Source organism: uncultured Chitinibacter sp. (genome assembly GCF_945957625.1).
Lineage (GTDB): Bacteria > Pseudomonadota > Gammaproteobacteria > Burkholderiales > Chitinibacteraceae > Chitinibacter > Chitinibacter tainanensis.
This window is the reverse complement of the sequence record NZ_CAMFLP010000005.1, coordinates 57,672-115,342: the sequence shown is the minus strand read 5'-3', so window position 1 is coordinate 115,342 and position 57,671 is coordinate 57,672. Positions and strand designations below refer to the sequence as shown.

The following is a 57,671-nucleotide window of genomic DNA, read 5'->3' as shown; positions in this document are numbered from 1 at the left end:
ACAGCAGGCCCAGCCCTGGCAAAGCGTATCTGCCGCCGACTGGCTGGCCAGCGCACTGGCCGATGCCGAGCTGGAAGCGCGCCAATATGGGGTTACGCTGATTGGCGAGGCGCCGGCACAGCACTGCCAGCTCGAGCCGCGGCTGCTGGCGCGGGCGCTGAGTAATCTGCTGCGCAATGCGCTGCGCTATGCCACGCAACGGGTCGAGGTGCGGCTGACTGCCGAGGCGCAGCACTGGGTGCTGACGGTGGATGATGATGGCCCCGGGATTGCCCCGGATGATCGGCTGCGGGTGTTCGAGCCCTTTACCCGGCTCGATCAAAGCCGCAATCGTGCCAGCGGCGGCTTTGGGCTGGGGCTGGCCGTGGTGCGGCGGATTGCGCAATGGCATGGTGGCGACGTGAGCGCCAGCCAATCGCCGCTGGGTGGCGCACGGCTACAATTGCGTTGGCCGGTGCAATATACCCCTGCCGGTATCGGCCAGCAGGAAAATAAAGATATAGATCAGCCATCTATACCCCCGACATTAAATTGAAACGATTGTTTTAAACCTTTGTAATAGTCGCCGCGCATCATCGCCATCCTTTGTATCTGCCCGAAAGGATTGCATGATGGATCGTCGCCAATTTCTGCGCATGGCGGGTTTTATGACCGCCAGCGTGGCCACCCCGGTTTTATTAAGCGCCTGTGGCGGCGCCAGCGTCGAGGCCCCGCAGCCGACAGCCAGCCCCAAACCGCTGCTGCTGCAGTTTCCGCAAGGGGTAGCCAGCGGCGATCCGAAAGCGGATAGCCTGGTCTTCTGGACTCGCGCCCTGCCTGCCGGGCTCGACCCCATCGCTGTTCACCCGGCCAGCGCCAATAGCACACTGGAACTGATCGTGACCGAGGGCGACCCTGGCGCTGCCGTGGGCACCACCGCCGAGCTGACCGGAAAGATCGTTGCCCGCGTTCAGCTGGCCGCGCTGACCGAGTGGGATCACAGCGTGCGCCATAAGCTGAGCGGCCTGAATGGCAATACCGTGTATGGCTATCAGTTTGTGGCCGGCACCAGCCGCTCGCTGATTGGCCGCGCCAAAACCGCCGCTGCCGCCAATGTGGCCCTGAATCAGCTGAAATTTGCCTTTTTGTCCTGCCAGGATTGGAGCGTGAACCACTGGGGCGCGTTTGATTTACTGGCCAAGGAAGAGCTCGATTTCATCGTGCATCTGGGGGACTACATCTACGAAACCGTAGGCGAAGCTTTCCAGAAAGGCGCAGTTGAAGCTGCGCACCCGGCACTGAAATTGCCCAATGGCCCGTACAAGAGCGGCAACAGCGGCGCGCGCTATGCCAACACCATCGACGACTATCGCGCCCTGTATAAACAATACCGGATGGATCCGCGCCTGCAGCAAGTGCATGCCCGCTTTGCGATGATTGCGGTGTGGGATGACCACGAGTTTTCCGATGATTGCTGGGGTGATGCCACCACCTACGACAATGGCAGCTTTGATCCGGCCAAGGGTGGCGACAACAAGCACGAAACCGCCCGCCGCCGCGCAGCCAATCAGGCTTGGTATGAATTTATGCCGGCCGATGTGGCCTTTGATGCCAATGCCACCGGCTTTCAGACCATCCGCCTCTATCGCGATTTCCAGTTTGGTCAGCTGATGCAGCTGGTGATGACCGACCAGCGCCTGTACCGCACCGACCACGTTTTGCCCGAAGCCCAGGTAGGCAGCGCCAACGGCAGCCGCTATATGGTGCCAACGCAATATCTGGCCGCGGCCGAAGCGCAAAAAATGAAGGTAGCCACCGCAGGTGGCGACCCGCTGGCACTGACCTCGATTCTGGGCAAAACCCAGCGCGACTGGTTTAAAAACAAACTAAAAACTTCCAGCGCCCAATGGCATTTCTGGGGTAATGAAGTCTCGCTGCTGCGCATGCGGCTGGATGCACGCAAACTGGCGGGCGTACCGGCCGAGCTGCAGCAAGAATTTGTCCTTAACGCCGATCAGTGGGATGGCTTTAACGCCGAGCGCAGCGATATCCTGGGCTATATCCGCAGCCAGAATATCCAGAACGTCGTCGCGGTGACCGGCGATATTCATAGCTTTTATGCCGGGGTGGCGCACGCAGATTACAGCCAAGACACCCCAGCGGTGGTCGATCTGGTGACCGCCGGGATCAGCAGTGATTCGTTCTATAGCTATCTGGCTAGCGCAGTGCGCGACCCGTCTTTAGCCAGCGCACAGGCCCTGATTTTTACCAGCGAAGCGGGCGCCGAAGCGATTGCGATTCAGATGCTCAGCGTTGCCATTGCCCAGCAAGCTGGCGTGAGCGATTTAGGCAATAAAGCCGCCATTCAGCAGGCGGTGGGCGCGGCCATTCAGGCCGGCCAGCTCCCTGCCGCGGCCGTGCAAGCCACGGCTGGCCTCGCCACCAGCGAAATCAACACTCTCAATGATTTGCTGGGTGGCGGCCTAGGCCAAACCATTGCCAGCACCATCGCCAGCCTGGCGGCCCGCAAAGCCTCGGTGGCCGCGCAAACCTTGTATGGCTTGGTGGCCGGCAAAATCGCCAGCCAATTGCAAATCCCGGCAGCGAATGTGCCTGCCAGCGCGGTGCAGCCATTCCTGAATCCATTTGCCGATCAAGCTAGCGGTAAAGCGCCGGTGAATAATCCATGGATCAAGCATGCCGACACCGATGCCCAAGGCTATGCCGTGGTTACCGTAACGCCAAGTGAAGTGCAATGTACTTTCCGCAAAATGCGTCGCCTCAGCAATGGCGCCGCCCCAAGCGCGCCATTGGCGGGCGAAACCCGGGTGCGGATTGCCAGCGGCAAAGCCGATGTCAGCGTGGTGAGCTAAGCCACCACGCGCAGGCTGATGTATTGAGTTGATGTAGTGCGTATCGCCATCGGGCTGGCCGTCGCCCGCTGGTCTTCGCCCCACCTTCGGGTGGGGCTTTTTTTAATCCGCCGCGCGCGGAACTAGACCTTTGCGCACTGTCCCGAAAAATTCGTCTAGACGTAACCGCATTGTCATCTTGCCTAGGCACAATGCCCGCATCCCACAACAAGATGGATTTGCGCCAAATGAAAACCGTAACTCGTCTGACCGCTGCCCTGCTGGCGGCACTCGCTGCCGCGCATAGCTTTGCGGCTGATACGCTGACTGTGTACACCGCACTGGAAGCCGACCAGCTCAAAGCCTATCAGGAAAAATTCGAGCAAGAATACCCGAACATCAAACTGAAATGGGTCCGTGATTCTACCGGCATTATCACCGCCAAATTGCTGGCCGAAAAAGCCAACCCACAAGCCGATGTGGTGATGGGTCTGGCCGCTTCCTCGCTACTGGTGCTGGAGCGTGAAGGCATGTTGCAAGCCTACGCCCCTAAAGGCGTGGAAAAACTGAGCAAGCAATATGTGGATGACAGCACGCCACCAACTTGGGTGGGGATGGATGTGTGGGGCGCCACCGTGTGTTTCAACACCGTTGAAGCCGCCAAGCTGGGCTTGAAAAAGCCAGAAAGCTGGAAAGACCTGCTCAAGCCTGAATTCAAAGGCAAGATCGTAATGCCCAACCCAGCCTCAAGCGGCACTGGCTATTTTGATGTGACCGCCTGGTTGCAAATGTTTGGCGAAAAAGAAGGCTGGGCCTATATGGACAAACTGCACGACAACATCGCGCAGTACACCCACTCGGGCTCAAAACCATGCAAACAAGCTGCAGCGGGCGAATTCCCAGTCGGTATTTCGTTTGAATATCGTGCGGCCAAACTCAAAGACGGCGGTGCGCCGATTGATCTGGTATTCCCGAAAGAAGGTCTGGGCTGGGATCTGGAAGCCACGGCCATCATGAAAGGCAGCAAAAACCTCGAAGCGGCGAAGAAACTGGCCGACTGGTCAGCTTCAAAATCAGCCAACGAGCTGTATGAGAAAAACTTCGCCATCGTGGCCATGCCTGGCATCGCCAAGCCCAATGCGCATATCCCGGCTGACTATGAAAAACGTCTGGTGAAACAAGATCTGCGCTGGTCAGCGGCCAACCGTGACAAGATTCTGGCCGAGTGGACTCGTCGCTACGACGCCAAATCAGAAAAGAAATAAGCCTGACTGCATCACCCGGCCATGCCGGGTGATGGCCCGGCCCGCTGCTGGCGGGCCTTTTGCCTATTGGAAGTCCGATGTTGCGCGATTTACCCGAACACCAAAACACCGAGCGCCCACCGCATGGCGCCGCACCCAGCCTGCATGTGCAGCTGAACGATATTCATAAACAGTTTGGCCGCTTCACCGCGCTGGCTGGCATTCATCTGGATATTCGCCAAGGTGAGTTTGTATCGCTGCTGGGCCCCTCAGGCTGCGGCAAAACCACTTTGCTGCGCATTCTGGCCGGGCTAGAGCACGCCGATCGCGGGCAAATCATGCTGCATCAGCGCGATATCACGCGACTTCCGCCGGCGGAACGTGATTACGGGATTGTGTTTCAATCGTATGCGCTGTTTCCCAATCTGACCGTCGCGGCCAACATCGCTTATGGCCTCAAAGGCCGGCGCGAAGATCGCCAGCGCCGGGTCGATGAGCTACTCGATCTGATCGGGCTAGCCGGCATTGCCAGCAAATATCCGGCTCAACTTTCAGGCGGGCAACAGCAACGGGTGGCACTGGCGCGCGCGCTGGCCACTTCGCCCAGCTTATTGCTACTGGATGAGCCATTGTCGGCGCTGGATGCGCAAGTGCGCGAACACCTGCGCCACGAAATCAAACAACTGCAACGCAAACTGGGCGTGACCACCATTATGGTGACCCACGATCAGGAAGAAGCCCTCACCATGGCCGACCGCGTCGTGGTTATGAACCACGGCGTGATCGAGCAGATTGGTAGCCCGGAAACCATCTACCGCAAGCCCGCCACCCGCTTTGTGGCCGATTTTGTAGGCCAATGTAATTGGCTCAGCGGCGCGGTGCTCTCGCCCGGCTATTTCCGCTTGGGTAATGCCGCGATTGCCGCGCACAGCCTCGCCCATCATCCGACCGGCCGGCAGGTGGAAGTTTTCCTGCGCCCGGAAGATGTGATTTTGCATCCGCGCTGGGAAGCCGGCCCGAATATGGCGCTGGGCGAACTCAAACAGCTGGAACTATTGGGCAGCCAATACCGCATGACGCTGCAAGTGGCCGATTGGGGCGGCATTACCCTGCAAGCCGATCTGAATCACCATCAGCTGGCCAGCCTGAATTTCCGCGATGGGCAACGCATACCGGTGCAGTTACCGGCCAATTGCCTGCAATGCTTTAGCACGGAGCACAGCGAATGAGTACCCTCGCCCTGCCCGCGCCCAGCCGTTGGCCCAACCTCACCCCCATCTTGCTCGCAGGCGCCGTACTGGTGGCGCTGCTGATTATGCTGGCCATGCCGCTGGTGGCCATTCTGGGCCAAGCGGTGCGCGACCCGGCCACTGGCGCGCTGAGCTGGCAAGCCATCGAGCAAACGCTGGCCAGCCCCGGCCTGCTAGAACAACTGCAGCGCAGCTTGGCGGTGGCCCTCACCACCTGCGTGCTGGTAGTACCCTTGGCCTATGCCTATGCCAGCGCCCTCACCCGTAGCTGCATGCCGGGCAAAAGTCTATTCCGCGCCTTGGCGCTGATTCCGCTCTTGGCGCCCTCGCTTCTGCCGGGGATTGCGCTGGTGTATCTGTTTGGTAATCAGGGCGTGCTCAAAGGCCTGTTTCCGGATGGCATTTATGGCTTTTGGGGCATTGTGCTGGGTGAGGCGTTTTATACCTTTCCGCACGCGCTGATGATTTTGCTCACCGCCCTGGCGGTGGCCGATGGCCGGCTGTATGAGGCGGCCCATGCGCTGGGCGCCAATGGCCAGCGTCGCTTTCTGACCGTCACCCTACCCGGTGCGCGCTTTGGCCTGATCTCGGCCACCATGGTGGTGTTTACGCTGGTAATCACCGATTTTGGTGTGCCCAAAGTGATTGGCGGGCAATACAGTGTACTGGCGCTCGAAGCCTACAAGCAGGTGATTGGCCAGCAAAACTTCCCGCGCGGCGCGGTGATTGGCCTGCTGCTGCTGATTCCGGCGCTGATTTCCTTTGCCGTCGATCATCTGGCCCAGCGCCGCCAGCAAGCGCTGCTCACGGCCCGCGCCCAGCCATTGCAAGTGCGTGCACAACCCGTGCGCGATGGTTTGGCCCTGCTGTTTTGTACCGTTGTAGCCGGCAGTTTGCTGCTGCTGCTGGGTACGGCCGTGGCGGCGGCGCTGATCAAGCTGTGGCCGTATAACCTCAGCCTCACGCTCGATCATTTTGATTTCAGCAATGTCGATGGTGGCGGCACCGAGGCCTTTGGCAATAGCCTGCGCATGGCCGGCTGGACGGCGCTCCTGGGCACGGTGCTGGTGTTTATCGGCGCGTGGCTGACTGAAAAAGTGGATGGCGCGCGCCGCCTGCAACGGCCGCTGCATCTATTGGCCATGCTGCCGATGGCCGTGCCGGGCCTGGTCTTGGGCTTGGGCTATGTGCTGTTTTTTAATCAGCCGGGCAATCCGCTGCATGGCCTGTACGGCACGATGGCGATTCTAGTGCTGTGCTCGGTAGCGCATTTTTATACCACCGCCCATCTGACCGCCGTTACCGCTTTGCGCCAGCTCGATCGCGAATTTGAAGCCGTGGCCGCTTCGCTGAAAGTGCCCTACTGGCAAACCGCGTGGCGAGTGACCTTGCCGGTGTGTCTGCCGGCCATGCTGGAAGTAGCCCGCTATTTCTTTGTCGCAACCATGACCACGGTGTCGGCGGTGATTTTTATCTACAGCCCGGAAACCACGCTGGCCTCGGTGGCGGTGCTGAATATGGACGACGCCGGCGATACCGCCGCGGCCGCCGCGATGGCTACGCTGATTGTGGCGAGCTCAGCGCTGGCTTGCGGGCTGTTTGCCATTTTGCAAACCATTTTACTGCGCCGCACCCAGCGCTGGCGGGCCCGTAGCGAGTAATACCCACACCGGTATAGCGCCACTACCCTTATCAAAACTAGGCCAGTGGCAGATACCCCCGAAAAATACTGATTAGCACACTTATGATGAGCACCGAACGCATCACCAGCCTGCACACCCTAAGCACGCTCTACCACAGCGCGGGGACATCGCTCTACGGCGGTGAGGCCATCAGCCAGCTGGAACACGGCCTGCAAGCCGCCTATGCCGCCGAGCAAGATGGCGCGCCTGTGGCGCTGATCATCGCCGCGCTGCTGCACGATGTGGGGCATTTACTCACCGGCCAGCAGGATGATGATCTGGCCAACGGCATTGATGATCGGCATGAAGCCATCGGCGCCAGCGCATTGCATGGCCTGTTTGGCCCCGCCGTGTATCAGCCGATTGCCCTGCATGTGGCCGCCAAGCGGTATTTATGCGCCACCGATGCGGGCTATCTGGCGCAACTCTCGCCGGCTTCGCGCTGCTCACTGGCGCTGCAAGGCGGGCCGATGCAGCCCGAAGAAGTGGCGCAATTTCGCCAGCGCGCCTATGCCAGCGAAGCGCTGGCGCTGCGCCGCTACGACGAGCTGGCCAAAGTACCGCAGCTGGCAACGCCACCGCTGAGCCATTACCTGGCGCTGGCACAGCAGTTAATTACGCCCACCCCGAGCCCCGCCCCAAACACGGGCGCAGGCACACACAGTACGGTGACGCTGTAAATGTTGGCTGGCGCACCGCGCAGTGGGCGGCTTAGCCGCCTTTTTCTGAATCTCAACACTTGTCTAGACCTTAATTTATTGCGGGAGAAAACCCATGCGTGAACCGATCTTACTGACCCCCGGCCCACTCACCACCAGCCCGGCCACCAAATTGGCCATGCTCAGCGACTGGGGCTCGTGGGATAGCGCCTTTAATGCGCTCACCGCCAGCGTGTGCCGCGATCTGGTGGCGATTGCCCACGGCGAAGCCAGCCATGTGTGCGTGCCGCTGCAAGGCTCTGGCACTTTTGCCGTTGAAGCCGCGCTGGGTACGTTGGTGCCACGCAGTGGCAAGCTTTTGGTGCTGGCCAATGGCGCCTATGGTCTGCGCATGGCCAAAATCGCCGAGCGTCTTGGCCTCACGCACCAAACCCTTGCCTGGCCGGATGGCACACCGGTCGATGCCGCCGCCGTGGCCGCCGCGCTGGCGGCTGACCCGAGCATTAGCCACGTGGGGGTCATTCACTGCGAAACCGCCACTGGCCTTTTGAACCCGTTGGAGGCCATCGCCCAGGTCGTAGCCAGCGCTGGACGCGCGCTACTGGTGGATGCGATGTCTTCATTTGGCGCGCTGGAATTGGATTTGCGCACCACGCCGCTTCAAGCGGTGATTGCTGCGTCGGGCAAATGCCTGGAAGGTGTGCCCGGGATGGGCTTTGTGCTGGTGGAGCAAGCGGCCCTCACCGCCAGCGCCGGCCAAAGCCGCTCGCTGGCGCTGGATCTGGCCGACCAATATCAATATCTGCAGCAAACCGGCCAATGGCGCTTTACTCCGCCCACCCATGTGGTGGCGGCTTTGCGTGCCGCGATCGACCAGTATCTGGCTGAAGGCGGTAGATTAGCTCGCTTAGCGCGCTATACCCGCAATGCCGAGCTCTTGATTAGCCTGCTGGGCGCAGCCGGTTTGCAGCTCTTTTTACCGCGCGAATGGCAAGCGCCGATCATTCTCACTTTCCACGCACCCGCGCACCCAGACTACGACTTTAGCCGCCTGTATCAGGCTGTGCGCGCGCGCGGTTTTGTGCTGTACCCGGGCAAGCTGACCACCGTTGAGACTTTCCGCGTGGGCTGCATTGGCGCGATTGATGAAGTGGAAATTCGCCAGGCCGCCGAGGCCATCCGCGGAGCGCTGGCCGAGCTGGGCTGGCTCACGCCGCAGCCGACCGCCGCCGAGCACCACCACGCCACGACTGCCATTTTTGCTTAAGGACCCATCATGACTGCACACACTTACACCTATCAACGTCGCTACTGCGGCCCACTGGAAGCCGTGATTTTTGACTGGGCCGGCACCATTGTCGATTTCGGCTCGTTTGCCCCCACCCAAGTGCTGGTCGATGCCTTCGCCGAGATCGGCCTGCCAGTGTCGCTGGCCGAAGCCCGGGTGCCGATGGGCATGGCCAAATGGGATCATATCCAGACCTTGGGCCAGCTCCCCGACGTTGCCCGCCGCTGGCAGGCCAAATTTGGTGCGCCGATGACCGACGCCGATGTGGATCAGATCTACGAGATTTTTATGCCGCTCCAGATCGCCCGCGTCGGGGCGTATTCGCAACCGATTGCGGGTGCGCTCGATACCCTCGCCACGCTGCGGGCGCAAGGGCTGAAAATCGGCAGCTGCACCGGTTATCCACGCGCCGTGATGAATGCGCTGCTGCCCTTGGCAGCCGAGCTGGGCATTGCGCCCGATTGCGTGATTGCCGCCGATGATCTGGCCGCCGGCGCGCGCCCGGGGCCATGGATGGCGCTGGCCAATGTGATTGAGCTGGGCATCAAGCATGTTGCCGCCTGCGTGAAAGTCGACGATACCGCCGTGGGCATCGCCGAAGGGCTGAATGCCGGGATGTGGACCGTGGGTTTGGCCGTATCGGGCAATGAAGTGGGCTTAAGCCAAAGCGAATGGTTGGCCTTAAGCATCAGCGAGCAACAACAACGCCGCCAGCGCGCGGCCGAAAAACTCGCCCAAGCCGGCGCGCATTATGTGATTGATACCGTAGCCGAATTGCCGGCGGTGATTGCGGCGATCAATCAGCGCCTGGCCCGCGGCGAGAGCCCAGCATGAACGCCGCCGACCTCCCCCGCACGCCGCCCAGTGATGCACCCAGCGCGTTTCGCCCGTGGTGGTTTGCCGATGCCTACCGCCGGGCTGCTCCGCCACCACCACAAGTGCTGCAGGGCGAGCACAGCTGCGATGTGGCCATCGTGGGGGGCGGCTACACCGGTTTATGGACCGCCATCATGCTCAAGCAAGCGCAGCCGCAGCTGCGGGTGGCATTGATCGAGCAAGACCGGATCGGCGCCGGTGCCTCCGGGCGCAATGGCGGCTGCCTCTTAACCTGGTCGGCCAAATACCTGACCTTGCGGCGACTGTTTGGCGAAAGCGAAGCGCTGCGGCTAGTACGTGCGTCGGAAGACGCGGTGTACGCTATCCGCGATTTTTGCCGCCGCTACGCCATTGACGCCGAAGTGCGGGTCGATGGCGCACTGTATACCGCCACCAATCTCAGCCAGCGCGGCAGCATGCAAGGCGTGATGGCTGCGCTGGCGGCCAAGGAAGCGAGTAGCTGGCGCACGTTGCCAATTGAGCAAGTGCAAGCACTGGCGGGCTCCACCGCCATGCTCGAAGGCGTGTATAGCCCGGCGGCGGGCAGCGTGCACCCGGGCCTCTTGGTATTGGGGCTCGCGCGCGTGGCCCGTGAGCTGGGGGTGACGATTTATGAGCACAGCCCGATGACCGCGCTGGATAGCCCGCGCGGTCATCCGGCGCAGCTCAGCACCCCCACCGGCCAGCTGCAAGCGCGGCAGGTGGTGCTGGCCACCAATGCTTGGATGGGGCGGCAATTTCGCGAGTTTGCCGGCACGATTGCCGTAGTGTCGTCCGATATGCTGATCACCGAGCCGGTGCCGGCCACGTTGGCGGAGCTGGGTTTGCAACATGGCGCGGCGGTGTGTGATTCGCGCATTTTCGTGCACTACTGGCGCAGCACGCCCGATGGCCGGCTGATGCTGGGCAAAGGCGGCAACACCTTTGCCTTTGGCGGGCGCATGCTGGCCGAGTTTGATCAGCCCAGCCGCTATTTGCCGCAGCTGCAACAGTCCCTACGGCGGTTTTTCCCGGCGCTGGCCAGCGTGCCGATTGCCGCCAGCTGGAATGGCGCTTCTGATCGCTCGGTGACCGGTTTTCCATTTTTTGGCCGGCTCAGCGGTACGGATAACGTCTTTTACGGCTTTGGCTATTCGGGCAATGGCGTGGGGCCAAGCTATCTGGGCGGGCAGATTCTCAGTAGCTTGGTGCTGGGGCTGGATAACGCCTGGACGCGCAGCGGCCTAACGCACGGTCCGCGCGGCTATTTTCCGCCCGAGCCGTTTCGCTGGGTGGGCAGCCAGCTGGTGCGCAACGCCATTCGCCGCAAAGAAGCGATGGAAGACCGCGAAGAGGCGCCGTGGTGGCTGGATTGCCAGCTAGCCAAGCTCGCGCAAGCGGCCGGCAAAGCGGATAAGGGCTAAATACCCCCTACCGTATAGCCAGCAAGTGCTGATTTGGTCTGGGGTGTGCATCGATACCCCCGGGCAAAATCAGCCTAGCAACTTGCCTTCCCCACGCGGCGCCACCCGCCCATTGCATTGCTTGGCAAAGTGCCGCCGGCGCGGCACACTGAGGCTCTCTATTGCCCACCGGTGCCCTATGACTAATTTATATCTGCCAGCAGATGGCCAACCGCGCTGCCCCTGGTGCAGCGCCACCGCACAATATCTGGCCTATCACGATCAGGAATGGGGCTTTCCGGTAGAAGACGATCAGCGCCTGTTTGAGAAAATCTGCCTCGAAGGTTTTCAGTCGGGGCTGAGTTGGCGCACGATTTTGCAAAAGCGCGAGAACTTTCGCGCTGCCTTTGCCCAGTTTGATTTTCACGTGGTGGCCGAATTTACCGAGGCCGATGTCGCCCGCCTACTGGCCGATGCGGGCATTGTGCGCCATCGCGGCAAAATCACCGCCACTATCAATAATGCCCAGCGCGCTTTGGAGCTGGTGGCCGAAGCTGGCTCGCTGGCGGATTTTTTCTGGCGTTACGCCCCGGCGAGCGACCCTGGCCCGCAGGTGATTGCCCAGTCGGCTGAATCGCTGGCGCTCTCCAAAGCCCTGAAAAAACGCGGCTGGCGCTTTGTCGGCCCCACCACCATGTATGCGTTTATGCAGGCCATGGGGTTAGTCAACGATCACGCTACCGGCTGCGTAACTCGCCCACTGGCCGCCGCCGCCCGGGCGGAGGCGCTTGCCCGACGCCGTGCCTGAGCAAGCAAGCAAGGGTATTGCCCTACAAGCCAATACAATCAGAATCTAGACGAGTATAACTTACGGGGTATCCTGCAACTCAACCCGATTGCGACCACGCTGTTTGGCGCGATACAGCAGCTGGTCGGCACGCTCGAGCAGGCTATTGAGACTCTCGCCCGGCCGCTGCTCCACCACCCCAAAGCTGCTGCTCACGCTAAATTCGCCCAGCCGGTGGCTAAAAGCCAATCCGGCAATACTTTGGCGTAGTCGCTCGGCCACCGTGCCGGCGCGCGCCAAAGCCGTTTGCGGCAGCACCAGCAAAAATTCTTCCCCGCCATAGCGCGCTACCCAATCCTGCTCGCCGCGCAAGCCGCCGCGCAAGGTCTGCCCCACCGCTTGCAAAACATCGTCGCCGGTTTTATGGCCGTAGGTATCGTTCACCCGCTTGAAATGATCAATATCGGTAAACACCAGCGCCACCGGCTGCTGCGCCGCGCTGGCAAAGATATGATCCAGCTGTTCATTCAGATAATGCCGGTTGTAGCAGCCGGTAAGCTGGTCGGTCATCGATAACAACTGAATCGACTGCAGCGCCATTTCCAGCTGACTGGTGCGCTCGGCCACCCGCTGATCCAGCATATTGATGTGCTGGGCCAGCTCGTTTTGCAGCATATCGATGCTGCTGGCCACCAAATCAATCTCGGTGGGCGCCGCCTGCGGGCGCGGGGTAAGTTTTAGCGGAGTGAGCAAGGCTTCGGCATTGAGATTGGCGGCAAAGCTGGCGATCTCTTGCAAGGGCTGTTGCAAATGCCGGCGCAGCACCAGCAAAACCCAGCCACAGATGGTGATGGTAAGTAGCAGATAGCCGCCAATAGCCAGCCCCACGCTTTGCCAGAGCTGATGCTGATACGCTTCCCGATCGGCATACACCCGCAGCTCACCAATCGGATACTGCGCCGCATCAGGGGCATACAGCGCAAACACCAGCGGCGGGCTGCCGTGGGTATGCGCCTGATCGCCGGCGCGAAACACCCGCCCGGTACGCAGCTGTAATTCCACATACGCGATATGCCGGTTGTACTGCACCATGCTCAGGAGCAAGCTGCGCAGATTGGCCGGCTCAATATCCCACACGCTCACCGCCAGCTGCGGCACATACACCTCGGCCACCGTGCGCAGCATATTGCGCTGCTCGGTCTGGCTTTGCTGATACACCAGCCAAGCCCGCACGCCCCCCATCAGCAAAACGGTAGCCAGAGCCAGCCACATAATCTGGCGTAACAGCTGGTGGGCCAGCGGTTGAAAATGCAGAGTGGGTTTCATGAGCCTAACCAGCTGGGCAAAGTGAATTCATAGTGGCGCACCTTGGGATTGAGCACCTTGCTGTAGCGACGAAAATCGATACTCGAAAAATCATCCTGACCAAATTGCCGCATTAGCCGCGCCGCCCGCGCAGGCGTCAGCAGCGCAAACATCGGCTGTTGCAGCGTCAGGCCCTCATCGTGGGCAAAATCGCGCCCATGCAAGTAATCATAGAGCACCACCAGGCTCCAGGCGCCAGCCATAAAATGCCCACCGGCCAAGGCCGAGAGCTCGCCTGATTGCACCGCGGCCAAGGCCGCCGGCGAGGTATTAATGGCGGTAAACAGCGCATCTTGCCCCGGTACGCCTTCGCGGGCGCGCAGGCTATCCATCGCGCCAAAAGCCATCTGATCGCTGCCCGCCCAGATCAGCCGCGCCTCGGGGTGGCGCTCAAACAGCCACTGGCTTTGTTCGCGAGCCTTGGCGCGCGACCATTTGCCATACACCAGCTGCACCAGCTGGGCATCGGGGTGGGCGGCAATCGCCCGCTGCATCCCGCGGGTGCGCAAGATGGAGCTGGTGGTGGCGCGATCGCCGGCGATGGCCAATAGCTGTAATTTGCCATTGCTCGCGCGCAGCCCGCTGGCGCGCCCCAGCTGTATCAAGCGGCTTGCGGTTTGATAGCCGGCCATTTCGGCATCGGGCACTAATGAGCCCAGCCAATGCGAGATGCGCTCACGGGCGCGCCCCACGCGGGCGATTTCTTCGGGCCGATCCGGCGCGCTATACACCAGGAAAAACCGGCTGCGCGTGCCAGCAAGCAGCCCCAGCAAATCGGGGGCGATTCCAAAATCATTGCTCAGCAAGATAAAGTCGGGCTGGGTATCGCGCGGGCGCGCGGCCAAGAGCCGGGCGATTTCGAGCGCGCGCAAAGGGTCGCGCCCGGCATAGCTCACCTGCAAATCAAAGCCCAGCTGGCGCGCAGCAGCCTGCATGGCGGCGCTGGAGGTGCGCCAGAAGGCTTCATCGGCATGCCCGGGGTTGATAAAAAACACCTGCGGCTGCGCGCCGGCCACGCCCGAGCCGATCAGCAGGCATAGCGCCAGCATGACCCGCTGCAACGCAGCGCGGCCCATCGCGGCGAGCTTGCCGCTACAGACAAAGAGGAAGAAAAATCGCAGCAAGACCGCGGGCTCCGCCGAAATGAGGCGCGCATCATACGCGCCTACCGGCTGAACCGCAGTCAGGGATACACTGCAGCCGCCCAACCGGCTTACTTCAGCATAGCGAAGGAATGGCGGGCTTGCTCATTATGGGTATATCGTTACAAGGCTTATATTCAATAGCCTTGAGAGCAATACGTGGCAGGGTATTAGTCAGGGGTAATTGTTAGCTCAATGGCATTGCCAGCAAACCGGGTAATGCCATATTCCACCACCTGACCAGCGGCATCTTGGTACACGCTTTCGACATACAACACCGGCTGCGATTTGGGCTGCGCCAGCTGCGCTGCCACTTGCGGCTTGGGCATGCGAGCGGTAACGCGCGATTGGCGACGATTGACGCCCTCGATCCCCACGGCCGTCAGTGCGGCCACCATCGAGCCGGTTTCCTGCAGCGCGGCCAGCACCCCAGCGCAACGCGGTAGCGGCACATACTCGGTACACACCCCCAGCACCTGCTGCTCAACCTTGTCGAGCAAATCAATCTGCAGCAAGGGGCTACCCACTGGCAGCTCGAAAATGCGCGCCAGCTCATCATTGGCGCTGATTTCGCTGTGGCCCACCACTTCGCTACTGCCTTGCAGGCGCTGCGAGGCCAAGCTATGCGAAAAGCGTTCGCGCCGGCCCATGCGATAGGCGATCAGGTCTTCCTGCACAAAAGTGCCGCGGCCCTGCTCGATGCGCACCAAGCCCTGACTTTCCAGCGCTTGTAGCGCGCGGCGTACCGTATGCCGATTCACCGCAAAACGGCTGGCCAGCGCGGCCTCAACCGGCAATTGGCCTTGCAAAGTTTTGGCGGCAATTTCATTAGCCAAAGTCGCGGCGATTTGCCGCCAGATGGCGCGCTCGCCCCCCCGTTGCACAGCCATGCGAACTCCTGCAGATGCGCGTGAATAAATATCCGCCATTATATGACGGACAGATTGCAGTCAGATAACAAGCTTTGTGATCATACCCATTGCCGTATATCACTCTAGCTATTATTGCGTAAGGCCTACTGGCTCATACCCTGCTGACTGTGTGGCGCGCAAAAACTGCCGCAAGATCTGTTGCTCGATTTTGGCGCGCTGGCCCAAGGGCACCAAGAGCTGTAATTGCAAAGCGATGGTGTCGGCCTCATCCAGATCCAGCCGCACCCGTGGCTCGCTAGGGGGTAGATTCACCGCTTGTTCGCTGGCCAGCGTGGCCAAGTGTTGCTCTAATTCATCCCGATATTCGGCCAGCATAGCCTCGCCCGCGGCCAGCAGTGCCTGTTCGGCCTTGGCCCAATCGGCGCCACGCTCAATCTCGACGTGCACGGTTTGCAAAACAAACAGACCTTGCCGCGTTTCATTAAACACCGGGTTGCCCAGTAGCAGGCTATTGGGAAAAGTAATCTGCCGCCCCACCGTACCTTGCTGATTGGTGGCGTGGCTGGATTCATTCAGGGTAAACGACAGCAGATTGGTATCAATCACCTGCCCGCGCCGGCCGTTAAATTCGATCCGGTCGCCGACGCTAAAGGTATGCGTGCTGGTGCGATAAATCGAGCCCATCAGGCACATAATCATTTCTTTGGTGGCCAGCACAATCGCCGCGGCAATCGCCACCATGGAAACGGCCAGCGTTTGCAGCTCGGAGCCCCAGATAATAAACAGCCCAATCAGCCAGATCACCAGCCACAGATTGCGCAGCGTCACCAGCCAGCGGCGCTTGTTTTCCGGGCTAAGATCGGTGCGGCGCATCACCGCCTGCTTGGCCAAAAAGCGCACCACCAACAGCACCACAATAAACACCGCGGTGACGACCAGAGAGGCGATCGTGGCTTTATCTAATGTGGGTGGGGTAAGAATCGTGCGCCAATCAATCGTGGCCATTTGCTACTCCTAAAAAACATGCCGCCGTGGCGCCCAACGAGGCCACGCGGCGGGGTCAGACACCAACTCGGTTTGGCCCGGATCAGCCAGCGGCAGTAGCCGCTTCGGCGAGGATCACCACGGGCGTGCGCCGCGGCTCGAACAAAAAAGGCGGCTTGCGCCGCCTGGGACTACTGCCTGAGAAGGGCTAATTAATACTCAACGCCGCGAGGTAACTCTTTGGCCTCGGCAATCCATTTTTCGACTTGCGTCAGGCTCGGGGTGCTGCCGGCCAGTTTCTTCTCGGCATTGGTCGCCGCCAGCGCATCGGCCAGATTAGCGGCATTGCGGCGCGCCAGCTCTGCCACGGTATCCACACCCGCCGCTTCCAGCAGCTCGGCAAATTGGCCGGCTACGCCTTTGATGCGAAAGAGATCAGCGTGATTCACCCATTTCAGAATCAGTTTGCCACTGATGCCGGTGGTTTCTGCCAGCGTATCGCGCCCTTTCGGGGTGCGGCCTTGCTCCAGCAGCGCCTCCACGGTGCTAACGCCCGCGGCTTGTAATTTGGCGGCGTAGCTCTCGCCGATGCCTTCGATGTCGATAATTGCAGTCATGCCGATTTCCTGTTTCTCAAAGATTGATCAGAGCTGTTTAACCACCCATTTGAGGCCATCATCATCCGGGTGTGTTTGGATGCTAAAGCCCAAATGTTTCATGAAGGCCAGCATGGTTTTATTGCTGGTGAGCACTTCGCCCTCGATGACCTTCAGATTCATATCGCGCGCCGCATTAAACAGCGCGTCCATCAAGCGTACCCCCAAGCCCTTGCCTTGCCAATCATCACTAATTACCACCGCAAATTCGCAACTATCGCGATCGGGGTTAGCGGTAAAGCGTGCTACGCCAATGATCATTTCGCCGGCATGCGCCTCCACCGTGGCCACTATCGCCATCTCGCGGGTGTAATCGAGCTGGGTAAACCGGGCTAGCAGGGCTTGCGGCAAGGTTTTCAGCGTATTCATAAAGCGGTTGTAGCGGCTTTCATCGGATAAATTGCGGACAAATTCGGCGATCAGGGCGGCGTCTTCCGGCCGGATCGGGCGCAAGCACATGGGCATGCCGTTTTTCAGCTGGGTAATGCTGGCCAGATGCGCCGGATAAGGGTGAATGGCCATATGGCTGTAGCGGCGCACCTGCTCCGGCACGGGCCCCAGGATAATCTTGGCATCCACCGCGATCACGCCATGCTCATCGGCCACCAGCGGGTTGATATCCATCTGCTGGATTTGCGGTAGCTCGCACACCATTTCCGATACGCGCAGCAACACATGCTTCACCGCATCCAAATTCACCGGCGCTTGCCCACGGAAGGCGCCGAGCATTTTTTTCACCCGCGTGCGCTGAATCAGGTTTTCAGCCAGGTATTCATTCAGCGGTGGCAAAGACACCGCCACATCGTTAAATACCTCGACCGTTACCCCACCAAAACCAAAGGTAATCACTGGCCCAAAGGCGCGATCTCGGGCCACGCCCACCATCAGCTCGCGGCCGGATTTTTTGCCATGCATGGGCTGAATTACCAGGCCGCGCACCTTATCGCTACCGAGGCGATCATGCGCCTTGGCCAGCATTTTGTTCGCCTCCGAGGCCACCTGCACCAGGCTGCCCACATTCAGTACCACACCATCAATATCGGTTTTGTGGATGATACCCTCGGCATCGATTTTCAGCGCCACCGGCAAGCCCAGCCCCATCGCCGCAGTCACGGCATCATCGGCCGATTTGGCCCGCACTGTGAGCGTAACCGGGATATGGAACGAGCGCAGCAGCGCTTTGGATTCCACCTCGTCCATCACGGTGCGGCCGCTGGCCAGCACCGAATCGACAATCATGCGTGCCGTTTCAAAATCGGGTGGCGCCATATCATTCATCGGTGCCGGCGTTTGCAGCAAGAGCTGCTGGTTGTACTGCCAGGAGGCCAGCGAATAAAACACTTCTACCGCGCTTTCCGGCGCGCTGAAATGGGCGCACTGCGCTTTGGCCAGCAGCTTGCGGCTGCCTTCCACTTTTTTGCCGCCGATCCACGACAGCAAAATCGGCTTATCGGTGGTCTTGCGCAGCGCAATCATTGCCTCGGCCGTGGCCATATCATTGGTGCCCGCCTGCGGGGTAAATACCACTAGCACGCCATCGACATTCGGATCGCGCAAGACGATTTCCGTCGCTGCTTTAAAGCGCTCTGGCCCCGCGTCGCCCAGAATATCCACCGGATTAAAATGCTGCGCCTGCGGTGGCAAGAGCTGATCCAGCTCGGCGATGGTGGCCTCGCTCAGGCGCGGTAATTGCACATGCAATTCATGCGCCCGATCTACCGCCATCATGCCGGCACCAATGCCGTTGGTAATGATGGCCAGTCGGCGGCCCTTGGTTTTATACGAGCCATCCAGCACCCGCGCAGCGGTAAACAGCTGATTAATCGAACGCAGCCGCAATACCCCCGCACGCTTGAGCGCGACGTTAAAAACATCATCGCTGCCGATCAGGCGTTCGGAATGCGTGCTACCGGTGGTGAGGGTGTGGTTTTCATAGCGCCCCACTTTCAGCGCCAGCACGGCTTTCGAGCGCGAAGCGGCCCGCAGCGCCGACATAAAGAGCTGCGCGTCTTTCAGGTCTTCGATATACAGCAGAATGGATTTGGTTTTAGGATCGGCCACCAGATAATCGAGCACATCGCCCACATCAATGTCTGCCGCCGCGCCCAGCGACACCACCGACGAAAAACCCAATTCATGCGATTCGGCCCAATCCAGAATCGCTGAAGTCACCGCCGACGACTGCGACACCAGCGCCATGCTGCCGTTTTTTACTTTGCCCTGATAATTACAGGCCAATAGCTTGCTGGGGGCGCGCACAAAGCCAAATGCAGTGGGGCCCAGAATGCGGATGCCATACTGGCGCGCTCGCGCCAAAAGCTTATCCAGCACCACTTTGCCCTTGGCATCAGTACCGACAAAATCCCAAGACATAATCATCACAAAGCGGATGCCTTGCTTGCCACAGGCCTCAATCAGCTCCACCAGCGTTTTACTGGGTGTAGTGAGGATGGCTAGATCGACTTTTTCGCTGAGCTTGGCCAGTGTTTTGACCGTAGGCAGGCCAAAGACCGTCTGATGGCGCAGATTCACCGGATACACCTTGCCGGTGTAGCCAGATTCACACAGATTGCGCATCACTTTTTCCCCCACCGAGCCCGGGGTTTCCGAGCCGCCCACCACGGCGATGGAACGCGGATCAAACAAGGCGGCGAGGTAGTGGGCTTTCATGGTGGGGGCATCCGTCAGAATTACTTGCTTTATTGTATATGCGCTTGGCAACAAGCTCTAATTTTGCAGTGCAAAATAAGGAAATTTCCATGACAGCCCACCACCGGCTCACCGCTTTGGCAGGTGGCAAGATATAATTGCGCGGTTTTCCTACTTACACACTGCAGGATTGAAACAATGGACATCAGCAAAATTGCCGCTGGCAAAAATCTGCCGGAAGATTTCAACGTTATTATCGAAATCCCAGCCAATGCGCCACCGGTAAAATACGAATTCGACAAAGAATCGGGCGCCATCATCGTTGACCGCTTTGTGGGTACTTCGATGTCTTACCCGATGAACTACGGTTTCGTGCCACACACCCTGTCGCTGGATGGTGATCCAGTCGATGTTCTGGTGTACACCCCATTCCCATTGGCCCCAGGCATGGTGATCAAGTGCCGCGCGGTGGGCGTGCTGGGCATGGAAGACGAATCAGGCATGGACGCCAAAGTCATTGCCGTACCAGTACCGAAAGTGTGCGCGATGTTTGCCCACATCGAAAAACTGGAAGACATTCCAGAATTGCTGCTGGCCCAGGTAAAACACTACTTCGAACACTACAAAGACCTGGAAAAAGGTAAGTGGGTGAAAGTTACCGGTTGGGGCGACAAAGCTGCGGCCGAAGCCGAAATCATGACCAGCTACGAGCGCGCGCAAAAAGCCTAAGTGCTCGCCAGCTAGCCCAAACCCGCTGCGGCGGGTTTTTTTACGCCCAGATTCAGAATACCCCATACAGGTATAGACACCAAAAGATTGTCTTAAAATTCGTTTATTCACATACCCCTCAGCCTGAATTTCGCTCCCAACTTCATCGCCACTCCCCTCATTCAAAATGCACTATTTTTGTGCGCAACAAGTACCGCGCACCATAAATACGCACACCCAGCACGCCGCGCGCACCACAAGGCCGCAGCAAATCAGGCTTTGCACCATGCCCGCGCATTGGCACAAACTTTGCTAGCAAACGCGCCATAAAAATGACGATTTGAGAGAGCACACATGGACGCATTTCGCACCAGTACGGACGTACTGTTTATCCTTCTGGGCGCCATCATGATTCTGGCCATGCATGCCGGCTTTGCTTTTCTGGAGCTGGGTACGGTACGCAAAAAGAATCAAGTGAACGCCCTGGTTAAAATCCTGACCGATTTTGCCGTATCCACCCTCGCCTACTATTTCATTGGCTACAGCGTGGCCTATGGCGTGAGCTTGCTCGGGCCGGTGCAAACCCTCACTGCCGCCAGCGGCTATGGGCTGGTGAAGTTTTTCTTCCTCGTTACCTTCGCGGCCGCGATCCCCGCCATTATTTCGGGCGGGATTGCCGAGCGGGCCAAATTTCACCCGCAAACTGCCGCCACATTTTTGCTGGTGGGGCTGGTGTATCCCTTCTTTGAAGGCATGATCTGGAATAATAACTATGGTTTGCAAGATTGGCTGAAAGCCAGCTTTGGCGCCACTTTCCATGATTTTGCCGGCTCGGTAGTCGTGCATGCGGTTGGCGGCTGGATTGCCCTTGCCGCCGTGCTACATCTTGGTGCACGCCGCGGTCGTTACAGCAAAGAAGGCCGTATCGCCGCCCACCCACCGTCAAGCATCCCCTTTCTGGCGCTGGGTGCGTGGATTCTGATCGTTGGCTGGTTTGGTTTTAACGTGATGAGCGCGCAAAAAATCGAAGGCATCTCGGGCCTCGTGGCCATGAACTCACTGATGGCCATGGTGGGCGGCACGCTGGTGGCCACTTTCATGGGCAAAAACGACCCCGGCTTCATCCACAACGGCCCGCTCGCTGGCCTGGTGGCCGTATGTGCCGGCTCGGACATCATGCACCCACTGGGCGCACTGGTAGTCGGTGGCATCGCAGGTGGTATGTTTGTGTACCTGTTCACCGTGACGCAAAACAAATGGAAAATCGATGATGTGCTGGGCGTCTGGCCACTGCATGGCCTGTGTGGCGCCTGGGGGGGTATTGCCGCCGGTATCTTTGGTAGCGAGGCGCTGGGCGGTATGGGTGGGGTGAGTATCCTATCGCAACTCATCGGCACCGCTCTGGGGGTGGCCATTGCCTTCGCCGGCGGCTGGATCGTGTATGGGCTACTCAAGAAAACCGTCGGCATCCGCCTCAGCGATGAAGAAGAATTCAACGGCGCCGATCTGAGCATCCACCAAATCTCCGCCAGCCCGGAGCGCGAGACCAATTGGTAACACCAGTGATAGAAAACAATTAAGTCTGTCGGGAGACAATTAAGTTTGTCGGACCTAAGAACGATAAAAAGGGGCCATAAAAGCCCCTTTTTTTGAGCTGATTCCTTACTACAAAACCTATAGCTTACCACCCCAAAGGCATAGTACATCGCCACCCTGATTGCCAAAACCACCAACACTAGGGTTATTGCGAGTGAGTTGCAGGAACCAGTGAGACATCACCGAGCCTCGCTTCCACAAACTAATGCTCAACTTGAATCATTTAGATTCTCTGATTTCTCTGCACAACAAGCTGTAGGGGGCCTCGAAAAACTTAGAAAACTTACAAGTGAAATCCATATTTTTCGGGTAACAATTCGCCGCCAGAGCAATAACGCTTATAAGTAGCTCTGGGGTATTTCATTTCAGCCACGTAGCTAAAATTCCATTGGTGTTTCCATCAGTCTTTCAAATCCGAGGGCTTCCTGAGGAATCCAATGTCCAGATATCCATAGTTCGCTAAGCTCTGAACCAAGCTCATTGCCTAACCATTCTTCAGCTAAGGACCTAAACCCGTTATGCCGTTCGCTTAATACCCGTTTGTGTCCGTTTTCAAGTAGCCAGCGATAAAGCTCAATTGCAGGTGCAACCATGGAGCGAGCGGATGAACTAGTGCGATTAAATTCTATTGGTATACGAACTCCAGCAGGGTCTAGGTCGCCGAGATACTGAGCACCTACACCGCCAACTTCAATAAGCACCTGCTCAAGCGCATTACCACTTCCCTGAAAAGCCTTGCCTGAACCATAGACTACTGCTGAATAGCGCTTAGCATGTTGGTTCCATTCACCGAAACTCCAAAAGCTGTTGTGATTTTCGACTATTAAAACAGGTGCTCCGACTACGTTGCTCATGCGGTACGGTAATGGTGATGGTACAACAAAGGCGCCCAAGACCGATAAAGGAAGGCGACCTCCAAAAAGGGTAGCGCTACCGCTGGCACGTAACGAATCCAGGCGTTTTTCATCCCCGAATATCTCTAGCGAGCGCTCTTTAATTGGGACCAATCTTAATTTATTGCGATGGCTAAGTAGGTAGTCATTTATTAACCGTGCGGTTTCTAGTGCAGGAAGTTTCAATTCTGGCCAAAAACCAAGTTCGGGGACCCATGCGACCGAGGCATAGTCTTCAAAAATCGGAGTTGAAGTTTCACTGCCAGTCACTTGTACCCACTTTGGCAAGGGCGGGTTGCCAACTTTTTCCCAATTCCCTGCCGCTGGGAGTTTGATGCAGCATGCTTTTTCAAGTGCTCTTAGACGTTCAAGTAAAAGAGCATTACGATTTGGCGCAGTTATGGTTTCTGGATGAGCATCAAAGAACGCGCGCCGAACATCGTCCAGCACAATCCGCTTTCGAGAGGCATTCTCTAGGACAGATAAAAACGAGTCACTCATGCTGTAGCCTCGATTAGGAGTTGTTCTTTGAGTTTGAAATCGACGGCTTCAAGATGCCAACGCCCGGTTTTAGTATTCTTACCAGCTTTTCTCAACCGAACAAAACGGCTGAATTCGCCCACAGTGTTGTAGTCAGGGAGCGCCGTGGCGAATATAAGCTGAACATCCATCGCCTGAGCTAGCAATCTTTGAGCTTGCCATAGGGTTGGTGTTGTCGCTTTGGCAAACGGATTATCTAATATGAGTGGCCCACCACCGACTTTCTTGAGTTTCGCTTGTGTCTCAGCTCGTAACTGATTAATTAGCATATAAAGGAACATTGCCATTACAACACCTTCGCCGCCAGAATTTTGGATTTTATCCACTGCGACATATTGAAGTGCCTCATCTGGAACCATCTTTAGCATTTGTAAGCCCAATGGCTTGCCGTGAATGCGTAGCACAGCATCAGCGATAAGTTCAGCTCCTTTTGCAGGAACAATTTTCGAATCAATTAGGCTATCAAGATAGTTGCCAAGATGTTGTCTCCGCAGGTCGTTACCAAGCTCATTGAAGCGTGCACGCATTTTTAGAATAAGTTTTCCACCCACGTAAGGCGCATTTGCAGGTATGCGCTTGTTAGCACATGCTGAGCTAAGCATTGCGATGGCCGAACTTGAAAGATTAAGAAGCTCACCCAGACATGCGTCAAAATCTCCCTGCATACCATCTAGGCTCGATTGTATCGTGCCAATACGGTCATCAAGTCCTTCAAGATGACGTACGCTATCCATGCATGCAGCTTCAAACTCATTCTGTAAAAGCTGGCTAGCTATGTCCGGTTCAACTTCCTGAAGTGCTGGGGTCGATGCTTCAGATTTGAGGGAATCGAAAGCTTTTAAAGCTGCAGTGCGTGTGCTCGCAGTTTTTTTGTTCTTTTGTTGATAGTCGGCGATTAGCTCGGTTGTTTGCTTTTCAAACGCTTCGTCTGGAGTTTCAGCATCAACGTCAAGATACCCAGATAGGTCAAGCGCCGCCTGAAGGTTATCTGCCGCTTGTTCTGCACTGCGCACCTTATCTTTTGCATTTTGACTAGCTAATTTATAACATTCTAGTGCAGTTAATGCATCTGCTGCAGCCTGAGCAGCTTCTGTTTGTTTCCTGTTTGTGCTGGCTAAGCAGCTTTCTAGTTCTACTTCGTCAAGAGATAGCATTTCGATTGTAGGTGGCTCAACTGGGCGATTTTCCTTTTGGAAAATTTGGCGTGTCGTACTTGCCGCGGTCTCTTCATGAGCAATTTGATTCTTTATCTTTTCTGCGCTCTCATGCGCCTCAGTGCATTCTTGAATTTTCGTTGAAAAATCCAGAACGGAAAGATAAGGTGCAAAATCATCCAGATTTAAATCGGAAAATTCTATCGCAAAATTCTGTAGCTGCTGTGTAAGGTTAGTCTTCGCTTCTTCTTCTTTATATTGCAGCAATCCAAGACGTTGATTTGCCTCAGTGGAATAAACTTTTTCAGCATCTGCATAAAAGACTCGCAACTCTTCCAATGTTTGGTGTTGCGCTAACTGCAGCCCAGCTGACTGTATATCCTCTCTTCAATAGGTTACTGCCAGACGCTCATTTTGCCGTTCCTTTGCTTTGGCTTCTAACTCAACCTTGAGTTTGAAAGCCTCTAGCTTCGTCTCAGTAACATTAGTTTGTTCTGTTGTTAGCTCTACCCGCTGCATATCCTGTTCCAGGCGAACACTAGGAATACACCGTAAGCGAATGAGCCTAGCGGGCCTGCTTGCATCATGCTGTGTGCTGAACCGACTTATAGTTTTTTGATGCATGTCGGCTGTATGTGCTGCTTTGCTGCAACTATTTTTAGCCCGCATAGCAATCTCAGCTTGCTGCTCATACTCCTTGGCCTGTTCTTCATAAATCGCAGATTGTATAAGTGCCGCTTCTGACTCTTGCTGAAGACGCTCAATGTCTATGCGAGCACGGGCTAGTATTTCACCACCAAAACGCTTTTCGTATGCTAGTAATTGTTCCTTTATCCCCAATGCTTCTTTCAACCGAGATGCATGTGCATTCCTAAGACTATCAATGTTAGCTATCCGCTCATCAAGTTGTTGCAGTAATTCTTGAGCTGCTTCTTGGTTGAATGCGGCGTCATTGTCCGCTGACAATACAAAACGGTTAGCTTCCAACGTATCGGGTTCAAGTGAGTTCACTGAGACCATTACTGGCGTATCTAGCTGCAAATTTTGGGCGGTAATTTCACGTGCGGATTCCAACTCGCTTGATGCAACAGAAACACCTAAAAAACGCGACGGATTACTAAGGACTATGGCTCGTGCTGTAGATGCATCTGGAATCGCATCGGCTAGATAAATGTTATAGGGCTTAGCGGATTTCACACCCTTGGCATGAAGGCTAGCCACAACTTTATTAACATCACAGGAATCACCTGCAACACCAGTTTGCGTAATAGCACTTCGGCTTGCATGAAGGGTCGATAACTGCACTTCGCATTGCGCGACAGAACGCTCTTCTGCCAATATGAATCGCTCAAGCTCAGGTAGCAGTATCGGTGAATCGGGGTTTGCTGTATCAGCATCAGCAACCTGTCGCAGAATAGGGTTTTGTTCAAATTTCTCTCGCTCACTCTCTCCTTCTGCAACGAATTTTTGGAGTTGAGGTAAATCAGCTGCTATTGTAACTGCATGAACTTGCGCTTTATTAGCGTTGCTTCTGGCTTCCTGCCCCTGGGTCTTAAGTGTTATCGCATCTAAGTTATACTTTTCCTCGAGTTTAAGCTGCTCTATTGCGATATTTTCATAACGCGCTAAGGCTTCCGAGGTCGATTCGCCCTCTTTAATAATATTCTCATTAATAAGCTGATTCAGGGAGGACCAATATGCCTCTTCAGCGTTTGTAAGGGCTGCTTCTTCTGAGCTGAGGCTTCGTGCAGCCGTTTCAAGGTCTTTAAGCTGTTGTTCAATATTTTTGAGACTTGCCTCAGCCTGATTCTCTGTCGTTAAGACATTATTAAGTTGGGTATGTAACTCATTTTCCGCAAGTAGGAGCGCATTTCGCAGCAGCATTCCTTGAACTTCAACCTTATCTTTCCAAGGTTCAAGTTGCTCACGAGCGGCAATTGAATTATTACCTAGCTCTACCAAACGTTTTTCTAAAGCTGCAATTTCCGAGTGTGCCTTGGCCGCATTTACTCTAAATAGGGTATCTCTTGCAGTATCTGCTGCAATTTCTGCGGCGTATTTGCGCTCAATAATGGCCTCTAATGTTCTAGTAAGTTGCAACAACTTTAATGTAGTTATCTCGGCAGTATATTTCTTAGACAGATTAGTTTGCTCGATGGCCAGCTTAGATTTCTCTTCCTGTTTAACTAATGCCTCTTTCTCTTCTAAGCGAAATTTGTTAGCGAGCATATCAAGCCCTTTTTTGACCCTGGCTCCTAGATGCCTTGTCTTGTCTTGTTCGTCGCTAGCTATGCTGTACAACAAAGCAGCATCCTTAAATGCAAGTAATGTTGTACGTAATCGGGAGAGTTCGGTCAGGCACTTCTGCAAATGCGGTTTACGCCGAAGTTTGTCGCAGACATCGACTACGCTTTGGCGTACAGATGCCGCCATGCCATCATCAAGAGTTAAGCCAAAAAACTTCCGGATAAATTCTGGTTCCGAATTGAAATTAAGGAAGCCAGTATCAATCCCTCCTTCCTGTGCTGAGAAGTTGACCTGCAACTTCAACATATCAATGTCGATGAGGCGCTCTTCACGCAAGTGTTGCTGCCAATCATGCTGAACACGCGTTTGAAAAAAATCAGAAGATAACTTGTGCGCATCGTGAATCCAGCGCGAAAGTTCAAGCATGTTGCTGACTGGGGCATAATTCAGTTTTGGTGCTGGAACCGATTGAAAACCAAGAGCACTGTTGGCTTCAAAACTAAAGAAGATTCGCTCAACTTCGTCTCGTTCTATTCCAGTCTTGACTGCAACTGCCTGACCAATAACTAGATAATACGGTTTTCCTCCTGCCACACGGGGTGGCATTACCCACTCGATGAGAATGATGCCGGGCTGACCATCGCGAGAAAAATACTGACTGAAACGGTGGTTTTTGTTTTGGATATGTTTTAAGAATCGTTCAACTGGTGTGTCAAAGCATGAAAACACAAAACTCAACAGCGTTGTTTTACCCCCTCCATTTTCGAGGTTTAGAATCGTGTCTGTTGGTTCACCTGTTGCAGGGTCAGTCAGGTCGAAAGTTACGCCATCATACCAAGCCATATCGATACCATAGCCACCTACGTAAATGCGTGAGATTTTTTGCATGATTAGCCTCTGACTCCCGAGTTACCATCTTGAGCAATTTCGAAAAGACGCCGGAGAGTCAGGTCACGGAGCTGCACCTGTAAGCGGTGGGTTGGTGTGTAAGTCGCCATAGATTCGTCTGCAGATTCTCTATCAATTCGCACTAAACCGCCTGTCTCCATATGAGTGAGCGCGATATTAATAAGGCCTGTTATCGATGCAGGTGACGCACGTTGAGCGCCAGGTAACATTAGGGGTAAAGCGCAAATAAGTTGCCAGCCGTGAGATAGTTCTTCTGGAATATCTTTTTGGTCGCCCTCAAGCTCGGCATCTTTCAAGCGTCGAGCAAGCATCAGTAATGTATCGCGAAACTGTGCAAGGCTTGAGGGAGGTGCAATGAAACGGTCATCCTCCAAACCACTAGTAGTCGGATAAAACACCGCAGCTATTGCTACGTGAGCAAGGACGAGTCCCGCTTTTTGTTCGGGCTTAAGGTTGGCTCGTAAGTCGCCAATTCGCATCGCAAACTTACTATCGCGTGATGATGGCACAATCACTAGGCCTCGCTCGCTGAAATCGAGAACAGTCAGTTCAAGGCCTTCAGCAATATCAGCAACCATAGTTGAAAAGCTAGGCTCCGCCCTATAAAGGTCAAGAAGTTCACGGTATTGTGAGTCGTTAACTGGCGATAGCCCTGACTGTATAGCCTTATAGACGAGTCTCGAAGCATTGCGTGGCGTTAAGCCTAGTGCTGTCATAGTTTGTTCCCTTCAATTGGGGAAAAATGTAAATTTGAACCTTCAGCGATGTCCCGCTCAAATCGTCCCTCTGCTTCGGCGCGCATATAGGGAAAGAGTGTTTCTGCTTGAGAGAAACTTCTGAACATCATTAATACGAGGCAGCGTTGTTTGATGCGGTTAAAACCTTCAGCTTCTGCAATGACCAACAACTCATCGACACTGTATGTGCACGGCACCTTGAATTTATTTGTCACCCAAGCCTGCACATCATTGATAAGTGCAGGCGCAAACTGTTCGAGAGGAGGAACGAAAGGCTCAAGTTCACCTCCATCATCATCTGACTCTACTACTTCGATTCTGCGTTCTAATAACAGCCCAAAAATGGCATTTAACCCGTATACCTTGGGCCATTTGGCTGGATACATTCCACAAATTGCATCATCTGCTCGCTCAGTTAATACAGAGTTACTGAGTTTAAGCAGGTCCGGTAGAAGTCGGGTTTCTAAGTCTGGCAGTCCCGATGGACTACGTGCGCGGAAGAGAGCCCGCTGCGCGTGCAGAAACTTGTCTGGTGCTACGGTAATGTCACTAACAAGGTTTGAGCGAATTAAACTTGCCCCCTCCAAAGTCTTCAACAACTTTGCTAGGTCCTGTCGAGTTTTTGACTCTTCAGCGGACAACAAGGCTCCACGTACGGCTTCCGTCATTCGCTGGTCCTCCACCTGACGGGCAACAACATGAGTACGTGCATCTTGGAGTTTAGGTGCAACTTCTTTCGTCCAATTAACTGAACCAGGGGCACGAAAGGCTTGCATTAATCGGTCACGAATGAATTGTCGGTATTCAAGTGAAAGTGTGCGTGCCCGCTTTGCAAATTCTAGTGCTGCGTCGAAACGTCCTCGTTGAACAAGTAGGTCAAGCATCTTCTCCATCATTTCTTGAGCGTCTTCGGGCGCTAGGTCGAGCATGCCTAGATAAACGAGATAACCCTCCGCAGTTGGGCGATAACGATACACATCTTCTAGGTCGGGTTCGTAACTTACCAATCTGAAATTGATTGTCTTTGTTTCTCGAGCCGCTCCGTGGAAATAATCAAAGACAAATTCTCGGTAAGAGTTGCTCTTATTATCTAAAGTATCGAGGATAACTTCAGCTACTCGATGCGCCTGCACCTCCTTGAGACTTGGCTTCATCGCTTTAGCCACTTGCTTCAATCTATCGAGAAGCTCCTTAGAAGTGCTTCCCATCTGAATAGTTGTACCTTCCATCATCAGGTCTAACGCAGTGAGAACCAAATAATGTGTATCAATGTGCTTAAACAGTGGCTGAGGCCCGTCACTTTCCGTTCCGATACTGTGTTTATTGAGTTCAAGCTGGAAAAGTGGACGCAACAGGAGCAAGTTGCGTTGCTGCTTGGAGAGGTCCAGCAGTTCGATGATAGAGTCAGTGGAATCTATCATTGCTTGATGTGGCAAATCTGAGGATTGTTCCATTTCAAGTCTTGAAATCTTATTCGCGATTGGTTGTAAAAAACATCACCATTGCATTGTACGTATAAAAACTATACTCGTATAGTTTTTATATTCAAGTTAGACTGTGAATATGAAATCAAAGACAACTACACAAAACAGTTCATCAAGCAGTGCTTCACGGGGTTCTGCGCGTTGGAGTCAGGAGAGGCGACTTGAATTTATCGATTACCGCCTGAGGTGGGATGGGCACCTGAATCGGTCAGACCTCATAGATTTTTTTGGCATTTCCGTGCCTCAAGCTTCGCTAGACATAGCCAGATATACTGAACTTGCACCAGGCAACATCCACTATGATTCAAGTGCCCGTACATATTTAACGGGAGCTCAATTTGAAGCTCTTTACAACATAGATAACCCACAAAGATATTTGAATGACCTACTCATTGATGCGTCAGGCCTTTCTTCTGGCGGTGGAGTGTTTTTGGGGTGGGCACCACCTGTAGGCTTAATACCCATTCCAGTCAGAATAGTTTCAGCAGAGACCCTTGGTTGTTTGTTGCACGCAGTTAGAAATCAAGAAACAGTAGTTGTGAAGTACCAGTCACTTTCATCGGTAGATGCGGAAACTAGAACCCTGTCTCCACATTCTCTAGTATTTGATGGTTTTCGCTGGCATGTGAGAGCCTTCTGTCATTTACGACAGTCGTTCCGTGATTTTGTCATTTCACGAATTATCAGCATTGAGGCGGGAGTTGTATCTACTGTAACTATCCAAGATGACTTCGCATGGCATACCCAAGTGTCACTTGTAATTGCCCCCCACCCAGACTTACCAATAGAACAACGTAAAGTCATTGAGCTCGATTATGGCATGCAAAACAGTGAGGTGCGTCTAGATTGCCGACAGGCCTTGCTTTTCTATTTACTGAAACACCTAGGTTTTTCTGGCCGAGAAGCCACCACACCACAAGCTCAACAGATTATTTTAAAAAATGAGGATGAAGTTGCAAATTACCTTAAATAAATACAACCAAGATTAATCTCTGTAGATGCATTGAATAGAAGTCAGAACTTATTATTCATAAACCTTGCCGAAATTTAACCGAAATCATTAATAGAAGTAAACAATTGAAATGAAATTTTGATGATATTGGGTGTATTCAAGTTTGTTTATGGATTTATCAGTTGGCAAAGTCAAATGCAATACATGAAGCAGCGTGTTCCCTGCAAGCTGATAATTGGAGTACATATTTATCTCAGGTGAAAGCGTCCTACCAGATGTATAAAGATGAAGCTTGGGTGCCAATGGCAAAAAAGCACCCAGAGCCCATCAACATCATCACTGCTTTAGCTAACCTATCCGGCTCCGATATAACTATCGGTTGTCGTTGGCTACTTCCTATTATTGGATATCTGCCGCAATTTCATGCCAAAAACGCAAAACAACTCCTTGATTTTTCTGAGCACCTAGACACCAAACCTAATAGTTTTCTACCGCCGCCAAATCGCAGGCAAAACTTGTTGAAGCCACTCCCTGTCATTGTTGTAGAGCCACTGAAATCCATTACCAGGCAACAAACGTATTTGCTTAATGGGGAGCTCTGGGTGCGCAGCCAAAGTAGTTAGCAACTGAACGCGATGACTCTCCGTTTCTTTTGCTCGATGAGCACGAGTCCATTGCTCCTTAAGCGTTGGCCGCTGCGCCAAATAATCTTTAATATAGGCTCTGCGGATTGCCAAAGCTTTAGATATTTCACTTCGACTAACCCCCCGTTGAAGCATGTTACACAGCAGGCCTTCTCGTGATGTACCTACTATATGTGGTTGCCTAACACGTGCCACGCCATACCTACGATTCAAATGCGCGAGAGCTTCACTAGCGGGAATATTGAGCTGCTCGGCAACTGTAGTTACTGATGCCTGGGATTTTTCAATTAGGTTTACGAGTTTCGCGCTGCGGTCAGTCAATAACTTTTGAGCCCCTTGTATTCCATCATTCTCAATGACCGCGGAAACTGTCGTATATGTATCGAAAAACTCATCCGGCTCAGAAAAAAGGAAATTCATCAGAAGAATGTGTTTCGATGGGTGCCGTCGCCCTGCATACTTATGCAATAACCCGCTAAGGAATCCGCCATTCACACGGTCAGCACTATTGATAAAGCTAAAGGAAGGAAAATCGCCAAGCTGACCGCAATGTGCAATGAATGAGTCTTGCAAAACCTTCAAACGAAGTGACCCATCCAAGGCCAGCCACCCGCGTTGATTGGCCTGCATCAGATAGGCAAATCGCAAGAATGAATCAATCAATTGATTCCCTGCGCGCAGTTCTAACGCGTGGGTCCAAGTGACAAGACTCTTAAAGAGCCGACGCAGATTTGTTGAGACTTGCGGAACTGGATTTAATTGGATATCTGTTAACTCATGCTGCAACAGATACGCTTGAGAAGTATTGAGGAATTCATCCGACACCTGGCGCAACAAACAATCGTGCCGAACGCAAAAGCCGATTGTGGGCCACATATGTTTGGTTTGCCACCAAGAGACTGCGGACATGTCCAATTGCTCGGCCATGCAGTGAGGGCAAAAAAACAGTGCTGACCTAGTTGCTTGGCCTGCCTTTTGCAAGCCCAAGAATTTTTGAATTGGATTGCTGTTACCTATTGAAAGCTGGTAGGTAATTTTCGCCATTTCTGTTGACGACAAAAAAGGCGCGAAGAATCCAACAAGCGTACGCTGCTTAACCAGCTCATCAAGTGTACCCAACTGTTGTTGAGTGCAGGTTTGAAAATAGCGTAAATGATATGGAAATCCGGCGCCTAATCCGGCATCGGGATGACCAAATAATACCTGACTTGTAGAGTGGGGGTTTTGGTACCCATTCAAGCGATGATAACGAGCACACCAACTATATAGCGACTCTCCGCAAAACGGCTGAGGCTGGCAAGCACTCGACTCAGGAAAGCGAATTACTCCCGTAGCGGCGGCAGTTTCTTCGACGGCCACATTCCCCTCCTACACTCAAGTTATCCACTTCAGTATAAACATCAAATCAATTTAGATTTACGGGATTTCGACGGCCGGCTTGCTGGTAAAGCGCAGTCAGAGCTACCTCACTGGATTCATATAGCAGTGCCATTGCCAATGCATAAGCGTGCGTACGAGCGGAAACTGCGAGCACTGTGTTATCCAATGGCGTATATTTTTCATTAGCTTGCTTCATTTCGAGCTTAGGAAACAACTTTCTCAGCCATGAGATGGGCAAAACATCAACGGCATAATCACTTAAATATTGAGAAGTTGGACGTTGGCGCGTACTAAGTCCTTTAGCCATTGCAAGAGGTCGAACAATATTTCCAGCGTCAGATAGATTTATGCGTAATCGCCCACGAAGAAGAGCAACCATAATTTGCGAATAGCGCTTCAAAATAGGTTTGGATATTTCATTCACATCCGGCTCAGCAACAAGTTCGGAATCTCCAATCTGCGAAGGCAATTTAAGTATAAATGCGCTTTCATCACACGACCGGAGCGAAGTCCCGTGCTCTACGCACCAATCAACGCCTAATAGCTGATGCCGTCTCATCCAATAAGAGAAGCCCCATTGCGACTGCTGAAACTCAGCACATGCAGGGCAGAAATACGCGGCGGGCTTTTGCAATAGCCGCCAATTCCTGCGAATGACTGCTGGAGTATTGACTAAGCTGTGGAGCATACCAGCCTTATTGGAAGTCATAGCTAGCAAAGATGGTATTAACGAATGATTTTGGGCGAACTCTCTGTCATTCAAGTTGGCTGAACAAGCAAGTGCTTCAAAACGTCGAGAACCACCAGCGGGGGGATTAAATTGCTCAATAAGAGCGTTAATCGTGTCTTCTGATGTCGGAAATGTATTTAGAAGATGAATGCGCCCCCAATATCCGAGAATAAACTCATCAGGTAGCACTTTTGGAAAAATAGTCATGGAATTGCGCTGAGCTACTAGCTCAGTTTTGGTTGCTACAGGATATTTTTTTAAGGTAAACCATAGAGAGGATGGAATGTTATTTGGAGAGCAGCACCAAACCAGAGCAAAATTAGATGATAAACAAGAAAAAACCGTACCTATCTGCTAACAATACGAACCCATTTGGCGACCGCGACCACTCTCAGATTTTCGGCTGTAGCTGTGATTTGAAGAGTTGAAATAACGCGAAACGCGCTTCCGCACCAAAATAACCTTCGGGTTGCTGCATCACATACTTCTCTACTTCTTCAAATGCTAATCGTTCAATTCGGTACTGTTCATCACCACATAAATGCTTTGTGACTTGTGAATCTCCAAATAGTAATCGATGAAGGTCCACGCCTGCCTCTGCGGCTAAAGCCAGGTAACGCAACGTTGGGGAACTGACTTCCCTCTCATATTGACTTTGAGCCAAACGCTGTATCCCACATCGCTCAGCCAACGCTGCTTGACTTAGCTTCAATCGTTTTCGTTCGTTGGCAAGACGCACACCAAAACCACTTGCAATCTTAGGGCAGAACTCAGTCATGCATACAAAACCATACAATCATGGACAAAAAGAGAGGATTGCGCTACAATTGAACGCTAAAACCCTCAACAAAGAGGAAGCACCAGTGAATAGTATACAATTAAATACAGAAACTGTCAAGTTTGCACGCAAATACTTCGAGGCCAATGGGGTTTCCGTTGCAGAGTGGGCGCGTGCTAAAGGCTTCTCGGTAACCTTGGTGTACCAAATTCTTGAAGGAAGAAGAAAATGCCTCAGGGGGCAGAGCCATAAAATAGCCGTAGCTCTTGGCATTAAGCAATGCAATGCCACAAGCCTTCATGAGCCACAAGACTAGCGGCACCAAGCAATAAAAGAATGAAAATGATAAAGGAGGAATACAAAATGTAGACAAAAAAAAACCGGACTCACCTTTTGGCTTATCCGGCTTTATCTGTTGACACAAGAAATACTGCGAATTAGACAATCACAGTATCTCCAAGCTCAGCAGACAAGTCAAGGCCTCGTTGCATCTTTTTTCATGCCAAAACAGCAAGAAAGGATATGGCACGTCATGAACTTTGCTCGATATGGAGATAACCATCATGCAATTAGCTTCCTCATTGCCCCTACCACCCCTACCACCCCTACCTCAAGTTCCTTGGACTGAGGCGACAAACTCCTCTCAAGAGAAAAAAAATAGGGCTCAGCGTCGACCTAATGAAAAGCGGCTTAGGCTTATCATCAAACGGCAAGCAAATCAAACCTGGGAAGCTGACTACATACCTGCAATTTGTGCGGTTAGAGGTGAAGCGCCATCCATCTCTCACGCGACGACAATAATTTCAAAAAAAATCCATGGACGAGAAATTCACTTACTTTCCTCCGCGGAAGTATCTGCTGCCCTCCTAGGCCTTTATCACCCTGATGTTATTGGCCTCCAAGAACAGCGCGCATTTTCCTCTGGAGAGGCCCCACATCCACTGCACAATCTTAAATCAGGAACTCCAATTGGAACAAAACCACTAAAAGGAATTATTGATGTAGCAGAACGCCTTGACTATTTAGAACAACTTCCCTCAATCAAAGTTCAAGATAGTACCGGGGCCTCACGTAGTGTTATTTTCCCTTTTATAGGGGACTTGCTGTGGGCGATGCGCTCCAAAAACGGCCACCATTATTGCTTGAACTGGTCAGTTAAAGATAGCGAAGATGCTTTCAAACGACCATTAGAGAGTAAACGCTATACCACACCAAACGGGCAAATAACTGAAAAGGTTTTGATGCGACATGAAATTGAAAATTGCTATTACCAAGACGCTGGAATACGGACAGTTTTTTTGGCTTCTGAATTAATCGACAAAAATGTGGTAGCAAATCTGCGACAATTATTTCTGCACCATGCACGAAAAATTTCAATTTCACAGGAAGAACAAGATGAAATAACTGAACGTTTTCGAATGTGCATTGCAAGCGAAACTCCGGCCCATGAACTAATTGCCAAACTAATAGGGGCAGGAAAATATTCATTAGACGACTGTAGGAATATTCTATACCAAGCAATTTGGTTTCGTCACCTAAAGGTAAACCTCTTCGAACCAATTATAATTAACCGACCTCTAAAACCAGAGGAAAACGACATACTTGATGTATATGCTGACTGGTTTAAGGAGTCACGCTCATGTTAATTGGAACGCGACTAGTTGCACCGGATGGTTTTGGACCATTCACCAAGAATGAAGTATTTCATTTCTTAGTTAATCACGCTCCAACTAGTAGGGTTCTGCTAATTAAATTTAAGTGGAAAGGGAAAGGAACAGCTGGGACACAGCTAATTGCCTTAGAAAGGTCTGAATTTGAGGAGGCTGCTGTTCGAGGCTATGTTTTGCCAACTCCGCAACAGCCAAAATTACCTCCATGGCTTGAAGCACTGGAGGGAATAAATCTTGGGCTAAGGGATTCGCTGCGCCTACATGTAAAAAAAACTCATATAGAGAGAATTGAACAGCGATTATTAATAATTTCTAGCGCGATAAGTAACATTTCCACAATATTTGCATCAAAGGATATCGAAGCTACATTAAATCAATACGCCCGAAATGCCACCCCACCTCAAAATGAAACTCGATTTCGGCTTTGGGTACTGACATATTTATGTTTTGGCAGTAATTTTTGGTCATTACTACCAGCATTTCATTTAGCTGGACATTGGGATAGAAAGAAGTTTGCTGACAAGAAAATGGGGGCACCGTCTCTTGCGCATGGAACAAGATATGGCTATGGAATGTCAGTGGAAATGGCAGAGCGTTGTGATAAAGCGTATGTGAAATACATGGATTTAGGAAAAAGCATGCAATCAATTTATGAAGATGCCATGCGCAAAGAATTTGGATGCACCCCCTTTACGCAACCTTCCGGGATGAAGGTATATTCGCACCCAGAAGGCAAGCCATTTCCTACGCTCAGACAATTTCGCTACCAAATTGGCAAATCTTTTGGCTTAGGAAAAATCCAAAAAAACCGCTATGGCTCAACACGCCACCGAAGCAGGCTAGCTCCATCCTTAGGGAGTTATTCAGCCGATGTTGCCAATTTGGTGGAAAAAATAGAAGCCGATGGCTATTTCACCAAAGAGAGCCCTAAAGGCTATCTCGAAGGCAGCACTCTCGAACCATTATGTGTAGTTACTAGCCGTGACCAACTATCAGGGATGCTTCTCGGAATCGGTTTTTCATTTGGTTCCGAGCATGGTACTGCATACCGCATGATGCTGTTTAGCATGGCAGTCCCGAAGAATTTTTTTTGCAGCCTTTGGGGCTTGTCACTAGAAAAAGGGACTTGGCCATGTCAAGGTTTACCACCTCATTACAAAGTTGATAGAGGCCCCGGGTCTAGCTTGAACCTAGTAGACAAATCGGCAAAGCCCGTTATTAGAAATCTCGTGGAGTCATGGTCGGGCCAATCAAAAGCCACTATTGAATCCTCACATCCACGCAGCGTGAAACTCCAAGGACAACCAACTTACCACACGAGCAATTACACTCCAATCGATTTATGCCGGCGCGAAATCATCAGACTAATTACTAAAAACCAAGTAGCCGATATGTCCGCACGAATAGAGATTGATAGAGAATTGGCATTTGTTCCCCCTACTCCAGAAGCAATTTGGAACCACTATGACTCCAGATTCAGAAACTCTGCAATCCCAATCAGCATAGATGACGCAGTAAGAGCATTTCTTACCCCGGTAACGGTCAAAGCAAGCAAAAAAGGGGTATTCCTAGATGGCCGGCGATATGACTCTAAAGAACTAAGAGCATGCGGCCTCCTTGACCGCCTCGCTCAAGCAGGGCAACAGGAAGTAGCCATACAAGGTTACATATTAGACCTGTGCATCAGACATATCTGGATTGAGGTAGACCACCAAATATTGCAACTGGCCGCAACGCTGAAGATTCGTGAAGACCCAGAACTTTTATACATGTCATTCATGGAGCTTGGACAGTGGAATGAGGCAAGAGCTCAAGTGAACTCTGCATTCAGAGTTCATAAGTCGGCGGTCACCACTGAATACATTGAACAATTCGAATCGCAGACTGGCATGAAGTGGCAAGAGGGCAAGCGTCGATATGGCCGTGCAAAGAAAAATGAATGCCGACGCCAAGAGGTACAAGACGTTCAGCAACATACTGTAAAGCGTAAAGAATTATGATTAATACGGAGGCAGAAAACCCATGGGTCGAGCGGTTTACTCCATATCTGTCGAAGGATGAAATACGGAAAAAGGTTGAGCGCCGCCCTCGCCCTTTGATGGATTTCGACAAATTAAAACCCACTCAATCGAGTAAAGAATTCAACAAAAGGCTTGAAGAGGTATTTTTTCCCAGCACACAATGTATTGCAATTTTGTCCGAATGGTTGGGTTTAGCAATAGACCACTCTCAAAATCATTATCAGGGACGAAGAGAGTTTATGGTTACAGTCTATGGACAAGATGTTCCATTCCCAGACTTCAGCTACCCAATCTGTCTCACCGGATTAGCGGGTGTTGGGAAGAGCCAAGTACTGAAAGCCATAAAGCGCCTTATGCCTTCCAGTGGAACATTCACGGGGCTTGATAACACGCTATTCCGACTAGAAAGCAATCGAATATTAACTATTCAGGCTAAGGCTTCGGCAATTGATGTATTTTATTTACTGACAGGACAACGAATCGCGTCAAACAAATTAGCAGAAGTGGCGCGAAAACATGCCTACAGAGATGGCTTATCATTCTTGGGCGTTGATGAATTCCAGTTCCTCACGCAAAGTGACAAAGCAAACACAAGGCTTGTTCAGTTATTAATGCTGTTTGGATATATAGGCCTCCCTGTAGTTTATATTTCGAATTTCAGTATGCTATACAAGCTCCTTGAGAGAAACCAGGAAGACCGACAACGCTTATTAGGAACTATAAGGGGACTTTTCCCGGAAGCTCCAGACAGTAAGGACTGGGCGACTCTATTAGATTGGCACAAGAAAATAGCCCCAGATGTTTTTGAGTTCGATGCATGGTCTGACGCAGCGGCCATCCATCAATTAACTGGGGGTATTACTCGCGCGGAAAACAAATTGCTTAGTATTGCCTTCCATCGCGCCATGGAAAATGGACGTGGGGTGGGGGTACAAGAGCTTGAATCCGCATATAAGTCGAGAGACTTTGCCGTCTACCGTACAGATATTGAGCTTCTGGCGAAGATACCTTATTCGTCCAGTTTACAAAAAAAGCACAAAGACCTCTGGTGCCCGCTAGAAATACAACACACAAGTCCAATTGAAACATTCTCAGTGCAACGTCAGGACTGTGTAAATGCGGCGGCACTCCAAGCCTCATTGAATAGCACAGAGAAAAAAGCGCTAAAAGAACAAACACCAAAACCCCTAAGAAAGTCCAAGCCTCAACCTTCTAAAAATGAGCCCACAGACAGTAGCAAATCATATGCACAACAACTTAAAGAAAACACAGCTTGGTTTGAGAAAATATCCAAGTAGGAGCAATTGCGTTGCTAGGCTTGCATTACTGTCGCAGGATGACTCCAATACGTGCGCATTGTCATGAGTCAGACCAGACTTAATTGCATTTTCAAAATAAGGAGTCATCAGGTATGAGTACTCCTAATAACGAAGGGAAGGACATTATGTCTCAAGAGAACCGAATAAATCTGGACATTGCGCTTCAGAAGATTCACGAACTAGCGTTAGCAGATGGCGATTTAGGCTACGAATACTGGCATCAGATTGCTCAGCTACTTAAGCGTGCTGCAGTTATGCAAGATGAGATTGATTTTCTCAGCAAAGAACTTGAGCGATGTCGCTCTGGACGCGACAGCTAACCCTCACCAGCGGAGCGACTCCTTAGCAACCGATTGGTCCGCCCGCTCAGCAGCTCGCAGCCAGCACTCTGCCATACCCATCAGCATGGCCGAGGGCCGCATTGGGTCGACTGCAGCCTCCCAGCCCGCAGTCGCTTGGTTGTGCTGTAGCTGAGCTTGAGTGGCTCAACCCAACCCAATACGGACCTTGGCCTTCCATTGGTAGCAAAGTCAGCTGACTGAGGGCAGCAGGCATTCAAGGCATTTGCTGAACACGAACTCCTCGACCGTTACGGACACTCAACCCCGTTGAAAACCCCGTCTGCTTAGAGCAGTAAAGTAGACCTCGGATGTGTCAGCGAAAGTCGGGATGATTCACGTCGCTAATCCTTAGGCTTCATCCATCGTTTTCACCGCTCACGTCGGCAAGGGCGATGGTTCCAAAGCTCTCCGATTTATCCATCGCGCCATAGCCCTGCTTGGCCGCGAAGCGGGTGCAGCGCCAAACGTAAATCCGCATCGGTTCGACGGGGGCTTGAAGCAATAGCAAGTAGGTTCCGCACCTTGGCTTGCCCCCGAGTGGGTAGCTCGGACGCCACGACGTGTTCCAGTATCCGAACTGGGCAAGGTCGGCATCCTCCCGAACGTATTTCAACCTGTCTCCCGATGGCACCAACTTCACAGGAGATGCACTACCGGCTGAGGTTGGCGCAAAGATACCGCGGTTGATGAGCTCAGCCTGCATATAGCCGAAGCGCCTTGGGTTGACGCGCCCCGCAAGCGGGCGAAAGCCCTCAGGTACGGCGCTTTGAGCGCCGGACTTGCTTCGTTCGCACGTTCCTGCCGGGGACAGCCCCTCTCCCATGAGCATCCCGACGTAAGGCTCTACCAGCTCCGATAGAGGCAATGACTCTGGCCAAGGCAAATCAGGACCAGTCCAAAGCGTAGCCGTTGCATCTAGTCGCACGTTCTCGGCAAACTCCGCGCTCCAAGAAATGGCTCCAACAAGTCCTGCCTTGCTTACGGATGACAACACCGAGCGCACGTGCTCTTCGACATCGACAGCAGGAGTCTCTGGATTACTTAGTTTGAGGCCCTCTACTGGCAGCCGGGGTTGAAGCCAAGCCAGACAAGGGTCCAGCGGCAAGGTCGACAGAGAAAACAGTTCAAGAACCTGTGACGGAATACCACCGAACTCACCCGCCACCGCTAAGGTGCGGAGAAACGCCGACCGAGCTCTTGCACTTTGCTCCGTGTAAAACTGGCCCGTGTACTGGTCTCGAGGCGACTCCAGAAAGTGGTCAATGCGGTGACTGTGGTCGGCAACGCGAGCGAGGCTGGCCTGCCACTCGTATGCAAACTGAGTCTGCAGAGGTAATCCTGTTCGCTCCTCAATGAATCGCAAGTCGGACCGGAGTACACGTGGAAATGCCTGTGTTTCCGCAGCAAGAAAATCAGATGTTGGCGAGCTACCGCTGGGGTGTTTCGTGAGCGGAGAAAGGTAGGCTCCCAAATCGGCGCTCGTCGGACAGATACTGCGAAGAAGCAAGTCTGATAACGGGGAACGTGCAGCCACACGACAACCGACGTTTTGTGGACAAACATACGACTGCTCGCGGAGGTTGGCGAGCCAGAATACGAACAGAATCTCCACTGTTTCTGTCTCAAAGCGAGAGCATGCAAGTTCGTGTAGCAACGCGTCCTCTGTGGTCGCGCGCATTGCTGGGCTAGTAAGAAGCAGTGCCAGTTCCTGCATGACCCACCACTTGACCGCCGGCACCGGCCAGCGCATCCGAGCGACGAGCGCTGCGAGTTCGGGACTCACGGTTTCGGCCGAGCTCATGCCCACCTCGGTTTTGGCAGGACAAGCGCACTTGTGTCCGCAATAACGGCATCCGCCATGCATTGTGCAAACGCATTGGCTTCCGCTAGGCGACCAAGCTTGACCAAGAAGAATACCATCATCTCGCCGGGAATAAGCAACTCGCTAGGATTGCCTGCCGTTGTCAGCCAGTTCTTCGCCGACTTTACGATGAACTCGTCTGCTCGGTGTGCAAATAAATGGGCCACTGTCGTGAGCCGCTTCTTTGTTGCCTCCGAGTTTTCAAAAAAGTAACCGAACCATCCTCCATTGTCCATCTGAGCTTTGACCGCCACCGAGAACGTCCGCTCGCTAGCGCCCTCAAGCTCTGCGCAGGTATCCAGTAGCTCATCGAGCAAATGGCGCAAACGGCTATGGCGGTCGGTTTCCGCTAGCACTGCAGCGCTGACGTACTTCGCCAATGTCGATGCCTTTCCCTTTGCTTTCCAATATCTGAACCAGTCACACAAGATGTCTGCTTGGCTGCTGAGCATCGGCTGCATATCTGCAAGAAGCTTGGTAAACGCACTTGGGGGGTAGGCGGCGAAGTCCATCGCATCTCGCCCGGCCTCCTCCGAAGATGCGTCCGAAGTCTGCACAGGTGCGCTCACGGATGCACCCTGTTGCTGCATTGCGGCGCTCGTGACCTTGCCGACAGGGGACTCAGCATCGTTGCTTCGTTGGCATTCCTCTTCAGAAAGCCCTGTATTAGCCAGTGCAAGTAGTTGGTCGGTAGCTTCGCCGCTCGACTCCAGCAGCTGACGCATGCTCGCTTCAGCGTAGTACCAGTCGCCATTGACCACGAGCTCGGCATACTGCTTTGCCAAAGCAGGGCGGTCGAGCTTGGCCAAGAGAGCGGCGGCACTGACTGGGATGTGTCTGGTTCCGCTTCCGTCGGTATATTGAGTGACGCTCGCTACCTGCGGCGCTACGCGCGACAGCAGCAGTCTCACGTTGCCAGGGTCTGCGTCCACAAGATGTTCCAACGCGGACAGGACCTCGTCGAGCGCAGGGTCCTTCCTGTGCCCATAGCCGATGGTGACATCCCAGGCTTGACGACATAAATACCGTGCGGTGTCTATCTCGCCGTACAGAATCAGGAGCTCGCACAAATCCAGCAGGTCCTGCGCAATCGTGCAGGTCTCCTGCAATTCAGAAACTGCCAGTTGCGCTCGCCTGGCCACGACAGACAGAATCAGCTCGTTAGAAAAAACCCGCAGGCCATACGACAATGCGAACGTGGGGAATGCCCCAGCGTGCAGCCATGGCGATTTCTCCGCAGCACTCCAAGAGTGAGCCTCGATGATGTGCGCCCCGCCTACAAGGATACTCAGCAGGTGCACATCCAACGCAACGCGCAAAAGCGCTCGACGGAAATCACTAAGAGCATCCTGTTGCTGGTAGCTGAGGCTCGTCGGCTCAGGCACTTCATTGAAATGGTCGAATATCGCTTCAAATGGAACGGGCGCGCCGGAACGGAAAGCTGCTGCGACCTCTATAGTGAATCTTTCCAGTGCCTCAAGGTACTCCGTCAGATTTGCATGGTCCCCGAACTCTGGCGCCTCCGGCCAGCAGAAATCACCGTCGGTGTGGAGTTGCAGGGAGAGAGAGCGCAGGAACCAGTCACGTACCAACTGGTAAAGCATGTGACGCCGGGTGTCCATGTCTGTGCTGCGGTAGACATCGGATGAAGCTGGAGCAATTGATAAGGAGCTAAACGGCGCTCCTTTTAGTGCGCCGACAATTGACGCGAACGAGCTGTGGCGAAACTCAGTAAACTCCTCCCAGGCCGTGATGTCCGCCCCCGTGTGCAAAGCAATTTCACACGAGAGGTCTTCGAGCATCCGCCGCACGTTGGGGACTTTCGATTCACGCCACGTCTCAACTATCAGTGGGAGATTCGCACCTTCTCTCAGATGGTCCGCCAGTCGAGCAGCGCCCCAGCTAGGCATGTGGGTGAATTCTGTGGCCAGCACCTTCGGGTTACGCGACACGCCCGACTTTATCGCTGCATGGCTAAGTTGCAGTCGAGCTACAACCGACTCCTTGTTGCCGTATCGCGGGTTTAGACGCAGCTCACTGTTCCATCGGTCAATTGCGTATCGCCCTGTATCTCTAGCGCGAGCCTCGTCCCCGCGTTCTTGGAGCGAGAGTGCGAGCCAAGGCAAGGCCGAGGTGTCGAGCTGATTTCGAGCGACAAACGCATCTTGGATTAGCGTTGCATCAGAGGAGACGGTCCAGGCAGCCCGAAGAAGGCGCGGAGCGTAGTCAACTTGGAACTCTGGGCCATTCAGCAGCCTTGTTTTTAGAGCTCTGTGCCGATAGGCCTCACCGTAGTTGCGTTCCGCAAAAGCAGCTTCTTCCGCAACCGTGAGCATCCGGGTCAGCGAGGTGATGGCGTAGCCCTCAACAAGACGGTCGAGCACCCAATCCCGTGTCAGACCATTTCGCAAGGGTTGCGAGTTTCCGAGCCTCGCTAGGACCAGCCAGTGCCAAGTGTTTTGCAGCCGTTTCGGAGCGCGGGTGCGCAGCCATTCTTCTGCGCGTGGCAACAGAACTAAAACCTGCCTAGCGTGCTCCTCCTCTTCCTTGATGAAGACGACTAGGCTTTCATGGAACGGTTGCAAACCGAGGCCGGTTTCAAACAGAAGGTGCCGCACCCCCTCAAGTGTGAGCAGTCCGGGGTCCTTGCCCAAAGACATATCTTGAAATGCTTGTGCGGGCCAACGGAAGTTGAAAGCACTCAGCAGATGCAATACATCGCGTTGTGCGTAGGAGAGCTTTTGCCAAAGCGCTCGGTAGTAGTTCCGAATGTCATCGCCTGGGCACTCGGGCAACTCCCGAATGTCATACTCCGAGGGATGCGGCGTACGACTCAAAAGTTCTTCGACCGAGTAAACAACATGCAATGGATGGCCATGGGTGCGTTCGTACAAGGCCGAAGCACACCTCGCCAACTCTGACTCTTCTATCGATGACCGAAGCTTCCACCGTCCTCCACGGACTTGTTTCATCACGTAGCCATGAACCGCATCACCAGACATAGTGGGTAGTTCTCGCCAGCTATTGCGCGGAGACGCCCGCACCAATGGGTCCGGCAGTTGCTTATCAGCTACCGGCTGAGTTCCGACGAGGAGGAATACGTTCGGGGGTAATGGCAACAGTTGCTGAAACAGCTCATCGAGCGGACGCACATCTTTCCCATTGTCACGCCACACATGGTCCAGTCCATCCATGATGACAACGAAAGGCATCCCGTCAGCGGCCCATGCTGCGCCACATTCCTTGAGTGTTCGGTACAGTCCTTCACTCCTGTCCGTGTCAACATTTCCCGCCAGTCTTCCGCGTGCTACGAAGCTAATTTGGCTCAGGAGAGACCGACCAACTTGGGCTGGTGTGAGCCGGTCTCCACTGCGGTCCTCCAGAGAAAGGAAGTAGTGGTGGCGAATTACAGGAACTTTTTTTGCAGTTAGCTGCTCAGCAAGGTAGCTGATATACGTACTCTTGCCACGACCAGGGGGACCGTAGAGTGTTAGGACTCCACCCTTGCTCGCGGAAATGTCAGCCATGATTGCTTCATGAAACGACAGATTTGGCGGTTCATAGCCTTCCGGCACGAGGAAATCTTGCGGTATCGGAGATGGCTTCGCGAGTGACAGCTCACCCCTGACTACATCGAGCGTTATCCAGCCATCAGGCGGGGGGCTTTCCTTGAAGCAAGCCCAGTCGGGAGCTCGCATCAGCAGACGGTTTATGCCGTCCATCGAATATCCCATCGAACTGAGCTGCGCCATCACAGCAGCCTCTAAGCGGATAAAACTCTGCTCGCTGTGCCGGACCTCCAGCGTGCGAAGGAAGCCCTGAGCTGCGTCGGCAGACCCAAACTGCTGCACCAGTTGAGCCTGAACGGAACTCGGAGCACGCTCGAAGTTGAGATGCATTCCATCGAGACTGCTTTCAATGTCCCGGTCCGGCGTACGGTTCGTAACCAGTGCCACTGTTCCCTGTCGCTCTGCAGGGATGGCCGATAGTGCCTTTGCCCACTTCTGAATGAATGACTTAGGGGTCTTGGCAGCGGAGTCGGGTTTGAGCAACCAATCCCAGGTGAGAAGACATCCGTTGGCGGCTTCGGGCGGGGTGTACTTGACCTGCAGATAGTCGAAGCGTCCATCGGCTCTCTCAGCAACAATGTCGTCCAGCCCCTGAGGGCCGATGGCCTTGTCGTCGCACTCGAAACGGACACGAGTTAGCAGCGAGGGCGAGCTCAACCAGTCCGCCAGCACCTTGACGCCAAAAAGCGACTGAAATCGGTAACCCGCAAAGGTGGTGGCTGAGCCCTTAACTCGTTCGTTTCTCATAATATTTGAGATGAGTGCCTTCTTTATTATTTGAATTGCCTTGGGTTTAGAGGACACCCTCTTAGCTCAGTCGCATAACCTTATTGCACATGCACCGACTTTATGTAAAGGCTAAATATCGTTTATCTAACACACTTGATACCGACGGCAAAATATAGGTAGTACCGCTCCGCACCTCGGAATTGAGCGCTATCAACTGGAAGTGATGGCTAACCGACGAATTGTCGCCCAACCCTCGCCTGAGTAGCAAGGTCCACTGTGCTCGACGAGCCGGAATTACCCCTACGGCAGGTTTCGGAGCCAAGCTGCCAGCTGAAGGACTGCTTATCAGTCGTGCTCAAATACCGCTCCTGGCCGACTGCGGCCTGTCGCATATTTTAACCCCGTACATCTAAGTGAACTGCAATCCAACTTTGGCTGTAGCTAAATTGGTAAGCTGAGTGGCTACCTGCGATATGTTTGGGTGGATAAATTGCACTAGAAGTTGCACTCGACAAACTTTGTCGTAAATATTAAAGCAATCCCCCTATTAAAATAGGACTCTTACAGACTTCACCTTAATTTTGTTATTTTATAATCCAATACAAATCAACACTGTAGTCAACGCAACCTTACCAACTTAATTGTTTTAGAACACCAGCCGCTTAAAACCATCAATATCGATGGCCCTAGGCTAGAACTTGCCACAGGGCCATCGCCCCCGCCTTCCAGAGCCTCGTCAAGCGTATTGCTTGGTGCTTTTAGAGTTAATTTTGCTACGAACCGCCCAAGCAATCACCCTAGAATCCGCCCCTACGCTGATGACATAAAACCTAGGGGCTAACGCCCCAGCTCTGGAAAAACACGATGTTCAAACTCAAATCGCTGGCGCTCAGCGCCCTTGCCATCGCCACCCTCAGTGCCTGCGGTGGTGGCGGTATCAGTATTGGCCCAATCCCGAGCCCCAGCCCTTCGCCCAAAAATAGCTGGCAATTACTAATCAATGGCACCACAAAAGAAGTCAAAGAGAATGATCTGCTTGAGCTGCGCGTGTATGTTTGCCAACTCAACACTATTTCGCCGTTAGATTATTTCAGCCAATACCACTCGCCCAATGGCCAACGCGAAAGCATGGCGCTCACGGGGCTCAACGGCAATAGCAGCGGCGATCCAGCTATCCGTTTACCGGTTTATATTAAGGCGGTGACAGCAAATCGCTATCAAGTGCCAGATACCTGGCTACGCATTAATGCAGGCAATAAAGCCCAAATTCCAACTGAGCTAAGCCCGACGATTAATTTTAATGGTGATAACCATTTCAGCATTACACAAAGCAATGGCATGACCCAAGTGCAAATTCAGCCCGGTAGTTGTCCTTCCAGCTAAATGAGATCCAAAAATAATGGCGCCCTTGGCGCCATTATTTTTGAAGGTCATCTTCTGCAGCTTCGCAAATCCTCGTGCCATGCGAAGCATATTTGCACTAGCAAAAACTCACCTCCTCATAACAGATCTTCATCAAGTTAGACACTTGTATCCACTTACAGATTGGGGAGTAGCCTGAGAGCGAAAAAAAAAGGGCTTAGCCGAAGCTAAGCCCTTGATTTCTTTGGTAGGCCCTGCGGGGCTCGAACCCGCGACCAAAGGATTATGAGTCCTCTGCTCTAACCGACTGAGCTAAAGGCCCGAAAGGTGAGCATTTTACTGGTCGCTGGCGGCGTTTTCAATAAAACTCTTCAATCTTTCTGAACGAGTTGGGTGGCGCAACTTACGCAGCGCCTTGGCTTCAATCTGACGAATCCGTTCACGTGTTACGTCAAACTGCTTGCCCACCTCTTCCAGCGTGTGATCGGTGCTCATATCGATACCAAAACGCATGCGCAGCACTTTGGCTTCGCGTGGTGTCAGGGTATCGAGCACTTCGCGGGTAGCCTCACGCAGACCGGCATAGACAGCGGCATCAGCCGGCGCCATATTGTTCTGGTCTTCGATAAAGTCGCCCAAGTGCGAGTCATCGTCATCACCGATTGGAGTTTCCATCGAAATCGGCTCTTTGGCGATTTTCAAGATTTTGCGAATCTTGTCTTCCGGCATTTCCATGCGGATCGCCAATTCTTCCGGCGTGGCTTCCAAGCCAGTTTCCTGCAAGATTTGCCGCTGAATGCGGTTCATCTTGTTGATCGTTTCGATCATATGCACCGGAATCCGGATCGTGCGCGCCTGATCGGCAATCGAGCGGGTGATCGCCTGACGAATCCACCAGGTGGCATAAGTCGAGAACTTGTATCCACGGCGATATTCGAATTTATCCACCGCTTTCATCAAGCCGATATTGCCTTCCTGAATCAAATCCAGGAATTGCAGACCGCGGTTGGTGTATTTCTTGGCAATCGAAATCACCAGACGCAAGTTGGCTTCGATCATTTCACGCTTAGCACGGCGGGCCTTGGCTTCGCCGGTGCTCATCTGCCGAGAAATCTCTTTCAGCTCTTTAATACTGATTTTTGATTGCTCTTGCAGTTCGTTGAGCTTTTGCTGCTTTTCCATGATCGCGTGCTTGTAACGGAACATCACGCCCGAATACGAATGCTCGGCCGAGACTTCTTCGTTCACCCATTCCATATCTGTTTCCCGACCCGGGAATACTTTAATGAAATGATCACGCGGCATACCAACCCGACGCGTACACAGATCCATGATCTGGCGTTCGTGTGTACGGATGTCATCCACCATCGAGCGCATCACATCGCACAGTGACTCAACTTGGCGGGCCGAGAAACGGATGGTCTGGAATTCATCCGCAATGGCTTGCTGGTGTTGCTGGTAGGCTGGATTGGCTGTACCACCGCTCGCCAGCGCTTGCAGCATTTTGTCGTACAGATCACGAATCAGCAGGAAACGCTCGCGCGCCTGCTCTTTCAGAAGCTCAAGGTTGGCGCTTGATGCAGCAGCAGCGCTATCGCCATCGTCGTCTTCTTCCTCGTCTTCTTCATCGCCTTCTTCGATGGCATCTGGATCGGGCAGATCAGGCTCTTGCTCTTCTTCTTCCACCGCGTTCGGGTCGATAAAACCATCAATCACATCATCGATGCGGATTTCATCGCTCAAACCTTGATCAACCAGATCAATGATCTGGCCAATCGTGGTTGGGCAAGCGGAAATAGCGGTAATCATGTGGCGCAGGCCGTCTTCGATCCGCTTGGCGATTTCAATTTCGCCTTCACGGGTCAAGAGTTCCACGGTACCCATTTCGCGCATATACATGCGCACAGGGTCGGTGGTACGGCCAAATTCGGCATCTACCGATGACAGCGCGGCCTCTGCTTCTTCGGCGGCATCTTCATCAGCCACTGCAGCAGGCGCATCCGACATCAGCAGGTCTTCGGCATCTGGCGCCTCATCGTAGACCTGAATGCCCATGTTGGAGATCATGCTGATGATGCCTTCGATCTGTTCGGCATCCAGCATGTCTTCTGGCAAGTGATCGTTGATCTCGGCGTACGTCAGGTAGCCGCGCTCCTTGCCGAGAACGATCAGGGATTTGAATTTCGCTTTGCGCGCTTCAGGGTCGAGTTTCTCAACCGCTTCCTTGCCGCTCAATTCAGGATTTTCTTTGTCGTGTTTTTTATCTGCTGCCATGACTCTACTTGATGTGTCTAGCAAAACCGAAAATTATACCAGAGTTTGGGGGGGCTGTCGCCCCTGCTACCATGGTTACTATCCCCAAGCCACTGTGTTTTAATGGGGCTAAGGGCTTATTTTTTCAACAATAACGCCAGATACTCGGCACGTTCGGCGTCGGTTAACCCACCGTGTGCATCGCGGTATTCCAGCTCGGCCTTTCGATCCAGTGTAGAACCCCGCCGCTGGGTTTGGGCGGCATTGTGCAAACTGTCACAAAATTCTGCCTGCAGCTCATCGTGGGCAAATTTATCAAACATGCCCTGCGAATCGCGCTGCACTTGTTGCAAACGCGGATAAATCGGCGCGCCGCGCCAATGTTCCAGCAAAGCCGTCGAGCTTATGTCAGCCTGATTGCGAATATATTGCAGCACTTCACGCACTAGCCCCACCTGCCCTTCCAGGCCCCATGCCAGCTCCAGCGCGTCACTCCCCGCGACTAGCTCCGGGCGCTGCACCGCAAGTTGCAACACCCGCAACAAGGGGTCTTGTTTGGGTCGTGGCGGCAGACTGGGCGGGCGTTGCTCGCGATCGCCAAAACGGCCATTGCGCCACTGCCCTTTGCCACTACGTGGCGTCCAGCCACTGTCACGCCCATCCCGACCCGCTCGCGCACTGCGCCATCCGCGATTGCGCTCGAATGGCGCCGCCGGCGCGTAGCCGGATGCAGCCTCGGCATATACACCACCCGAGTATTGCGCCACAGGCATTTCATTAGCTTGCCTAGACGAAGATACCCCAGATAAAACCTGGCTCATCTCGTCCATGGTGAGCTGGCACAGCTCGGCCAAGCGCTTGCTCAGCATTAATTTCAAGATCGGGGCGAGATTCAGCTGTTCAAGATAGGGCTGCGCCAAGCGCAACAACTTGGCTCGCCCCTCTTCCATCGTGAGCTCCACCTGCGCCGACAGCTCTTTGAGCAAATACTGCGAGAGTGGCAGCGCCTCTTGGGTGATCAACTGCTCAAAGCGCGCCTGCCCAAATTCCTGCACATACGAATCCGGATCGTGCTCGGCCGGCAAAAACAAAAACCGTAGCTCTTTGCCATCGCGCACTTCGGGCAAGCTGTTTTCCAGCGCCCGCCATGCGGCGCGACGGCCTGCTTTATCGCCATCAAAGCCAAACACCACTTCATCCGCCAGCTTGAGCAATTTGCGAATATGCTCCGGCGTGCAGGCAGTACCGAGCGAGGCCACCGCGTATTCCACACCATGCTGATGCAGCATCACCACATCCATATAGCCTTCGCATACCAGCACCCGCCCGCGATCGCGGATCGCCGCCCGCGCTTGCGGCAAGCCATATAGCTCACGGCCCTTTTCAAACACCGGCGTTTCGGGCGAATTCAGGTATTTAGGCTCGCCCTGCCCCATAATCCGGCCGCCAAAACCAATGATTTGGCTACGCTGATTCATAATCGGAAACATCACCCGATCACGGAAGCGATCATAGCGACGCTTGGTCTCTTCTTTGTCGATCACCAAGCCGGCCTCAGCCAGCAGAGCATTCCAGTCGTAATCCGGAAATGCCGCTTTTAAAGGCTGCCAATCTTCCCCGCCTGGCGCAAAACCCAAACCAAATCGCGCCGCGGTTTTACCGGCCACACCACGTTTTTTGAAATATTCAATCGCTGCTGGCGAGGTTTTGAGCTGCGCACGGTAAAAATCGAAGGCGGTTTTTAAGACATCAAAAATCCCGGGCGCTTTTTGCTGCGCCGGGCTAGGCGGCCTGTCTTCGCTCGGCACCGTCATGCCCACCGATTCGGCCAACTGCCGCACCGCATCCGGAAAGCTCAGCGCCTGATGTTCCATCACAAAGCTCAGCGCCGAGCCATGCGCGCCGCAGCCGAAGCAGTGATAAAACTGCTTGGTGGGGCTCACCGTAAACGAAGGAGATTTTTCTTTGTGAAACGGACAGCAGGCCATGTAATTCTGGCCCGCTTTTTTTAGCGGCAAATAGCGCTCCACCACGTCGACAATGTCCACGCGGTTGAGCAAATCCTGAATAAAATCCTCAGGAATTCGCGCCATTGTCGCGACTTAACCCAGGCGCGCTTTAATCAGCTTACTCACCTCAGCCAAATCGGCGCGCCCAGCCAGTTGCGGCTTGAGTGTGGCCATGATTTTGCCCATGCTTGCAGGGGTTGCCCCATGCTCGGCCACGGCCGCGTCGATCGCAGCAGCGATTTCTTCGGCACTGAATGGCTGCGGCATATAGTCGGCCAGCACCAGCATTTCGGCCTTTTCTTTATCCGCCAGATCTTTCCGCCCCGCTGCCTCAAACTGGCTGATACTGTCTTTGCGCTGTTTGAGCATTTTTTCGATGATGGCCGTGATGTCGGCATCGCTCAGCTCAATACGCTCATCCACCTCACGCTGTTTCATGGCAGCCATCAACAGCCGAATGGTGGCCAGACGGTCAGCCTGCTTTTCCTTCATGGCGGTTTTCATATCGGCAGTGATTTGTTCTTTCAGGCTCATGGCAAACTCCAGATCAACGGCAGCAACGGGGAAAAGCTCATACTACTGCGCGAATAGAAAATAAAAAAGGTCGCGCAGGGCGACCTTTTTCGGACTGGCAGTCGAAACTCTTAGTAGAGTTTAGCTGGCAGTTGCTGGCTGCGCAGACGCTTGTGCTGACGTTTAACAGCAGCAGCGAGCTTGCGCTTGCGCTCAGCGGTTGGCTTCTCGTAGAACTCGCGAGCACGAAGTTCGGTGAGCAGACCGGTTTTTTCAACAGCACGCTTGAAGCGGCGCATCGCTACTTCGAACGGTTCGTTTTCTTTAACGCGAACTGAAGGCATTAATCGAATCCTGTGGTAAATAAAAGCCAGAAGCTGGCCGGAAATCTAGTAAAGGGGTGCATTATCCCTGAAAACCACCCCACTGTCAAAACCGTTTCGCAGCAACAGACTTTATTGTTGCGCCCATGCCCGCTACCATAGCAACTTATCTTGTTTAAGCCAAAGAGCGCACAGCATGCTGGTATTAGGAATCGAGTCTTCCTGCGACGAAACCGGGGTAGCCCTGTACGACACCGAAGCGGGTTTGCTCGCCCATCAGCTCCATACGCAAATGGCGATGCACAGCGAATACGGCGGCGTAGTACCCGAACTCGCGTCGCGCGACCATATTCGCCGTGTTCTACCACTGACCACCGCCTGTCTGGCCGAGGCCGTCCGCAGCCTAGAGCACATCGACGCCATCGCCTACACAGCCGGCCCCGGCCTTTCTGGCGCGCTTTTGGTGGGAGCATCGGTCGCCAATGCGCTGGCCTTTGCGCTCGACAAACCCACTATTGCCGTTCATCACCTCGAAGGGCATTTATTATCCCCCTGCCTAGCCGACCCCGCGCCGGCTTTCCCGTTTGTAGCGCTCCTGGTATCGGGTGGCCACACCCAGCTGATGGCAGTACACGGCGTTGGGCGCTATGAATTATTAGGCGAGACGGTGGATGACGCCGCTGGCGAGGCGTTTGATAAATCAGCCAAACTACTGGGCCTGGGCTACCCTGGCGGCCCAGCGCTTTCCAAACTAGCCGAGCAAGGGGATGTGAACCGCTTCACCCTGCCACGCCCCATGCTGCACTCCGGCAATCTGGATATGAGTTTTTCGGGACTAAAAACCGCCGTATTAAATCTAGTGAATGCGCAAAGCGAGCTAGACACCCAAACCCAGGCTGACATTTGCGCCGCTTTTCAGGCCGCCATTGTTGAAGTGCTAGTCAAGAAATCACTGGCCGCGCTCAAACAAACCGGTCTGCAACGATTGGTCATTGCGGGCGGCGTGGGCGCCAACCGGCAACTGCGCGCCGCGCTGGACGAAGCGGCCGCCCGCCGCAAATACACCGTGTATTACCCGCCCCTGGCGCTCTGCACCGACAACGGCGCGATGATTGCCTACGCCGGCGCTCAGCGTCTGCAGCATCAACAAACCGCCGGAGCTTACAGCGTACAACCTCGCTGGGATTTGGCCAGCCTCAAGGCGATTTCAATCACACAGTGAACGTCAATACATTCTTTACATCAAAACCGACGAACGGCAGTCAGTATTAGTAAACCCTGTTTGATAAGACGGTCAGCGCCACGTAAAATTTGCCAGCATCATATGTGATTGATTTCTGACCGATTGAAAACACACATAAATTTACTACTTCCACTACAGAGATAACTTACACATGTTGGTAAAATCAATTCTGGCATCAACGTTTTTAGCAATCAGCTTCTCAGCCTCTGCAGCCGTTGTAGAGCTGGTAAATGTTGAAGCCGTCGCCGTGTCCAAGGGCGCATTCACAAATGATTACTCATTCAAGTTAACTGGTTTTGGTAATGCCACAGGTCAAGGTAACAACAACCAGACTTTCACGACAAAAGGCAAAGCCATCACTAACATCCAAAACGGCTTGGTAAGTGTAATCGGCAAGGCCACCAACACTACTTTTGCAACTTTTGCACTTAATGATCAAGCACACACCTTCAATCTAGGTGCAGGCGAATACTTTTTCCGCGTAACAGGTTTCGGCACAGGATCTAACGGCGGCAATTACGACCTGTTCGCCAGCGCTAACGTAGCCCCAGTACCAGAGCCAGAAACCTATGCCCTGATGGGTCTAGGTCTGGTAGGTCTGCTGGCAGCACGTCGCCGCAAAGCAAAATAACACACCGGCAATTACCGCAATAAAAAAGCCCCGCAAGGGGCTTTTTTATTGCACATTCCAAGTGGATTGCAGAACACCATCCCAAGCCAGCAATAATTCATCACCCGCCTGCAGTGGCCCCACACCTTCGGGCGTACCGGTGTAAATTAAATCACCAGGCTGCAAGGTGAAGTAGCGCGAGAGCCAGCTGATTAACTCAGCCACCGAAAAAGCCATGTCTCGCGTGTGTGCCAGCTGCCGCAGCTCGCCATTAATCTGCAAGCTAAAGCTTTGCTGTTGTGGCTCAATGCCCGCCGCCGGCACAAAATCAGTTAATACCGCCGCACCATCAAAGCCCTTGGCCAAAGTCCAAGGATTGCCGGCTTTTTTGGCCGCGGCCTGCACATCTCGAGCGGTCAGATCCAGCCCCAAGGCATAAGCTGCAACGTGGTCCAACGCTTGCGCAGGCGAGATATTTTGGCCGCCCTGCCCAATCGCCACCACCAACTCTAATTCATGGTGTACATCCGCCGACCAGCTCGGCAACACAATCGGCTGCCCGGGCTGCAACACCGCTGAATTGGGTTTGATAAATACCATGGGTTCGGCAGCAATCTGCGAGCCCATCTCTTTGGCGTGCGCATGGTAATTGCGGGCCACGCAAAAGATATTATTAACGCGCAGGGTTTGCGTGCCAATCTGGATTTCAGCCATCACTCACCTCGCCTAAGACAACCACTGGGCAATGGAGAACAGCAAAATCACGGCGAGCCACAAGATCGCCGCGCGCCACACCAGCGCCACCGCACTCACCAGATCATCCGTCGTAGCCACTTCGCCCACGCCAAGTTCCGGCCTGAATTTCACGGTATGATCTTGATGAAGCGCCTCGCCCAGCTTAACGCCCAGCGCGCCGGCCGCTGAAGCCAGCAAAATGCCGTACTCCTGATCCATCCACTGCGCTGCCTGCTCGCGCCAGCAATACACCGCATCTTCAAAATTACCCACAATCGCAAAGCTGATCGCCGCCAAGCGCACCGGGATAAAGTCGATCCATTCCATGGCCGTATCGGCAAAGCGGCCAAACACATCGCCATGCCCACCCCAGCGCTCTTGCAACAAACTCGCGGCGCGATACAACACGGCCCCCGCTGGGCCAGCCACACCTGCGAGCAAAACAAACCAGAAAATTGTGCCAAAGACGTACCGATGCGAATCAATCACGCCTTGCTCGATGGTGAGGCGCGCTACTTCAGGCTCACTGAGTTCCGAGGTCGATTGACCGGTCCAACCACCCAGCAAATCGCGAGCCGCTGGCAAATCATCGCGCTGCAGCGCTTTGGAGATCCCAGTAAACGCGTAACTAAACTGGCGAAACCCCATCAGCAAATACAGTACGGCCACATTCCAGCACATGGCGGCAAAGACATTAATCTGCGCCAGCAGCCAATACCCCCCTACCGCACCGGCCAGCAATGGCGCCACAGCTAGCAGCCAGGCATATACCCCATTGCGATATTCGCCAGCATTCATCCCCCGCGCCATTTGGTTGGCCAGGCGAACAAATAATAGATAGATCGGATTACGGTTACTGATCGGGCGCAACTGCTCCAGCGCCAGCGCCAGAATCAAAGACAGAATACTCATAAATCACCACGGGTCTAGCACGCAGATCCAGCCGGCAAGGCAAGCTGGCACTGGGTTTTTCCTGCATCACACCATGCGACACACCGTCTTTCACGATACCATAGTGCCCCATGGCCACCAAATACAATGCAAGTACTTGAAATACACTGCGACAACGCCATATCAGCCTAGATGACCACCCAACCGGAGAATCCACTCATGGAACACAAACTACCAGAACTGCCATACGCACAAGACGCCCTCGCTCCTTATATGTCGGCCGAGACCCTGTCTTACCACTATGGCAAACATCACCAGACTTACATCACCAACCTGAACAACCTGATCAAAGGCACCGAGAACGAAAGCAAATCGCTGGAAGAGATCGTTAAAACCGCTCCAGCGGGTGGCCTGTACAACAACGCCGCGCAAACCTGGAACCACACTTTCTTCTGGCTGGGCTTTGCACCAAACCCAAATGGTGAAGACCGCGCACCTGCAGGCGCCTTGGCCGATGCCATCAACGCCAAATGGGGTTCGTTTGACGAATTCAAGAAAGCCTTCAACGCTTCAGCCGCTGGCAACTTCGGCTCAGGCTGGACCTGGCTGGTGAAAAAAGCCGATGGCAGCGTTGATATCGTTAACACTGGCGCCGCTGGCACTCCACTGACCACCGCGGACACTGCGTTGCTGACCTGTGACGTTTGGGAACACGCCTACTACATCGACTATCGCAATAGCCGTCCAAACTATCTGGAAGGCTTCTGGAAGCTGGTGAACTGGGCTGTGGTTGCGGAGCGCTTTGCGGCGTAAATACCGCACCAAGCTGTGACCTTGCTCACAGCAGCTAGTTTCGTCGCAAAGACGGAAAAATCAAAGGCAGCCCCGGTGGCTGCCTTTGTGTTTTTTGCTCGCAGCAAAAAGATACCACTTACAGGCCAAACCCTTGTAAACAAACTGGTATCAACACACATGACAACTGGTTTTATCGCAGGCACCGGTTGCAAATTTATCCGCTCGTCATGCGTAGTGGTTTTACCTTATCTTTTTCAAAGCCAAACCCAAACTTACAACCCAATTCAACCCTAGCTTTTACGCCATTTGTCGCGGTTAAGCGGTGTTGACAGCCCCGATGTAGTGTGAAAAATTACCACTACAGCACCACGCACAACAGCCCTTTACCCAAGCAGAAGCTGCATGCGAGTTGCCAGAAAGTGGTATCACAAAAACTTTCTGTTGAGCTTAAACAACCGGCCGGACGCTCGATCGTGCGCAAAACGTCGACATAGCGACTACCTCCACTGGTTGTGACCGTCGTGATACTGGGAGTCAGTTGCATTTTGCTAAGCTGCGCCCCGGAGTCAGGACACTCCAATTTACAGGATGAGAGGAATCAGAATGAACTTCCGTTTGACTGCAATTTCTGCGGTAGTAGCCTTCGCATCATCGGCTGCATTTGCTGCCCCAGCTTGGAACAGCACCACCATCTACACCGGCGGTGAAGTCGTTACTTACCAAGGTAAAGATTACAAAGCGAAATGGTGGACACAAAACAACGTACCAGGCGCCGAGCAATGGGGCCCATGGGAACTGGTAAGCGGTAGCGCCACTGCAGCGCCAACCACCGCACCAACTTCAGTACCGACTGCTGCCCCAACTAATGCACCAACCTTGGCGCCAACTACTGCACCAAGCACGGCCCCAGGTGCTTGTGTTGATGCTGCTTGGAGCAGCAGCACCGCCTACACCGGCGGCCAGAAAGTTAGCTACAACGGTCGTTCATACCAAGCACAGTGGTGGACC

44 protein-coding genes, 1 tRNA gene and 1 pseudogene (2 of these 46 cut by a window edge) are annotated in these 57,671 nt (G+C 53.5%); 23 read left to right on the top strand and 23 right to left on the bottom strand.

Annotation, left to right across the window (positions count from 1 at the left end; genetic code table 11):
• From QV747_RS08290 to QV747_RS08245, 10 genes are all read left to right on the top strand, one after another.
• Nucleotides 1-535, top strand: partial view of an ATP-binding protein gene (locus QV747_RS08290; RefSeq protein ID WP_273432054.1) — the 3' end only. The gene continues 830 nt to the left of window position 1, outside the view; only the last 535 of its 1,365 coding nucleotides appear in the window; its start codon lies off the left edge, out of view; the stop codon is at nucleotides 533-535.
• Between the two features lie 76 nt (nucleotides 536-611).
• On the top strand, nucleotides 612-2,852 hold the full coding sequence (locus QV747_RS08285) for an alkaline phosphatase (RefSeq protein WP_273432052.1): 2,241 nt from the start codon (nucleotides 612-614) through the stop codon (nucleotides 2,850-2,852).
• A 227-nt stretch (nucleotides 2,853-3,079) separates the two neighbouring features.
• Nucleotides 3,080-4,096 (top strand): putative 2-aminoethylphosphonate ABC transporter substrate-binding protein, encoded by a 1,017-nt coding sequence (locus tag QV747_RS08280; protein ID WP_028449279.1) that lies wholly within the window; start codon nucleotides 3,080-3,082, stop codon nucleotides 4,094-4,096.
• Nucleotides 4,097-4,173: 77 nt separating this feature from the next.
• Nucleotides 4,174-5,304, top strand: coding sequence for a putative 2-aminoethylphosphonate ABC transporter ATP-binding protein (locus QV747_RS08275; protein WP_052190490.1), 1,131 nt, complete (start codon nucleotides 4,174-4,176; stop codon nucleotides 5,302-5,304).
• Complete coding sequence (locus QV747_RS08270; RefSeq protein WP_273432048.1) at nucleotides 5,301-6,986, top strand: putative 2-aminoethylphosphonate ABC transporter permease subunit; 1,686 nt, start codon at nucleotides 5,301-5,303, stop codon at nucleotides 6,984-6,986. The genes QV747_RS08275 and QV747_RS08270 overlap by 4 nt, the downstream gene beginning before the upstream one ends.
• A gap of 83 nt (nucleotides 6,987-7,069) precedes the next feature.
• Nucleotides 7,070-7,687 carry a phosphonate degradation HD-domain oxygenase gene (locus QV747_RS08265; protein WP_288791496.1) on the top strand — a complete coding sequence of 206 codons (618 nt, stop codon included), beginning with the start codon at nucleotides 7,070-7,072 and terminating at the stop codon, nucleotides 7,685-7,687.
• Nucleotides 7,688-7,781: 94 nt separating this feature from the next.
• Nucleotides 7,782-8,933, top strand: coding sequence for a 2-aminoethylphosphonate--pyruvate transaminase (locus QV747_RS08260; protein ID WP_273432041.1), 1,152 nt, complete (start codon nucleotides 7,782-7,784; stop codon nucleotides 8,931-8,933).
• A gap of 9 nt (nucleotides 8,934-8,942) precedes the next feature.
• Nucleotides 8,943-9,788: a phosphonoacetaldehyde hydrolase gene (gene phnX / locus QV747_RS08255; RefSeq protein WP_273432039.1), complete on the top strand. Its 846-nt coding sequence runs from the start codon at nucleotides 8,943-8,945 to the stop codon at nucleotides 9,786-9,788.
• Nucleotides 9,785-11,233 carry an FAD-dependent oxidoreductase gene (locus QV747_RS08250; RefSeq protein ID WP_273432037.1) on the top strand — a complete coding sequence of 483 codons (1,449 nt, stop codon included), beginning with the start codon at nucleotides 9,785-9,787 and terminating at the stop codon, nucleotides 11,231-11,233. The genes phnX and QV747_RS08250 overlap by 4 nt, the downstream gene beginning before the upstream one ends.
• Nucleotides 11,234-11,411: 178 nt before the next feature.
• Nucleotides 11,412-12,020, top strand: a complete 609-nt coding sequence (locus QV747_RS08245; RefSeq protein ID WP_273432035.1) for a DNA-3-methyladenine glycosylase I — start codon at nucleotides 11,412-11,414, stop codon at nucleotides 12,018-12,020.
• 60 nt (nucleotides 12,021-12,080) lie between these two features.
• Here the strand turns inward: QV747_RS08245 and QV747_RS08240 are convergent, their stop codons facing one another.
• The 6 genes from QV747_RS08240 to QV747_RS08215 all read right to left on the bottom strand — a co-directional run bounded on the left by QV747_RS08240 (nucleotide 12,081) and on the right by QV747_RS08215 (nucleotide 19,688).
• A complete protein-coding gene (locus tag QV747_RS08240; protein ID WP_028449275.1) occupies nucleotides 12,081-13,325 on the bottom strand; it encodes a GGDEF domain-containing protein in 1,245 nt (414 codons plus the stop codon).
• On the bottom strand, nucleotides 13,322-14,488 hold the full coding sequence (locus QV747_RS08235; RefSeq protein ID WP_273432032.1) for an ABC transporter substrate-binding protein: 1,167 nt from the start codon (nucleotides 14,486-14,488) through the stop codon (nucleotides 13,322-13,324). Before QV747_RS08235 ends, QV747_RS08240 begins: the two co-directional genes overlap by 4 nt.
• 188 nt (nucleotides 14,489-14,676) lie before the next feature.
• Complete coding sequence (phnF, locus tag QV747_RS08230) at nucleotides 14,677-15,396, bottom strand: phosphonate metabolism transcriptional regulator PhnF (RefSeq protein ID WP_028449273.1); 720 nt, start codon at nucleotides 15,394-15,396, stop codon at nucleotides 14,677-14,679.
• Between the two features lie 111 nt (nucleotides 15,397-15,507).
• Nucleotides 15,508-16,383 carry a mechanosensitive ion channel family protein gene (locus QV747_RS08225; RefSeq protein WP_028449272.1) on the bottom strand — a complete coding sequence of 292 codons (876 nt, stop codon included), beginning with the start codon at nucleotides 16,381-16,383 and terminating at the stop codon, nucleotides 15,508-15,510.
• A 191-nt stretch (nucleotides 16,384-16,574) separates the two neighbouring features.
• Nucleotides 16,575-16,979 carry a DUF4332 domain-containing protein gene (locus QV747_RS08220; RefSeq protein WP_047391447.1) on the bottom strand — a complete coding sequence of 135 codons (405 nt, stop codon included), beginning with the start codon at nucleotides 16,977-16,979 and terminating at the stop codon, nucleotides 16,575-16,577.
• A 27-nt stretch (nucleotides 16,980-17,006) separates the two neighbouring features.
• The gene (locus tag QV747_RS08215; protein WP_028449270.1) at nucleotides 17,007-19,688 is read right to left on the bottom strand and encodes a bifunctional acetate--CoA ligase family protein/GNAT family N-acetyltransferase; all 2,682 of its coding nucleotides are present in this window, start codon (nucleotides 19,686-19,688) and stop codon (nucleotides 17,007-17,009) included.
• A 177-nt stretch (nucleotides 19,689-19,865) separates the two neighbouring features.
• Between QV747_RS08215 and ppa the strand changes: the two genes are divergently transcribed.
• Both ppa and QV747_RS08205 read left to right on the top strand, forming a co-directional pair.
• Nucleotides 19,866-20,396, top strand: a complete 531-nt coding sequence (gene ppa / locus QV747_RS08210) for an inorganic diphosphatase (RefSeq protein WP_028449269.1) — start codon at nucleotides 19,866-19,868, stop codon at nucleotides 20,394-20,396.
• Nucleotides 20,397-20,729: 333 nt separating this feature from the next.
• A complete protein-coding gene (locus QV747_RS08205) occupies nucleotides 20,730-21,932 on the top strand; it encodes an ammonium transporter (RefSeq protein WP_028449268.1) in 1,203 nt (400 codons plus the stop codon).
• A gap of 416 nt (nucleotides 21,933-22,348) precedes the next feature.
• On the opposite strand, the gene QV747_RS08200 is transcribed toward QV747_RS08205, so the two are convergent.
• The 5 genes from QV747_RS08200 to QV747_RS08180 are packed head-to-tail and all read right to left on the bottom strand — an operon-like array spanning nucleotide 22,349 to nucleotide 29,905.
• On the bottom strand, nucleotides 22,349-23,365 hold the full coding sequence (locus QV747_RS08200; protein ID WP_273432025.1) for a Wadjet anti-phage system protein JetD domain-containing protein: 1,017 nt from the start codon (nucleotides 23,363-23,365) through the stop codon (nucleotides 22,349-22,351).
• A complete protein-coding gene (locus QV747_RS08195) occupies nucleotides 23,362-24,897 on the bottom strand; it encodes a hypothetical protein (protein WP_273432023.1) in 1,536 nt (511 codons plus the stop codon). Before QV747_RS08195 ends, QV747_RS08200 begins: the two co-directional genes overlap by 4 nt.
• A 48-nt stretch (nucleotides 24,898-24,945) precedes the next feature.
• Nucleotides 24,946-27,693, bottom strand: a complete 2,748-nt coding sequence (locus QV747_RS08190; protein WP_273432021.1) for a hypothetical protein — start codon at nucleotides 27,691-27,693, stop codon at nucleotides 24,946-24,948.
• Nucleotides 27,694-27,695: 2 nt separating this feature from the next.
• Nucleotides 27,696-28,430, bottom strand: coding sequence for a hypothetical protein (locus tag QV747_RS08185; protein ID WP_273432018.1), 735 nt, complete (start codon nucleotides 28,428-28,430; stop codon nucleotides 27,696-27,698).
• Complete coding sequence (locus QV747_RS08180) at nucleotides 28,427-29,905, bottom strand: hypothetical protein (protein WP_273432015.1); 1,479 nt, start codon at nucleotides 29,903-29,905, stop codon at nucleotides 28,427-28,429. The genes QV747_RS08185 and QV747_RS08180 overlap by 4 nt, the downstream gene beginning before the upstream one ends.
• A gap of 109 nt (nucleotides 29,906-30,014) precedes the next feature.
• Here QV747_RS08180 and QV747_RS08175 point away from each other — a divergent pair, with 109 nt between their 5' ends.
• Complete coding sequence (locus tag QV747_RS08175) at nucleotides 30,015-30,908, top strand: WYL domain-containing protein (RefSeq protein ID WP_273432013.1); 894 nt, start codon at nucleotides 30,015-30,017, stop codon at nucleotides 30,906-30,908.
• Between the two features lie 467 nt (nucleotides 30,909-31,375).
• On the opposite strand, the gene QV747_RS08170 is transcribed toward QV747_RS08175, so the two are convergent.
• The 3 genes from QV747_RS08170 to QV747_RS08160 all read right to left on the bottom strand — a co-directional run bounded on the left by QV747_RS08170 (nucleotide 31,376) and on the right by QV747_RS08160 (nucleotide 34,419).
• Entirely contained in the window at nucleotides 31,376-32,890 is a 1,515-nt protein-coding gene (locus tag QV747_RS08170) for a TnsD family Tn7-like transposition protein (protein ID WP_288791495.1), read from the bottom strand.
• A 46-nt stretch (nucleotides 32,891-32,936) separates the two neighbouring features.
• Nucleotides 32,937-33,848 carry a TniQ family protein gene (locus tag QV747_RS08165; RefSeq protein ID WP_273432117.1) on the bottom strand — a complete coding sequence of 304 codons (912 nt, stop codon included), beginning with the start codon at nucleotides 33,846-33,848 and terminating at the stop codon, nucleotides 32,937-32,939.
• A gap of 184 nt (nucleotides 33,849-34,032) precedes the next feature.
• On the bottom strand, nucleotides 34,033-34,419 hold the full coding sequence (locus QV747_RS08160) for a helix-turn-helix domain-containing protein (RefSeq protein WP_273432119.1): 387 nt from the start codon (nucleotides 34,417-34,419) through the stop codon (nucleotides 34,033-34,035).
• Between QV747_RS08160 and QV747_RS08155 the strand changes: the two genes are divergently transcribed.
• The 5 genes from QV747_RS08155 to QV747_RS08135 all read left to right on the top strand — a co-directional run bounded on the left by QV747_RS08155 (nucleotide 34,418) and on the right by QV747_RS08135 (nucleotide 39,749).
• Complete coding sequence (locus QV747_RS08155) at nucleotides 34,418-34,735, top strand: DNA-binding protein (protein WP_273432121.1); 318 nt, start codon at nucleotides 34,418-34,420, stop codon at nucleotides 34,733-34,735. The genes QV747_RS08160 and QV747_RS08155 overlap by 2 nt on opposite strands.
• Before the next feature lie 247 nt (nucleotides 34,736-34,982).
• Nucleotides 34,983-36,065: a hypothetical protein gene (locus QV747_RS08150; RefSeq protein ID WP_273432122.1), complete on the top strand. Its 1,083-nt coding sequence runs from the start codon at nucleotides 34,983-34,985 to the stop codon at nucleotides 36,063-36,065.
• Complete coding sequence (locus tag QV747_RS08145) at nucleotides 36,059-38,089, top strand: hypothetical protein (RefSeq protein WP_273432124.1); 2,031 nt, start codon at nucleotides 36,059-36,061, stop codon at nucleotides 38,087-38,089. Before QV747_RS08150 ends, QV747_RS08145 begins: the two co-directional genes overlap by 7 nt.
• A complete protein-coding gene (locus tag QV747_RS08140; protein ID WP_273432126.1) occupies nucleotides 38,086-39,408 on the top strand; it encodes a hypothetical protein in 1,323 nt (440 codons plus the stop codon). Before QV747_RS08145 ends, QV747_RS08140 begins: the two co-directional genes overlap by 4 nt.
• Nucleotides 39,409-39,521: 113 nt before the next feature.
• The gene (locus QV747_RS08135; RefSeq protein ID WP_273432128.1) at nucleotides 39,522-39,749 is read left to right on the top strand and encodes a hypothetical protein; all 228 of its coding nucleotides are present in this window, start codon (nucleotides 39,522-39,524) and stop codon (nucleotides 39,747-39,749) included.
• 376 nt (nucleotides 39,750-40,125) lie between these two features.
• Here the strand turns inward: QV747_RS08135 and QV747_RS08130 are convergent, their stop codons facing one another.
• Nucleotides 40,126-41,571, bottom strand: coding sequence for a hypothetical protein (locus QV747_RS08130; protein ID WP_273432130.1), 1,446 nt, complete (start codon nucleotides 41,569-41,571; stop codon nucleotides 40,126-40,128).
• Nucleotides 41,568-46,004: an ATP-binding protein gene (locus QV747_RS08125; RefSeq protein ID WP_273432132.1), complete on the bottom strand. Its 4,437-nt coding sequence runs from the start codon at nucleotides 46,002-46,004 to the stop codon at nucleotides 41,568-41,570. The genes QV747_RS08130 and QV747_RS08125 overlap by 4 nt, the downstream gene beginning before the upstream one ends.
• A gap of 789 nt (nucleotides 46,005-46,793) precedes the next feature.
• Between QV747_RS08125 and QV747_RS08120 the strand changes: the two genes are divergently transcribed.
• Nucleotides 46,794-47,312 carry a hypothetical protein gene (locus QV747_RS08120; protein WP_273432134.1) on the top strand — a complete coding sequence of 173 codons (519 nt, stop codon included), beginning with the start codon at nucleotides 46,794-46,796 and terminating at the stop codon, nucleotides 47,310-47,312.
• 224 nt (nucleotides 47,313-47,536) lie between these two features.
• Here the strand turns inward: QV747_RS08120 and QV747_RS08115 are convergent.
• From QV747_RS08115 to rpsU, 5 genes are all read right to left on the bottom strand, one after another.
• Nucleotides 47,537-47,613 (bottom strand) — tRNA-Ile (locus tag QV747_RS08115).
• A gap of 14 nt (nucleotides 47,614-47,627) precedes the next feature.
• Nucleotides 47,628-49,565, bottom strand: coding sequence for an RNA polymerase sigma factor RpoD (gene rpoD / locus QV747_RS08110; protein ID WP_028449266.1), 1,938 nt, complete (start codon nucleotides 49,563-49,565; stop codon nucleotides 47,628-47,630).
• Between the two features lie 116 nt (nucleotides 49,566-49,681).
• Entirely contained in the window at nucleotides 49,682-51,637 is a 1,956-nt protein-coding gene (gene dnaG / locus QV747_RS08105; protein WP_273432136.1) for a DNA primase, read from the bottom strand.
• Nucleotides 51,638-51,646: 9 nt separating this feature from the next.
• Nucleotides 51,647-52,087, bottom strand: coding sequence for a GatB/YqeY domain-containing protein (locus QV747_RS08100; protein ID WP_273432138.1), 441 nt, complete (start codon nucleotides 52,085-52,087; stop codon nucleotides 51,647-51,649).
• Nucleotides 52,088-52,197: 110 nt separating this feature from the next.
• Nucleotides 52,198-52,410 carry a 30S ribosomal protein S21 gene (gene rpsU / locus QV747_RS08095; protein ID WP_028449263.1) on the bottom strand — a complete coding sequence of 71 codons (213 nt, stop codon included), beginning with the start codon at nucleotides 52,408-52,410 and terminating at the stop codon, nucleotides 52,198-52,200.
• Nucleotides 52,411-52,585: 175 nt separating this feature from the next.
• Here rpsU and tsaD point away from each other — a divergent pair, with 175 nt between their 5' ends.
• On the top strand, nucleotides 52,586-53,611 hold the full coding sequence (gene tsaD, locus QV747_RS08090; RefSeq protein WP_273432141.1) for a tRNA (adenosine(37)-N6)-threonylcarbamoyltransferase complex transferase subunit TsaD: 1,026 nt from the start codon (nucleotides 52,586-52,588) through the stop codon (nucleotides 53,609-53,611).
• A 217-nt stretch (nucleotides 53,612-53,828) separates the two neighbouring features.
• A pseudogene (locus QV747_RS08085) lies at nucleotides 53,829-54,263 on the top strand (FxDxF family PEP-CTERM protein); the annotation flags it as partial.
• A gap of 45 nt (nucleotides 54,264-54,308) precedes the next feature.
• On the opposite strand, the gene QV747_RS08080 reads toward QV747_RS08085, so the two are convergent.
• Nucleotides 54,309-54,956, bottom strand: coding sequence for a fumarylacetoacetate hydrolase family protein (locus QV747_RS08080; protein ID WP_273432145.1), 648 nt, complete (start codon nucleotides 54,954-54,956; stop codon nucleotides 54,309-54,311).
• A gap of 12 nt (nucleotides 54,957-54,968) precedes the next feature.
• Nucleotides 54,969-55,889, bottom strand: coding sequence for a CobD/CbiB family protein (locus QV747_RS08075; protein WP_028449260.1), 921 nt, complete (start codon nucleotides 55,887-55,889; stop codon nucleotides 54,969-54,971).
• Nucleotides 55,890-56,087: 198 nt separating this feature from the next.
• On the opposite strand from QV747_RS08075, the gene QV747_RS08070 reads away from it, so the two are divergent.
• A complete protein-coding gene (locus QV747_RS08070; RefSeq protein ID WP_273432147.1) occupies nucleotides 56,088-56,681 on the top strand; it encodes a superoxide dismutase in 594 nt (197 codons plus the stop codon).
• A 585-nt stretch (nucleotides 56,682-57,266) separates the two neighbouring features.
• Nucleotides 57,267-57,671: the start of a glycosyl hydrolase family 18 protein gene (locus QV747_RS08065; RefSeq protein ID WP_273432149.1), read on the top strand. 1,638 nt of this gene lie beyond the right edge of the window; the window shows 405 of its 2,043 coding nt (coding positions 1-405); the start codon lies at nucleotides 57,267-57,269; the stop codon falls past the right edge of the window.

Bases quoted from the DNA above. Each gene is read 5' to 3' on its own strand.
- QV747_RS08120 (WP_273432134.1), top strand. From the start codon at position 46,794: ATGTTCAAACTCAAATCGCTGGCGCTCAGCGCCCTTGCCATCGCCACC.
- QV747_RS08080 (WP_273432145.1), bottom strand. From the start codon at position 54,956: ATGGCTGAAATCCAGATTGGCACGCAAACCCTGCGCGTTAATAATATC.
- QV747_RS08265 (WP_288791496.1), top strand. From the start codon at position 7,070: ATGATGAGCACCGAACGCATCACCAGCCTGCACACCCTAAGCACGCTC.
- tsaD (WP_273432141.1), top strand. From the start codon at position 52,586: ATGCTGGTATTAGGAATCGAGTCTTCCTGCGACGAAACCGGGGTAGCC.
- phnX (WP_273432039.1), top strand. From the start codon at position 8,943: ATGACTGCACACACTTACACCTATCAACGTCGCTACTGCGGCCCACTG.
- QV747_RS08285 (WP_273432052.1), top strand. From the start codon at position 612: ATGGATCGTCGCCAATTTCTGCGCATGGCGGGTTTTATGACCGCCAGC.
- QV747_RS08225 (WP_028449272.1), bottom strand. From the start codon at position 16,383: ATGGCCACGATTGATTGGCGCACGATTCTTACCCCACCCACATTAGAT.
- rpoD (WP_028449266.1), bottom strand. From the start codon at position 49,565: ATGGCAGCAGATAAAAAACACGACAAAGAAAATCCTGAATTGAGCGGC.
- rpsU (WP_028449263.1), bottom strand. From the start codon at position 52,410: ATGCCTTCAGTTCGCGTTAAAGAAAACGAACCGTTCGAAGTAGCGATG.
- QV747_RS08240 (WP_028449275.1), bottom strand. From the start codon at position 13,325: ATGAAACCCACTCTGCATTTTCAACCGCTGGCCCACCAGCTGTTACGC.
- QV747_RS08280 (WP_028449279.1), top strand. From the start codon at position 3,080: ATGAAAACCGTAACTCGTCTGACCGCTGCCCTGCTGGCGGCACTCGCT.
- phnF (WP_028449273.1), bottom strand. From the start codon at position 15,396: ATGGCTGTGCAACGGGGGGGCGAGCGCGCCATCTGGCGGCAAATCGCC.
- QV747_RS08215 (WP_028449270.1), bottom strand. From the start codon at position 19,688: ATGAAAGCCCACTACCTCGCCGCCTTGTTTGATCCGCGTTCCATCGCC.
- QV747_RS08145 (WP_273432124.1), top strand. From the start codon at position 36,059: ATGTTAATTGGAACGCGACTAGTTGCACCGGATGGTTTTGGACCATTC.
- QV747_RS08260 (WP_273432041.1), top strand. From the start codon at position 7,782: ATGCGTGAACCGATCTTACTGACCCCCGGCCCACTCACCACCAGCCCG.
- dnaG (WP_273432136.1), bottom strand. From the start codon at position 51,637: ATGGCGCGAATTCCTGAGGATTTTATTCAGGATTTGCTCAACCGCGTG.
- QV747_RS08130 (WP_273432130.1), bottom strand. From the start codon at position 41,571: ATGAGCTCGGCCGAAACCGTGAGTCCCGAACTCGCAGCGCTCGTCGCT.
- QV747_RS08190 (WP_273432021.1), bottom strand. From the start codon at position 27,693: ATGCAAAAAATCTCACGCATTTACGTAGGTGGCTATGGTATCGATATG.
- QV747_RS08205 (WP_028449268.1), top strand. From the start codon at position 20,730: ATGGACGCATTTCGCACCAGTACGGACGTACTGTTTATCCTTCTGGGC.
- QV747_RS08140 (WP_273432126.1), top strand. From the start codon at position 38,086: ATGATTAATACGGAGGCAGAAAACCCATGGGTCGAGCGGTTTACTCCA.
- QV747_RS08180 (WP_273432015.1), bottom strand. From the start codon at position 29,905: ATGGAACAATCCTCAGATTTGCCACATCAAGCAATGATAGATTCCACT.
- QV747_RS08160 (WP_273432119.1), bottom strand. From the start codon at position 34,419: ATGACTGAGTTCTGCCCTAAGATTGCAAGTGGTTTTGGTGTGCGTCTT.
- QV747_RS08185 (WP_273432018.1), bottom strand. From the start codon at position 28,430: ATGACAGCACTAGGCTTAACGCCACGCAATGCTTCGAGACTCGTCTAT.
- QV747_RS08075 (WP_028449260.1), bottom strand. From the start codon at position 55,889: ATGAGTATTCTGTCTTTGATTCTGGCGCTGGCGCTGGAGCAGTTGCGC.
- QV747_RS08250 (WP_273432037.1), top strand. From the start codon at position 9,785: ATGAACGCCGCCGACCTCCCCCGCACGCCGCCCAGTGATGCACCCAGC.
- QV747_RS08135 (WP_273432128.1), top strand. From the start codon at position 39,522: ATGAGTACTCCTAATAACGAAGGGAAGGACATTATGTCTCAAGAGAAC.
- QV747_RS08165 (WP_273432117.1), bottom strand. From the start codon at position 33,848: ATGACTATTTTTCCAAAAGTGCTACCTGATGAGTTTATTCTCGGATAT.
- QV747_RS08150 (WP_273432122.1), top strand. From the start codon at position 34,983: ATGCAATTAGCTTCCTCATTGCCCCTACCACCCCTACCACCCCTACCT.
- QV747_RS08070 (WP_273432147.1), top strand. From the start codon at position 56,088: ATGGAACACAAACTACCAGAACTGCCATACGCACAAGACGCCCTCGCT.
- QV747_RS08270 (WP_273432048.1), top strand. From the start codon at position 5,301: ATGAGTACCCTCGCCCTGCCCGCGCCCAGCCGTTGGCCCAACCTCACC.
- QV747_RS08245 (WP_273432035.1), top strand. From the start codon at position 11,412: ATGACTAATTTATATCTGCCAGCAGATGGCCAACCGCGCTGCCCCTGG.
- ppa (WP_028449269.1), top strand. From the start codon at position 19,866: ATGGACATCAGCAAAATTGCCGCTGGCAAAAATCTGCCGGAAGATTTC.
- QV747_RS08155 (WP_273432121.1), top strand. From the start codon at position 34,418: ATGCATACAAAACCATACAATCATGGACAAAAAGAGAGGATTGCGCTA.
- QV747_RS08275 (WP_052190490.1), top strand. From the start codon at position 4,174: ATGTTGCGCGATTTACCCGAACACCAAAACACCGAGCGCCCACCGCAT.
- QV747_RS08175 (WP_273432013.1), top strand. From the start codon at position 30,015: ATGAAATCAAAGACAACTACACAAAACAGTTCATCAAGCAGTGCTTCA.
- QV747_RS08100 (WP_273432138.1), bottom strand. From the start codon at position 52,087: ATGAGCCTGAAAGAACAAATCACTGCCGATATGAAAACCGCCATGAAG.
- QV747_RS08220 (WP_047391447.1), bottom strand. From the start codon at position 16,979: ATGACTGCAATTATCGACATCGAAGGCATCGGCGAGAGCTACGCCGCC.
- QV747_RS08200 (WP_273432025.1), bottom strand. From the start codon at position 23,365: ATGAGTGACTCGTTTTTATCTGTCCTAGAGAATGCCTCTCGAAAGCGG.